The organism is Streptomyces sp. NPDC007088, from assembly GCF_042869355.1.
GTDB lineage: Bacteria > Actinomycetota > Actinomycetes > Streptomycetales > Streptomycetaceae > Streptomyces.
Genome location: NZ_JBIAFO010000004.1, coordinates 345,324 through 401,208, shown reverse-complemented (window position 1 = coordinate 401,208; position 55,885 = coordinate 345,324). Strand labels below are relative to the sequence as shown.

The following is a 55,885-nucleotide window of genomic DNA, read 5'->3' as shown; positions in this document are numbered from 1 at the left end:
TTCGGGCCGCCGGGGGGCTCCGGCTCCCCGGCGCTCAGCGGGGCGGCGGTGGGCTGCTCACCGGTGTCCTCGGGGGCCTTGGGTCGCGGCAGCGGTCGCTGCGACTCGTACGCGCTCCAGGTCTTGTGGCCCAGATACCACAGCAGTCCGGTCAGGGTGAGGGGGACGAGGGCGGCGAGGGAGAGTCTGCGGCCGGGCTGGGTCCACCAGTCGCCGGGGGAGGCGTGCGGGGACAGGAAGCCGAGCCAGGAGCGGGCGCCGCCGCAGGCCGCCGTCCCGGCGCACTGCCAGGCGGTCAGGTCGAGGGCCACTTCGCAGGCGGCGGCCACGAGCAGAACGGTGAGGCTGAGCCCGATCAGACGCACCAGCAGCCCGTACAGGCGCAGCAGCCGGGGCCGCCGGTGCGCGTCGGGCCGCATCCAGTGGGACAGGTTGACCACCATGAAGGGCAGCAGGAGGAGCCACAGGGCGCGGCTGCCGTTGCCCGAGGTGAGGTTGCACCACACGTACGCCTCCTGGACCGGCTCACCGGCCGGGGTGGGGGCGGCGCCTTTGTGGGGCGGTGCGGAGGAGGGCTCCGGCCGGCCGGGCTTCGTGTCCCTGGCGCGGCGGAACATGGCGGCGACCTCGTCGCCGGCCACCCGCACGGTGGCGGGATCGTCGAGCATCTCGCCGGGAGTGGTGCCCCCGACGCCGTGGACCAGCAGTTCGAGGGCGGTCTCGTCCCCCGTGTCTGACTGCACGCGCTGTTCTCCCTTGTTCTCCCTCGCGAAACCGTCGTACGAGCAGGGGCGGCCGGGGTGCCGCTCCGTGGTGCCCGGACGCTGCCGGGCCTGTCGGGTGCGTGTACCAGAATCCAGGTCCGGGTCCCGGGACGCACCCCTGTGGGCTCAATCCCCCTGATTCGAGTGAATGTGCCGCCTGACTCGGCGTCCGTGGGGGGCCGTGGGAGGATGAGGCAGGCCCGGTCGGGCGACGAGCTGCGGGAACGCGGCCGGCGTCCCGGTGGCACAGAAGGCGGTGACGGTGGCACACAGAGGCGGAAGGACCGGGCGGACGTGAGTGAGAACCTGAACCTCCTCGCGGAGCAGCGGCGGGCCGTGATCCTCGACGAGGTGCGGCGGCGCGGCGGCGTGCGGGTCAACGAGCTCACGAAACGGCTCGGCGTCTCGGACATGACCGTGCGTCGCGACCTGGACGCGCTGGCCCGTCAGGGCGCGGTGGAGAAGGTGCACGGCGGGGCGGTGCCGCCTGCCGAGGCGAGCAGCCACGAGCCGGGCTTCGAGGCCAAGTCGGGGCTGGAGCAGAGCGCGAAGGACACCATCGCGCGTGCCGCCGCCGAGCTGGTGGTGCCGGGCCAGGCGATCGCCCTGTCCGGGGGGACGACCACCTTCGCGCTGGCCCAGCGGCTGGCGGACGTCCCGGAGCTGACGGTCGTCACGAACTCGGTGCGAGTGGCCGACGTGTTCCACAGCGCGGCCGGCGGCTCCGCACCTCGCCCCGGTTCGGCGACGGTCGTGCTGACCGGTGGCGTACGCACCCCCTCCGACTCGCTGGTGGGCCCGGTCGCGGACCGTGCCATCGACTCCCTGCACTTCGATCTGCTGTTCCTGGGAGTGCACGGGATAGCTCCGCAGGCCGGCCTCTCGACGCCCAATCTCGCGGAGGCCGAGACCAACCGGCGACTGGTGCGCGCCGCCCGCCGGGTGGTGGTCGTCGCCGACCACACCAAGTGGGGCACGGTGGGCTTGAGTTCCTTCGCGCCGCTCGACGCGGTGGACACGCTCGTCACCGACGAGGGCCTGTCGCAGGAGGCGCGCGCCGAGGTCAGGGAACACCTGGACAATCTGGTGATCGCCCAGGCCCCGCCGCTGCGGCAGTGACCGGGGCGGCGGTTCAGGCTCCGCCGGCCGGCCACCGGCCCGTCGCGAGGAAGCCGTCGAGGGCTGCTGTGTAGGGGCCGATGTCGAGGCCCTGACCGGCGAGCCAGGTGTCGGAGTAGTACTTGTCGAGGTAGCGGTCGCCCGGGTCGCACAGCAGGGTCACGACGCTGCCCTTGCGGCCCTCGGCGAGCATGTCCGCGACGATGCGCAAAGCGCTCCACAACCCGGTCCCGGTCGAGCCGCCCGCCTTGCGTCCCAGGGCCCGCTCCAGGGTCCGCACGGCGGCGACGCTCGCCGCGTCGGGGACCTTCATCATGCGGTCGACGGCGCCGGGCACGAAGCTCGGTTCCATCCGGGGCCGTCCGATGCCCTCGATGCGCGAGGCGTGCTCGCTGGTGGCCGCCGGATCGTGGCGGGTCCAGCCCTCGTAGAAACAGGAGAAGTCGGGGTCGGCGACGCAGATCCGGGTGTCGTACTGCATGTAGTGCACGTAGCGGCCCAGGGTCGCCGAGGTACCGCCGGTGCCCGCGGTCGCCACGATCCAGGCGGGTTCCGGGTAGCGCTCCAGCCGGAGCTGCTGGTAGATCGACTCGGCGATGTTGTTGTTGCCGCGCCAGTCCGTCGCCCGTTCGGCGTAGGTGAACTGGTCCATGTAGTGACCGCCGGTCTCCTGCGCGAGTGCCGCCGACTCTGCGTAGACCGTCCTCGGGTCGTCGACGAAATGGCAGCGGCCGCCGTGGAACTCGATGAGCCGGCACTTCTCGGGGCTGGTGGTCCGGGGCATGACCGCGATGAAGGGGACGCCGATCAGGCTCGCGAAATACGCCTCGGAGACCGCCGTTGATCCGCTCGACGCCTCCACGACCGGCGCCGAGGGCCTGATCCAGCCGTTGCACAGCGCGTAGAGGAACAGGGAGCGGGCGAGACGGTGCTTGAGGCTGCCGGTGGGGTGGGTCGACTCGTCCTTGAGATAGAGGTCGACTTCCCAGTGCGCGGGCAGCGGGAAGCGCAGCAGATGGGTGTCGGCGCTGCGGTTGGCGTCCGCCTGGACCTTGCGCACGGCCTCCTTGAGCCAGGCCCGGTACGCGGGGTCGCTGTGGTCGGCGTCGAGTGTGGGCAGGGGGCCTGCCGGGCGGGTCTGCTGGGGGGTGGGCACCGCGCCGCTCCTCGGGTGGGGCGGGGGCCTGGCGGCCGCCCGCACTCGGTCGGTGGGGTGATCCTAGACGCATTCCGCACGCTTCTCACCTGCATAAACACCCCTTTGAGCTGGTCAAAGGCGCCCCTTGGGCAAACCGGCGGAGACCGGTGGGACAGGGGCGCGTCACGGCGCACCGGTGGCATGCACCGGCGCGAAGGCCGCCGCCTCTGGTGCGGGGCCCGCCCTCTGGAGCAGACTGCTGCGAGTCGGACGGCCCGCCGTCCGCGGTGGCCGTCACCGGCGGGCGACGCTGAGAGGAGGGCGATGCGCGATGCCGTCAGTGGTGCCTCTCACGAGCGCACGGCGTGTTTCGCCGGGCGTGACGCCGGGGGCCGAATGCCCCTCCGGGGAGCGGGTGAGGGGCGAGGCGCTTCTTCCTCACCGGGTCCGCGCACCGGGGCGGGGAGCAGGTGGTGTCCGGTCGTGGGACGCCCGTGGCCGACGAGTTGCGGGGCCGGTCCGGCTGGGCCACTGTGGTCTCACATCACTCTGGGTACACCGGCGATGACGCTGCGAACCAGCCACCACCGGTCCCCTGTGTCCTGGCGGCGGGCGACCTCCGCCGGGCGCGATCATCGTCTTCTTCCGGACTCACTTCGGGGAGTGGCAGCAGTGATCAGCCAGCCGAGCAGGCATTGCGCGGTGGAGCTTCAGGCCCTGCCGTCGCGGATCGGACAGGTCCGCAGAATCGTGTCGGCGCAGTTGCGTTACTGGCATCTGGACGACCTGATCGACGGGGCGGCGCTCGGTGTCACCGAGTTGCTGACCAACGTCCACCGGCACGCGGAGCCGGACAAGACCTGCACCGTGGAGATCGAGCTGCTGCTCGACGTCCTCACGGTGTCGGTACGGGACCGGGACCCCCGGGTCCCCGAGGTCCGCGAGGCCGGTTTCGCCGAGACCGGCGGGCGGGGGCTCGCCCTGGTCGCAGCCGTCAGCGAGAGCTGGGGCGTACGCCCCGAGACGGACCGCGGCAAGGTGGTGTGGTTCACCCTGTCCGCACCCGCTCGGGAGTCCGCTCCCCCGCGTGAACCGGTCCCGGCCGGGGCGCTGCGGCCGCTCTACGCCGCGGCGAGGACCGATCCCTTCCCGGCGCTGGCCCCGGAGCAGGCGGGCGCCGCGAGCCGCGGGGCCGGGCGGGCGGCCGCCGTCCGATGAGTCCCCTCGTCACCCGGCCCGACCCGGCGCGGGGGCCCTGAACGGCCGGCCCGACCCGGCGCGGGGATCTTGAACGGCCGGCCCGACCACTCGGCGCGGGGCACCTGAACGGCCGGCCGGACCAGACGCGCCGGAGCGGCCGCGGTGGCGCGCTCCGGCTCAGTGGCCGGCGAGGGTCGACAGCGGGTCGTCGAGGGTGGGCTGCCAGGCCAGTTCCCCCGCGCCGACCAGGCTGTTGTGGTCGAGGGCGGCGGCCAGGATGGGCACGCTGCCACTGCGTCCCCACAGGCTCCGGTCGGCGACGACGGCCCGCAGCCGTTCCGGATCGGCCTCGAACAGGGTGCGGTGGAGCCCGCCGAGGATGATCCGGTCCGGGTTCAGGATGTTGACGAGCCCGGCGAGCCCGAGCCCCAGACGGTCCGTCAGCGCCTCGACGGCGGCTCGCACCCCGGGGCTGTCCGGCTCCTCGGCGATCAGGTCGTTGGCCTGCTTGAGCAGGGAGTCCTCCGGCCCGGGGGCCCGGCCCGCCTCGGCGAGGAAGGCCAGTGGATCGGTCTCGACGTCGAGACAGCCGCGGCTTCCGCAGAAGCAGGGGCGCCCCTCCGGGTTGACGGTCAGGTGGCCGACCTCCAGGGCCAGTCCCGAACTCCCCGTGTGCAGGCGGCCGTCCAGGACGAGGGCACCGCCGACCCCCCGGTGTCCGGTCGCCACGCACAGCAGGTGCCCGGCCCCGCGTCCCGCGCCGTGCCGGTGCTCGGCCAGGGCCATGAGGTTGATGTCGTTGCCGGTGAACGCGGGCACGTCGAGGCCCGCCTCACGTACCCGGTCGGTGAAGATCTCCCGCACCGGTGAACCGGCGGGCCAGGCGAGGTGCAGGGGGTTGAGGGCGGTGCCCTCCGGTTCGGCGACCGCCGAGGGAACCGCCAGACCCGCGCCCACACAGCGGCGTCCGGTGGCGCGCAGCAGGCCGATCCCCGCGTCGACCACCGCGCCGAGCACGTGCGCCGGGTCGGGTTCGACGATCTCGCAGCCGGGCGAGGTCGCGACGATCCGCCCGCCGAGCCCGACGAGCGCGGCGCGGTAGCCGTCGGCGTGCACCTGCGCGGCGAGGGTCACGGGCCCGTCCGGGTCGAGGGACAGCCGGTGGGAGGGGCGGCCGTGCGACCCGGCCGGGGCGGTCGGCCGGGCGTCGACCCTGATCAGGCCGAGTGCCTCCAGTTCGGCGGCCACGGCGCCCGCCGTCGCCCGCGTGACGCGCAGTTGCGTCGTGAGCACCGCCCGGGTGGGCGCCCGCCCGGTGTGCACCAGTTCCAGCGCCGGGCCGAGCGCGGTGCGTCCGCGCTCCAGCCGGGTACGGGTGGACCCATCCCCCGCCGTGCGGGGGGCCGCCTTGCCGTTCATACCGGGGAGTCTCCCACGGCGCACTCCCCTCTCCCGCCGGGCACCTGACCGGTCGTCTCTGGCGGCCCAGCCCCTTAGTCGGGCCGCGAGGCGGGCTCAGCCCGGCAGCCCCGTCATGCGCAGTGTCACGTTGAGACGGCCCCGCGCGAGACCGTCGGCCGGATCACCGCTCCCGGGGCGCAGTGCGGTCACGCCGTGGTAGGCGAAGCGCGAGGGACCGCCGAAGACGAGCAGGTCCCCGGACTCCAGCTCCACGTCACGGTAGGGCCGGGTGCGGGTCTCTGTGTTGCCGAGCCGGAACACGCAGGTGTCCCCGACGCTCAGGGAGACGACAGGAGCAGAGGAACGCTCGTCCTTGTCCTGGTGCATGCCCATGGTCGCCGCCCCCTCGTAGAAGTTGATCAGCGCGACGTCCGGCGTGTACGCGCGCGCCACCTCCGGGTCCTCGTACGCGGCGGCCACGGCCTCCCGGCCCAGATCCCGGAGCCAGGACGGGAAGGGGGCCACGGGCGCTCCGTTCACGTCCTGGGCGGTACGGCTGTAGCGGTAGGGCTGCCAGTGCCAGCCGACACAGACCGTCTGTACGGACATGACGCCTCCGCGCGGCAGCCGGGTGTGGCGCATGGGCACCGGGCCGGTCGCCCAGGCGCGGCAGGCCGCGACCAGCGCACGACGCCGTTCGGGCCCCAGCCACTCCGGGACGTGCACGGCCCCGGGGGCGAGAACGGAACGCGGGCGCGGCAGAAGAGAAGCCATGCCTCAGAGGATCGCACCGGGGACTGACAACGGGCCGGGCGCCCGGGGGCCGGGCGCCCGGGGGCCGGGCGCTCGGGGGTCGGGCCCCGCGGGGTCCGTCTTCGGCGGGCCCGGAGAGGGTCGGAGACCCTCGCCCCGCTCCCCCGCTTCTCACAGCCCGGACACCACGACGTCCCTCCCCGCTCCCGGGCTCCGGCTTCCGGCACGTCCCGGCCCGGCCCGGACACCGGCCAACCTCCCGGCGGCCCGGCTCAGGCAGACCCGGCTCGCTCGCCACCTTCTGGCGGCCGGGTTCCGACACCACCTCCGGACCCGACCGGGGCACCACGCCCGGGTCTGATCGGAGTACGACTTCTTAGCCTGATCGAGGCACCACTTCCCAGCCCGACCGGAGCACCACTCCACGACCTGGCCGGGGCGTCGTCCGGACCGTCGGACACCACCGTCCGGCCCCGACCGGACACCACCGCTGCGGTCCGACCGTGGCACGCCTGGGCGGTGAGGTTCGCAAGTGAGCGCGATTCTCCCTTGTCGGCGCCCTCCCGAGCAGCCTAGTCTGCCTTTGTGCCGCTACTGAACAAAATAGGTCGGGCGAGGGTCGTCACCTCCGACGGTTCCCCCGCCTCCCTCCGACGCCTCCGCGTCGCCATCACCGCCTTCTTCGCCCTCGACGGCTTCGTCTTCGCCGGGTGGGTCGTCCGCATCCCCGCGATCAAGGAGCAGACCGACGCCTCGGCGAGCGCGCTGGGGCTGGCGCTGCTCGGGGTCTCGCTGGGGGGCGTGATCACGATGGCGCTGATCGGACGCGCGTGCCGCCATTACGGCAACCACCCGGTCACGGTGGCCTGCGCGGTACTGCTCTCGCTCGCCATCGCCCTGCCGCCACTGACTCACTCGGCCTGGGCCCTCGGCGGGGTCCTGCTGATTTTCGGGGCCGGATACGGCGGCATCAACGTGGCCATGAACAGCGCCGCCGTCGATCTCGTGAACGTGCTGCACCGGCCGATCATGCCGAGTTTCCACGCCGCGTTCAGTCTCGGCGGCATGCTCGGCGCGGGGCTGGGCGGGCTGGTCGCCTCGCACCTCTCCCCGACCCGGCACCTCCTGCTGCTCACCGTGATCGGGCTGCTCGTCACGGCCGCCGCGAGCCCCGTTCTGCTGAGTCACCGCGCACCGGGCACCCCCGAACCTCGGCGTGAGGCATCGGCGGGGCCGGGCCGGACCGGGACTCCGGTCGACGTGGTGGCGACCGCGTCCACCGCGAGGGACGCCGGAACCGGAACGGGGAGGCCCGACGCCCCGGCCGCCGCCCCGGCCCGGAGAAACGTGGGCGGCCTCCTTGCGATCCTCGGGCTGACCGCCCTCTGTTCCTCGTACGGCGAGGGGGCGATGGCCGACTGGGGCGCCCTGCACCTGCACGAGGACCTGGACGCGAGCGCCGGTACGGCTTCCGCCGGGTACGCGTTGTTCGCGCTCGCCATGACGGTCGGACGACTGTCCGGCACCCGTCTGCTGGAGCGGGTGGGCGCCACGGCGACCGTCGTCGGCGGCTCGGCGCTCGCGGCGGCCGGCATGCTGCTCGGCGCCCTGGCCCCCTCCCTCTGGGCGGCCCTCGTCGGCTTCACGCTGATGGGCCTCGGTGTGGCCAACGTCTTCCCCGTCACCATCGGACGGGCCGGCACGCTCGGCGGCCCCGGCGGGGTCGCGACCGCATCGACGCTGGGCTACGGCGGCATGCTGCTGGGCCCGCCCGCGATCGGCTTCATGGCCGACTGGTTCTCGCTGCCGACGGCGCTGCTCAGCGTGGCGGCGCTCGCCGCCGTGGCCGCCGTGATCGGGTGGACAACGCGACACGCCGGCATCGACCTCGGCACGGCCCGCACCGGTACCGCTTCGCCTTGAGGTCATGAGCCGAAAGCCATGAGGCCGGGAGGCCATGAGGCCGGGAGGCCGGGAGGCCATGAGGCCGGGAGGCCATGAGGCCGGGAGGCCGGGAGGCCATGAGGCCGGGAGGCCATGAGGCCGGGAGGCCATGAGGCCGGGAGGCCATGAGGCCGGGAGGCCATGAGGCCAGGAAGCCGACGCTCACCGGGCGGCGCCGGTCTCCCGCGCCGCCGTCGTCCTCGCCGGTCCACTCGGGCCTCTGCCCCCTCGCCTCCCGCCCGTCGGCCTCCTCCCGGTTCACGGCGCGGGGATCGTGCCCGCGGCACCCGCCCCTTCCCTCGGGGCGACCAGCCCCACACTCGCGGCGAGTGCCGCCACGGAGCGGACGAAGAAGTCCTCCCGGCTCTCGACGACCCGGTTGAACTGGCCGAAGACCTCGAAGGACACGAGGCCGAAGAGCTGGGCCCAGGCCGCCACCATGGGCATGACGACGGCGGGCGGCAGATCGGGGGCCAGGTCGTCGGCGAGCCGGCGCGCCTCGGCCGCCAGGCTCGCGGGCAGCGGCTGCACCGAGAGCCCCGTCGTCCTTCTGCCCTCGCGCACGATGTCGACGAGCAGGACCCCGATCCGGGAGGCGGGCCCCACCGTGGCGGTGGGGGCGGTGTACCCGGGCACAGGCGAACCGTAGAGGAGCGCGTACTCCTGAGGGCGGGCGAGGGCCCACTCCCGCACCGCGCGGCACACGGCGACCCAGCGCCCCACGACAGCCGTCCGGTACGCGGGGTCGCTGTCGGCCAGAGCCGCGGGGAACAGGCCGCCATCCGGCCCGGCGGTGCTCCCGGCCGCTTCGCCCGCCTCTTCGAGCCGGTTCACGAAGGAGCGGTCGGCTTCCTCCCCCGCGGCACCGAGCGCGTTGTAGGCGTCGATGATCAGGGCGGTCAGCAGCTCGTCCCGGCTCGGGAAATAGCGGTAGAGCGCCGAGGACACCATGCCGATCTCCCTGGCCACCGCTCGCAGGGAGAGCTTCGCGGCACCCTCGGCGGCGAGCTGCCGTCGGGCCTCGTCCTTGATGACGGCGGTGATCTCCTCGCGCGCTCTGGCCCGAGCCCCGCCGGCAGTCCCTCGCCCCCGGCCCCCGGCCGGTCGCGACGACGGCTCCGCGGCCCCGGCCGCCTCACCACCCTCGGTCGTCTCCTCGGGCCTGGTCGGTGCGGTGGGGCGCGTCTTCCCGTCCCTGTGTGCAGTGCTCATGCCCCCATGATGTCAGCGCTGATGTCAGCGCCGAGAGCACCGCACCGGAACAAGAGCGGAGAACCAAAGCAAGAGCACTGCACTAAAACGAGCGCACCGCCCGAGCAAGAGCGCTGCAAACAAGCGAGAGCAGGGGGCGCGCCAGGCCAGGTGAAGAGCAGTGCACCGAACCGAGAGCACTGCTCACAAAAAGAAGCAGCGCTCTTGCGTAGCTCCCCACACCCCTGCCATGCTCGCTTCAGCAAGCGAGAGCACTGCTCTCGCCGCAGCGCGAACCCCCGTGGACGCGGCATCCGTCGTGCCCGCCCGTCGCCGCCGATCGGGAGGTCTGCCGATGACCGTCAACGAATCCGCGCCCGCCCAGCCCTACTACCTCGCACCTGCCGGGTTCAGCGCCCGCTTCAACCTGATCGCCGGCTGGCTGGCGCGGCACGGGGTGAGCTTGCTGGGAACGGCGGAACTGTCCGTGAGGGGCCGCAGCAGCGGCAGGATGCAGCGCATCCCGGTCCACCCGCACCGCCACGGCGGGAAGCAGTATCTGGTGTCGGCGCGCGGGCACGGGCAGTGGGTGCGGAACATGCGGGTGGCCGGTGGCGGGGAGCTGCGCGTGGGGCGCGGGCTGAGCCGGTTCACCGCGGTGGAGGTCCCGGTCGCGGAACGACCCGAGGTGCTGCGCAGCTATCTGAAGAAGTGGGGCTGGGAGGTCAAGGGCTACTTCCGGGGCGTCACGGCCGACGCCTCCGCGGAGGAACTGGCCGCGGCCGCCCCGGATCACCCGGTCTTCCTGATCAGCGTGGAGCGGTAGCCCCGGTCCCGTCCTCCGCCTCGCCCTTGGCGGCCGGCACCTCCGCGGGCTCGTCCTCCGCCTGCGCGACGCCGCTGCTCTTGGGGTGCGGGTCGAGGGCCTGGAGGGCGCGGCCTGCCAGCGGGTGGCTGCGCACGAGTTCGCCGAGGGTGGTGGCGCCGCGGGTGATGCGGGCGAAGGCGTTCCACGCGGGGCGGACGCTGGTGAGCGCGGTGTGGAACAGGCCGGGACGGCGTTCGAAGATCGACAGCATCCGGCGGCCGACGGCCATCTCGACGCCCAGGCCGGCCTTGACGGCGAAGGCGTAGTTGAGGGCCTGACGGCGGGCGTCCACCGCGTCGTGCGACTCGGAGACCCGCACGGCCCACTCCCCCGCCAGCCGCCCCGAACGCAGCGCGAAGGAAATACCCTCGCGCGTCCAGGGCTCCAGCAGACCGGCCGCGTCGCCCGCGACGAGCACCCGGCCCCGGGACAGCGGGGAGTCCTCGCTGCGGCAGCGCGTCAGGTGGCCGGAGGACACGCTCGGCTCGAAGCCGGACAGGCCCAGACGGGCCACGAAGTCCTCCAAGTACCGCTTGGTGGCGGCGCCTTCACCGCGCGCGGAGATGACGCCGACGGTGAGGGTGTCCCCCTTGGGGAAGACCCAGCCGTAGCTGCCGGGCAGCGGGCCCCAGTCGAGGTGGATACGGCCGGCCCAGTCGGCGGCGACGGTCTCCGGGACGGGGATCTCCAGCTCAAGACCGAGGTCGACCTGATCGAGCTTGACCCCGACATGTGCTCCTATCCGGCCGGCACTGCCGTCGGCCCCGACGACCGCGCGGGCCAGCAGCGTCTCACCGCTCTGCAGGACGACGGCGACGGTCCTGCGGTCCGGTACGGCGGGGCCGTGCTGCTCGACTCGGGAGACGGCCGCGCCGGTGCGCAGTTCGGCGCCGGCCTTCTGCGCCGCCTCGACCAGACGCAGGTCGAACTCGGGGCGGTTGACCAGCCCGAACAGCATCTGCCGCGAGCGGCGGGTGCGGCTGAAACGGCCGTCGAGCGTGAAGGTCACGGCCCGGACGCGGTCCTGGAGAGGCAGCTCGAAGCCGGGGGGCAGGCTGTCCCTGGAGGGGCCGATGATGCCGCCTCCGCAGGTCTTGTAGCGGGGCAGTTCGGCCTTCTCCAGAAGCAGGACGCGCCGGCCGGTGACCGCTGCCGCGTACGCCGCCGAGGCGCCCGCGGGGCCGGCTCCGACGACCACGACGTCCCACACGGTACGGGGGGTCGCCGTCTGTGCGTCGTCCGCTGTGTTCTCGCTGCTCACGATGTGCTTCTGCTCCCGATCCGGCGGTTGGTCGCTGAGTGTCACCCGGTTTTCCCGGGCATCCTACGGCGGCTGTCCCCCGATTCCGGCTGTGGGAGGATCGAGAGATCATTCGCTGAACGTACACACGTACACAGGTACAACGTCGCATCCCTCTGGAGCGTGCCCATGTCGCCGAATCCGATCGCGGAATCCGTCGCCTCTCTCATGCCGGAGGCCAAGCGGGAGCTGACCGAGCTGGTGGCTTTCCGTTCGGTGGCCGACTGGGAGCAGTTTCCGAAAAGCGAATCGCAGGCCGCGGCGAACTGGGTCGCGGACGCGCTGCGCGCCGAAGGATTCGAGGAGGTCGCGCTGCTCGACACGCCGGACGGCACCCAGTCGGTCTACGGCTGCCTGCCCGGCCCCGCGGGCGCGCCGACGGTCCTGCTGTACGCGCACTACGACGTGCAGCCCCCGCTCGACGAGGAGGCGTGGCTGACGCCTCCCTTCGAACTGACCGAGCGGGACGGGCGCTGGTACGGGCGTGGTGCGGCCGACTGCAAGGGCGGCGTCGTCATGCACCTGCTGGCGCTGCGCGCGCTGAAGGCGAACGGCGGGGTCCCCGTCACGGTGAAGTTCATCGCGGAGGGTTCGGAGGAGCAGGGCACGGGCGGTCTGGAGCGGTACGCCGAGGCGCACCCCGAACTGCTGCGGGCCGACACCGTCGTGATCGGGGACTCGGGCAACTTCCGGGTCGGACTGCCGACGGTCACCTCGACGCTGCGCGGGATGACGATGGTGCGGGTCGAGGTGCGGACCCTGGCGGGCAACCTGCACTCGGGTCAGTTCGGCGGAGCGGCTCCCGACGCGCTGGCCGCACTCGTCCGCGTCCTGGACTCGCTGCGAGCCGAGGACGGTTCCACCGCGGTGGACGGTCTGGACACGGACGCGGTGTGGGACGGGCTCCAGTACGGGGAGGACGACTTCCGCGAGGACGCGAAGGTGCTGGAGGGCGTGGAGCTGACCGGTTCCGGCACGGTCGCCGACCGGATCTGGGCGCGGCCCGCCGTGACGGTGATCGGCATCGACTGCCCGCCGGTCGTCGGCGCCACGCCCTCCGTGCAGGCGGGCGCGCGGGCCCTGGTGAGTCTGCGGGTGCCGCCGGGGACGGACGCGGTGAAGGCCACGGAGCTGCTGTCCGCCCACATCGAACGGCACACGCCGTGGGGTGCGCGGGTGACGGTCGAGCAGGTCGGTCAGGGCCAGCCCTTCCGCGCGGACACGACGAGCCCCGCGTACGCGGCGATGGCGCGGGCCATGGGCGTGGCCTACCCGGGCGAGGAGATGCAGTACGCGGGACAGGGCGGCTCGATTCCCCTGTGCAACACGCTGGCCGCGCTGTACCCGGAGGCGGAGATCCTGCTGATCGGGCTGAGCGAGCCGGAGGCGCAGATCCACGCGCCGAACGAGAGCGTCTCGCCCGAGGAGCTGGAGCGCCTGGCGGTCGCCGAAGGGCTGTTCCTGCGGGACTACGCCACGGCCGCCTCCGCCTGATCAGGCCGCAGGCCACTTCGCGCCCCACTGCGCCCACAGCGTAGCGGGGCGTGCCCGGCGGCCTGCCTGCGTACCGTTCCGGCATGGACGTCATCGCCGTACAACCGCGTTTGCACCTCTTCCGCTTCCCGGTGGGCCAGGCGTATCTCTGGTCGGACGACGGGGAGTTGACACTCGTCGACTCGGGCACGGCGGGAGCCGCGGAGGAGTTGGTCCTCGCGATCCGGGCGCTCGGTCTGGACCCGGCGCGGCTGGTCAGGATCGTTCTGACACACGGGCACGAGGATCACTGCGGCGCGGCGCAGGAGCTGACGCGCCGGTTCGGTGCGGAGGTGGTGGCGCACCGTCTGGAGGCGCCGGCGATCAGGGGCGAACAGGCGCTGCCGCCGCCCGTGCTGCTGGACTGGGAGCGGCCCCTGTGGGAGCGGACCCGGGGGCTGCCGCCCGCGCCGCCCACGGTGGTGGACCGCGAAGTGGAGGACGGTGATGCGCTGGCCTTCGGCGGCGGCGCCCGGGTCGTCCACGTGCCGGGACACACGCCCGGGAGCATCGCCCTGCATCTCCCGCTGCACGGAGTGCTGTTCACGGGGGACACGGTCGCCTCGGTCGAGGGCGTCACGCTGGGGGTCTTCCACGTGGATCGCGAGGACGCCCGCGCCTCGCTGCGCCGCCTGTCGGTGCTCGGTCCGAGCGTCCTGTGCTGCGGGCACGGTGACCCGGTCACCAGGGACGCGGCCGCCGCACTGATCACCGCCGCCGAACGGGACGCGGACCTCTGACCGCCGACGCGCCGGGAGTCCCCGGCCGTCGGGGAGTCCAACCGGGCGCCGTGCTCAGGGACGTGGCGCCCCGATCGCTCCCACGTCCGCGGGGGCGGTCGTGCCCACGCGGTACACCGGCCCGAGCCCCAGGGGGCGCGCGCCCCGCGCCCACAGCGCCCAGTCGCCGTCGTACCCCCGGGCCGTTCGGGATGGACGGGAGGGACGGGAGGGCGGCCGGCGGCCCGCGCGGCGCAGCGGGCGCGGGCCACCGCCAACGGGACCTCGCACCACACCTCGTGCACGAGGGCGACGCCCGCACGGCGCAGCCCGCTCCGTACGAAGGACCGGGTGTGCGCGAGCCACGGGCTCTCCAGGACGGCGCCGTCGGCCACGGCCGCGAGGAGCGTCCAGAGCGTCTCGGCGGCCGCGGTGCCGAGCGTCCTGCTCCATTCCCGGTCCTCGCAGCCCCCGGCCGGAGCGGGCTGAGGGTGTCCGCGAGGGTCTCCTTGACGGCGTCCTTGCTGAACAGGGGGTCCGCAAGCGCGTGGCCAGGGCCTGGGCGAGCGTCGTCTTGCCGGCTCCGGGGAGCCCGTGCCCAGTACTGTCGGCATGCGGGCAGCGTAGGAGCGTCCCGAGCCGGGGGGCGACGCGAGGGGGACCACCCAGGTCACGGAAGTCTGACGCCTACCGGAACCCCCCGTTCGAGGTACAGGGCGGAGCCTCGCTCGCGGGCGCGCAGGGCCCAGTGCAGCCGTGCGTACCGCACCGGGGGCAGCATCGTCGCCGCCTCCGCCTCGGTCGCGAAACGGCAGTCCCGCAGTTCCGGCCCCGGCAGCAGGACGCCCTCGGCCTGCGGGGTGTCGAGCCGGCCGCCGTCGAAGAGCAGCCGCATCCCGCCGTAGCCCGGAGGGAGGGGCGGCTCCCAGTCGACGACGAGCAGCCGGGGTGTCCCGGTGAGCCGTATGCCGGTCTCCTCGGCGACCTCGCGCACTCCGGCCAGCGAGGGCGCCTCACCGTGCTCGACGACACCCCCGGGGAACTCCCAGCCGGGTTTGTACGTCGGGTCGACCAGCAGGACGCGGTCCTGGTCGTCGAAGAGCAGGACGCCCGCCGCCAGGGTTTCGGCGGAGGGCTCGGGTGTCTGGACGATGTCGCAGGCCCCGGCCTCCCCGCTAGACACCGCGCGGGCGACCGCCTCTGCGGTGCGGCGTGGACCCGTCGGGTCGGCCGGTACGGGATGGGCGTCCCGTCCCAGCCACTCCCCGACGGCGGCGCGGTAGGCGGCCAGTTCGGGGCCTGGCTCCTCCTCGGGCCGTTCGCCGGGCGCGGGCCCGGTGCTGCCGGGCGGAGCGCCGGGGACGGAGGCCGCGGCCGGGTGCGGCCCGTCCTCCTCACCTGCCTTCAGCCAGGAGCGCAGGATCGTTTCCTCGAACTCGACGCGCACATGGCACACGGCGATGCGCCGGGAGGCGAGCCCGCCGAAGAGCGTGTCCCTGACGTCCTGTCGCAGCAGCGGCAGCGGGACGACGAGATCGCCGCCCACCTCGGCGGTCAGGGCGGCCGCGGTGTCGATCACCAGCCGCCGCCAGATGGGCAGTTCCCGCAGATCCCCGGCCTCGGCGAGTCGCTTGTGCGGCAGCAGCTCCGGAAGCCTCCCCGTGACGGTCTCGGGATCGAGGAGCGTACTGTTCGGGAGCAGGTCGACCAAGTCCCGCGCGACCGCGCGCGCCGCCGTCGCGGACGCTCCGTTGATCCAGACGATCACGGGTCCCCCTCTCTTCGTGGCCCCCTGTGGCTTGCCCGGAACAGACCGTCGGGGAAACCCCGGGCGGCCGACCGGCCCGTGGGCCGGCCGTCCCCGCGGCGCGACGGCCCGGCGAACGGCCCGGGAACAAGCCGTGCCGGGGGCGTCTGTCCCGCGCATTGCGGGGCAGACGGAGAAAACGGCCTTGGAATCACGGGTCGTTCACGGTGAACGGGGCGGGGTGCCCCGATGGTGGAGGTGTGGACCTCATGAGCGCACATCAGATTCTGGAACGGTTCCCCGCGGGCGGGCCGCGTGGCAGCTGGCCCGCCGAGGAGTTCGCGGCCCGCAAGCGCAACGCGGGGCTCGCGGCGGAGGTCGTGATGGACCTGGCCTCGGACGACTACCTCGTGGTGGCCAGGTCGCAGCGAAGTGGCACGGCCGGGACTGGCTGAGACGAGGGCGGCACGGCCGGGCGCTGCCCCCGACTAGGGGGCGGCGCGGCCGGGTGGGCGCGGGAGAGCCCGCCCCCAAACGCGGCGCGAGGGCGCGCGGACCGGCGCACCGTCGCCGGACCGTACCGGAAGCACTCCACGGAGGGCGGACGTTTCGGCGATATCGCCCGCGCCGGTACATCAGCACGGCAGGCTGTCCTCGCGGACAGATCCACTCCTACGCGAGGACGCACCATGCCTTACGCCCCCTCCGGCCCGACCGGTGCCGGGACCGGCCACCTGAGCGCAGCTCTGCGGGAAGAACTCGCCCACCTGTGGCGGGACCTCGACGACGCCCGTCACGGCGCCGCCAACGGGTACTGGTCGATGCGCTGCGACTGGCTGGTGAGTCGTATCAAGCACATCACGCCCCTGGTCGGGCCGACCCCGTGGCAGCAGATCCAGGCCCCGCTCCTGGAACAGGGCATCTACCAGCGGGTCCACGCCGAACTCGGTGTCGAGGCGCCCGTGGATCTCGCTGTGCTCGCCGAACACCGGGATGGCGAGACGGTGGTGCCGCGCCAGCGCTGACGGCCGCATGTCGCTCCGCCCGGACGCGGCTTCTTCCCCGCGGCCGCCGTGGCCGGTACGGACACGGCGCCCCCACCAAGGCAGGTCGACGAGCGCATCGACGGTGCTGTCTCACCGGCCAGGACTGCCGCGCGAAGTGACGCAGCAGTCGGCCCGCTGCGGAAGTACACGGGGTCGGTTGTCCGGTCGCGGCTTCGGGACGGGTGTCGGATCGCGGCTGGACGCCTACGCGGGGGACGCCGACGGTCGACGGGGCGCGTGCGGCCGTGGCCGCGGTGCGGGAACGGCCGTACGACGGGAGCGCCGAGGGGGTCGCATTCGGGGAGATCGGCTGGAACCACCGGTCCGGGGCAGTCAGGACGGCCGCTGTGGTCCGGACCTGGCCCCGGGGCGGACGGTCCCGGCGGCCGGGATGCCGGACTCGCCGGCCTTGGTGCGGATGAGGGTCGCTCCGGACGCTCTTGAGGGCGCGGTACTGGCACGGCGGCTCGTCGAGAAGCTTCCGCCGCCTGAGCGGCGGCGGACTGCCGGAAGGAACGGCGCCGCTCCCCGCCGCCCGCCGACAGCGACCTCAGACGCCCGACCCCTCACGGCGAACCAGCCGCACCACCCGGCCGGCCACCCGTACGACCGGCGCCCCGGCCACACCCCGTCGTCGGTCTGCCCGCTCATCCGCCGCGGCACCCTCCGGCTCCGCCCCGGGGACGCGGTAAGCCGTTCGCGCGGCCGCCGGCCCGCCCGTGCCCGTCGCCCCGGTCAACTAGTCGGTCGTGGTCAGCCGGTCGGCCCCGGACCACCGGTCAGCTCTCGCAGCGCCCCGGCCGCCGCGCCGACGAGACCGGCGTCGTTGCCCATCTGCGCGGGCACCACGGTCAGCCCCTGCACGAAGGACAGCGTCGCGTACTCCTTCAGCGCCTCACGCAGCGGTGTGAACAGCAGGTCGCCGGAGTTCGCCACGCCGCCACCGATCACCGCGATGTCGATCTCGACGAGGGTGGCCGTGGCGGCGATCGAGGCAGCGAGGGCCTGGGCGGCCCGCGCGAAGGAGGCGCGCGCCACCGGGTCCCCGGCCCGCGCGGCGGCCGCGACCCCGGCCGCCGTGGCGTCACCGTCCGGGCCGGGGCGCCAGCCGTTGTCCAGCGCCCTGCGGGCGATGTTGGGCCCGCTCGCGATGCGTTCGACGCAGCCCCGCCCGCCGCAGGGGCAGGGATCGCCGTCGAGGTCCACGCTGATGTGACCGATGTGACCGGAGTTACCCGTGGGCCCCGGGCGCACCGCTCCGCCGAGCACCAGCCCGCCACCCACCCCGGTCGACACGACCATGCACAGCGCGTTGTCGTGCCCGCGCGCCGCCCCCTGCCAGTGCTCGGCGGCGGCGATCGCCACCCCGTCGCCGACGAGACTGACGGGCAGACCGCCGATGATCTTGCCGACCCGTTCCACGAGCGGGAACCCGCGCCAGCCGGGGACGTTCACCGGGCTGACCGTGCCGTTGAGGGCGTCCACGGGCCCCGCGCTGCCGATGCCCAGGGCCCGTACGCCCGGCCAGCGCGCGTCCTCGGCCAGCTCCTCCAGGACGGAGGCCACGGCCCCCATCACGGTCTCGCCGTCCTCCTTCGCCCGCGTGGGCCGCTGGGCCCGCACAAGAATCCCGCCCCGGTCGTCGACCAGTGCTCCAGCGATCTTGGTGCCGCCGATGTCGAGCGCGGCGACGAGGTCCGTGTGCATGCGTGTCCGAATCTTCCTGGTGAAAGCAGTGGAGACAACTCAACGTCCAGTATCTCCCGGCGCTGACAACGTTGTCTAGGTTCTATGCTCGACGCCACGCCCCTGATGACAACAGGACAGGACCGCACTCGTGGCAAAGACCGCCCGCCGCCCCGTGAACCGCTACGGGAACCGACCGACGATGAAGGACGTGGCAGCGCGGGCAGGGGTCGGCCTGAAGACCGTCTCCCGCGTGGTCAACGGAGAGCCGGGGGTGACCCCCGACACCGAACGCCGGGTACAGGAGGCCATCGACGCCCTGGGCTTCCGGCGCAACGACAGCGCCCGCGTTCTGCGCAAGGGGCGCACGGCCAGTATCGGCCTGGTCCTGGAGGATCTGGCCGACCCGTTCTACGGTCCGCTCAGCCGCGCGGTGGAGGAGGTGGCCCGCGCGCACGGGGCGCTGCTGATCAACGGCTCCAGCGCCGAGGACCCCGAGCGGGAGCGGGAACTCGCGCTCGCGCTGTGCGCGCGGCGGGTGGACGGCCTGGTGGTGATCCCCGCCGGGGACGACCACCGCTACCTCCAGCCGGAGATCGCCGCCGGTGTGGCCACGGTGTTCGTGGACCGGCCGGCGGGCGGCATCGACGCGGACGTGGTGCTGTCCGACAGCTTCGGCGGCGCGAGCGAGGGGGTGGCCCATCTCCTGGCCCACGGCCACCGCCGGGTCGGCTTCATCGGTGACATGCCGCGCATCCACACGGCGGCCGAGCGGCTGCGCGGCTACCGCGCCGCTCTGGAGGACGCGGGCATCACCCCGCAGGAGGGCTGGGTGTCGCTGGGCGTGACCGATCCCGACCGTGTGGCGCGGGCCGCGCTGACCATGCTGAGCGGTCCGGAGCCGGTCACGGCGATCTTCGCGGGCAACAACCGCGTCACCGTCACCGTCGTACGCGTCCTGACCGAGCATCCGCGGCCGGTGGCCCTCGTGGGCTTCGACGACTTCGAACTCGCCGATCTCCTGAGCCCCGGCGTCACGGTCGTGGCCCAGGACGCGGCCCAGCTCGGGCGTACGGCGGCGCTGCGGCTGTTCCAGCGCCTCGACGGCACGGTGAACCGCTCCGAGCAGTTCCTGCTGCCCACCCGGCTGATCGCCCGTGGCTCGGGCGAGATCCGCCCGGCGGTCTGAGGCCCGGCGCCGCCGCCCGCGCCCCTCCGCCGGGGCGCGTCGGCCGCTGGGCGCGCCGTAGGACGACATGGCGTGACCTCGCCCGCGTCGCCGTCCGCTGCTCGACGGCCGAGGCGACGACGAGGCCCGCCGCTTCGCGCGCGGGACGAGCGATCGATGTGACCTGTTCCCCGGCGGACGCGGTGTCGACCGAGCCTCCGCCACCCCGCTCCGGGAAAACCGTGAGCGCCGCGGCGATCCCGTACAGGCGCCTTGACGCGGACCGGGGCCGCGCCCGGTGGACTCCGCTGTGGCCCCCCGGCCGGCCGTTCGCCGCCCCAGCAGGTACCGCCTCCCGCTACGCGCGGCCGGCGAAGCCCTCCAGTTCGGCCCGGCCCAGACCGGCGGACGCGGTGACCTCCGCGGGGTCGAGGGCTCCGCAGTCGAGGCCCCGCAGGAGGTGGCCGCTCAGGGCGCGGGCCGTCGCCGGTTCGTCCAGGACGTCGCCGGACGAGCGCGAGGCGTACGCGGCGAGGCGTTCCGCTGTGCGGACGAAGTCCTCGCGGTAGAAGGTGTAGACGGCCGCGTACCGCGTCGGCAGGTGCGCGGGATGCATGTCCCAGCCCTGGTAGTAGGCGCGGATCAGCGAGCGCCGCACGAGGTCGTGGTGCAGCCGCCAGGCGGCGTGGACACGGTCGGTGGTGCCGACCGGGAGGACGTTGGTCGAGCCGTCGGAGAGCCGCACACCCGTGCCCGCGGCGGCGAGTTGCATGACGGCCTTGGCGTGATCGGCCGCCGGGTGGTCGGGCGACTGGTGGGCCGCGCCGACACCGAGCGCGGCACTGTAGTCGAAGGTGCCGTAGTGCAGGGCCCTCGCCCGGCCCTCGGCGGCCTCGATCATGCGGGCGACGGTGGCGGTGCCGTCGGACGCGAGGATGGACTGGGAGGTCTCGATCTGGATCTCGAAACCGATGTGGCCCGGGGTGAGACCGAGCGTCTTCTCGAACTGGTCGAGCAGCCGGGCCATCGCGGTGACCTGCTCGGCGTACGTCACCTTGGGAAGGGTCAGCACGAGCGCGTCGGGCAGTCCGCCGGAAGCCTCCGCGAGACCGGTCAGGAAGATGTCGAGAGTACGGATGCCGCGCTCGCGTACGGCCGCCTCCATGCACTTCATCCGGATGCCGAGGGTGGGCGGGGTGCGGGCCGGGTCGGGCGCGGCGCAGGCCGCGGCGACGAGCCGGGCCGCGCGGGCGGCGTCGGCGTCCTCCTCGGCGTCCGGCCGCAGCCCGTAGCCGTCCTCGAAGTCGATACGGAGGTCTTCGACGGGCTCGGCGAGGAGCTTGGCGCGCACCCGCTCGTACACGGGCGCGGCGTGTTCCGCGGGCAGATCGAGGACGGCCGCGAGCGTGGCGGCGTCCGGGGCGTGCGCGTCGAGCGCGGCGAGGGCCTGATCGCCCCAGGCGCGCACGGTGTCGGCGGTGAAGCCGTCGGCGGGGACGTAGACCGTGTGCACGGGCTGCCGGGTGCCGGGATCGCCCGGGTAACGGCGCGGCAGTTCCTCGTCGACCGCGGCGAGCAGGGCGGCGATCCGGCAGGCGGTCCGTTCGTCGAGGCTCGTGCGCACTGCGTCCTGGTCCTGCCGGCCCATCGGGCTCCCTCCGGCCAAGCGTCAACAATCTGTTGAGGGAACCTAGTCCGCGGCGAGGCACGCAGTCAACGGCCTCCGGGCACGCGAACGGGCCCGGGTTCGCGCGGCGTTCCCGCCGTGCGAACCCGGGCCCGGCGCCCCTCGGGCACGAGCGGGGCGGGTCAGCCCTTGCGCGCGGTGACCTCTTCGGTCAGCTGCGGGACGACGTTGAACAGGTCGCCGACGACGCCGTAGTCGACCAGTTCGAAGATCGGCGCCTCCTCGTCCTTGTTGATCGCGACGATCGTCTTCGAGGTCTGCATACCGGCGCGGTGCTGGATCGCGCCGGAGATGCCGGAGGCGATGTAGAGCTGCGGGGACACCGACTTGCCGGTCTGGCCGACCTGATTGGCGTGCGGGTACCAGCCCGCGTCCACGGCGGCGCGGGAGGCGCCCACGGCGGCGCCGAGCGAGTCGGCGAGCGCCTCGATGACCGAGAAGTTCTCGGCGCCGTTGACGCCGCGGCCCCCGGAGACCACGATCGCGGCCTCGGTCAGCTCGGGGCGGCCCGTCGACTCGCGGGGGGTGCGCGAGGTGACCTTGGTGCCGGTCGCCTTGTCGGAGAAGGACACCGGGAGCTCCTCGGCCGCGCCGGCCGCCGGGGCGGGCTCGACGGGCGCCGAGTTCGGCTTGACGGTGATGACGGGGATGCCCTTGGACACCTTGGACTTCGTCGTGTACGAGGCGGCGAAGACCGACTGGGTGGCCACCGGGCCGTCGGCCCCGGCCTCCAGGTCGACCGCGTCGGTGATCAGGCCGGAGCCGATCCGCAGCGCCAGGCGGGCGGCGATCTCCTTGCCCTCGGTCGAGGACGGCACGAGCACCGCCGAGGGGGACACGGAGTCGTAGGCGGCCTGGAGGGCGTCGACCTTCGGGACCACGAGGTAGTCGCCGAACTCGGCGGCCTCGGAGGTGAGGACCTTGACCGCGCCGTGTTCGGCGAGGGTGGCCGCCGTGGCACCGGCGCCGGGTCCGAGCGCCACCGCGACCGGCTCACCGATGCGGCGGGCCAGGGTCAGCAGCTCCAGCGTCGGCTTGCGGACGCCGCCGTCCACGTGGTCGACATAGACAAGTACTTCAGCCATGGGAATGCTCTCCTGCGCGTGCGAGAAGTGAGGGAGGAAACAGGGAGGGGCCGGGCGGGGTGTCCCGGCGGGCCGGCTCCCGGATCAGATGAACTTCTGACCCGCGAGGAACTCGGCGAGCTGCTTGCCGCCCTCGCCCTCGTCCTTGACGATGGTGCCCGCCGTGCGCGCCGGGCGCTCGTCGGCCGACTCGACCTTGGTCCAGGAGCCTTCGAGGCCGACCTCGTCCGACTCGATCTCCAGGTCCTCCAGGTCCCAGGACTCCACCGGCTTCTTCTTCGCCGCCATGATGCCCTTGAAGGAGGGGTAACGCGCCTCGCCCGACTGGTCCGTGACGGACACGACGGCCGGGAGCCGCGCCTCCAGCTGTTCGCTGGCCGTGTCGCCGTCCCGGCGGCCCTTGACGGTGCCGTCCTCGACGGACACCTCGGACAGCAGGGTCACCTGCGGCACGCCGAGGCGCTCCGCCAGCAGCGCCGGCAGGACACCCATGGTGCCGTCGGTGGAGGCCATGCCGCACACGACCAGATCGTAACCGGCCTTCTCGATGGCCTTGGAGAGCACGAGGGAGGTGCCGAAGACGTCGGTGCCGTGCAGGTCGTCGTCCTCGACGTGGATGCCCTTGTCGGCACCCATCGAGAGCGCCTTGCGCAGCGCGTCCTTGGCGTCCTCGGGGCCCACGGTCAGCACCGTGATCTCCGCGTCGTCGGCCTCGTCGGCAATCTGCAGGGCCTGCTCGACGGCGTACTCGTCCAGCTCCGACAGCAGACCGTCCACGTCGTCACGGTCCAGCGTCAGGTCATCGGCGAAGTGCCGGTCCCCCGTCGCATCCGGCACATACTTCACACAGACAACGATCCTCAAGCTCACGCCGGCTCTCCTACTGCATCGTCAGTTCTTCGCTGCGTCTTGCCCGCAGCATAGGCGCCCGAAGAGGCGGATTCCGGCTGGGGCGCCCCGCGCTCCGACCGAAATATTACTCGCCAGTACACCCAGTGCGTGCCCACTGAGCAAGCGCTTTGAACTGTGACCTTCCCTACGCCCGCCGATGACGTACGGCGGCGCTCACAACGCCTCGGCCAGCGCCGCCAGCACCTGCGCCCTGCGGGGCGCTCCCGAGGCGCGCCGCACCTCGCGGCCCGAGGAGTCCAGGACCAGGACCGTGGGGGTGCGCTCGATCCCGAGGGCGCGGACGAGCGCGAGGCGCTCCTCGGCGTCCACCTCCACGTGGGCGACCCCCGGCACCAGCGCGGCCACTTCGGCGAGAACCCGGCGTGTCGCGCGGCAGGGCTGACAGAAGGCGGTCGAGAACTGGACCAGGGTGGCCCGCTCCCCCAGCGGACCGCCCCACGGGCCGGCCGCCGCGGGCTCCGCTCCCCCGGCGCGTCCGCGCTCTCGCGGGGACGATTCCTGCGAGGACAACTCCTGCGCCACGTTCCGGTCCCTTCTCGCTGTACTCCGTCAGTATCCAGCGTCCTTGCGCGGCGCCTCATTCCCTCTTCCGGGCCCGCGGGCCACCCCCTTTCACCAAGCCGTCCGCGCAAACCAGCCGGAGGAGGGGTTTAGGAGCCGCGAGCGACAGAAGGGGAGGTCAGGCGGTTCGGACGTGACGAGGATCTCGTGTCGTACGGGCACCAGGGCTGGTCACCGCTTCGTTCTTCAGGCACCATCTGCGCAACGCCGCAAAACCTACGGCTGCGTAACTTATCGCCGGACACCTCCTCCCCCAGGTGTCGGCAGAGACGAAGGGTCCTCCCCACCCATGGCAGAACTCGTCTACCGTCCGGTCATCGGCCTCATGCGCACGATGTTCGCGGCGCTCGATCTCAAGATCGACTGCAAGGGTTCGGAGAACATCCCACGGACCGGCGGCGCCGTCGTCGTCAGCAACCACATCAGCTACCTGGACTTCATCTTCGACGGGCTCGCCGCTCTCCCCCAGAAGCGTCTCGTGCGCTTCATGGCGAAGGAGTCCGTCTTCCAGAACAAGGTCTCCGGCCCGCTGATGCGGGGGATGAAGCACATCCCCGTCGACCGCGACCAGGGCGAGAAGGCGTACGCCCACGCCCTGGAGTCGCTGCGCTCGGGCGAGATCGTCGGGGTCTTCCCGGAAGCCACCATCTCGCCCTCGTTCACACTGAAGACCTTCAAGACCGGCGCGGTGCGCATGGCCCAGGAGGCCGGGGTGCCGATCGTGCCGATGGCCGTGTGGGGCACGCAGCGGCTGTGGACCAAGGGCCGGCCGCGCAACTTCAGGCGCAGTCACATCCCCGTCACCGTCCGGGTCGGGGAGCGGGTGCAGGCCCCGGCCGACCAGTACGCGGGCGCCATCACCCGGCGGCTGCGGGAGCGGGTGCAGGAGCTTCTGGAGGCCGCCCAGCGCGCCTACCCGGTACGTCCCAAGGGGCCCGACGACCTGTGGTGGATGCCGGCGCACCTGGGCGGCACGGCACCCACCCCGGCCGAGGTCAAGCAGGCCGAGGCCGGCTGACCGGCGCGGCCTCCTGGCCGGCTCGGCGGTGACGCGGAGCCGGCCAGGAGGCCGCGGTCTCAGCGCGCCAGTTCCTCCTGGAGGGCGGCGACGAAACCGTCGACGTCCTCCTCGGTGGTGTCGAAGGAGCACATCCAGCGCACCTCGCCGGCCGGTTCGTCCCAGAAGTAGAAGCGGTAGCGCTTCTGGAGACGTTCGCTCACGTCGTGCGGCAGGCGTGCGAAGACTCCGTTGGCCTGCACCGGGTAGATGATCTCGACCCCCTCGACGGCACCCACCGCCCGCGCGAGGCGCTGGGCCATCGCGTTGGAGTGCCGGGCCGAACGCAGCCACAGCCCGTCGGCGAGGAGCGCTTCGAGTTGCACGGACACGAAGCGCATCTTCGAGGCGAGCTGCATGGACAGCTTGCGCAGGTGCTTCATGTGCCGCACCCTCTCGGGGGCGAGCACGACCACGGCCTCACCGAAGACCATGCCGTTCTTGGTGCCGCCGAACGACAGGATGTCGACCCCGGCGTCGGTGGTGAACGCCCGCACGGGCAGGTCGAGGGCCGCCGCCGCGTTGGCGATACGGGAGCCGTCGAGGTGGACCTTCATTCCGCGTTCGTGCGCGTGCTCGCAGATCGCCCGGATCTCGTCCGGGGTGTAGAGCGTGCCCAGTTCGGTGGACTGGGTGATCGAGACGGCCTGCGGCATCGCGCGGTGCTCGTCCTCCCAGCCGAACGCCTGCCGGTCGATCAGCTCGGGCGTGAGCTTGCCGTCCGGGGTGGGGACGGTGAGGAGTTTGAGCGAGGCCACGCGTTCGGGCGCGCCGCCCTCGTCCACGTTGATGTGCGCGGACTCGGCGCAGATCACGGCGCCCCAGCGGTCGGTGAGCGCCTGGAGCGAGACCACGTTGGCCCCGGTGCCGTTGAAGACCGGGAACGCCTCGGCGCGCGGGCCGAAGTGTTCGCGGATCAGCTCCTGCAGATGCCCGGTGTAGGCGTCCCCGCCGTAGGCGACCTGATGGCCGCCGTTGGCGAGGGCGAGGGCGGCCAGGACCTCCGGGTGCGCGCCCGCGTAGTTGTCACTGGCGAAGCCACGTATCTCGGGATCGTGGTGGCGGCGGGCGGCCGTCGCCACCACGGTCACGGCTTCTTGGTCAGCCACAGGCGGTTTCCGTTCACTTCCGCGGCGGGCTGCGCCCAGATTCCGGCGACGGTGTCGGCCAGCTCCCTGACGTCGGTGTAGCCCGCGAACTTCGCGCTGGGACGTTCGGCGCGCATCGCGTCGTTCACCAGCGCCTTCACGACGAGGATCGTAGCCGCCGCGCTCGGTCCGGCCTCGCCCCCCGCCTTGCGGAAGGAGTCGGCGAGCGCGAGAGTCCACGCCTCCGCGGCGGCCTTGGCCGCCGAGTAGCAGGCGTTGCCCGAGGTGGGCCGGCTGGCCCCGGCGGCGCTGATGAGGACGTAGCGGCCCCGGTCACTGCGGCGCAGCGCCTCGTGGAAGGCCAGGGAGGTGTGCTGGACGGTCCTGATCAGCAGCTTTTCGAGGAAGTCCCAGTCCATGAGGTCGGTGGCGTCGAAGGAGGCGCTGCCGCGCCAGCCACCGACGAGGTGCACCAGACCGTCGATGTGGCCGAACTCCTTCTCGATGCCCTCCGCCCAGCGGGTGGTGGCCGGGCCGTCGAGCAGGTCGACGGTGTCGCCGATGACGGTGGCTCCACCGTGTGCGTAACGCGCCGCGTCGACTCCTTCCGCCAGCCGCTCGGGGTCCGCGTCGGCTCCGATGACGGTCGCGCCCGCCTGGGCGAGACGCAGCAGGGCGGCGTGCCCGGCCGGGCCCCCCGCGCCCGCGACGGCGATGACGGCTCCGTCCAGGGTTCCCACGCTGTCGCCGATCTCGTTGTTGTCCATACCGGTCACCTCCGGGCCGAAGTGGCTCACGCCGACGCGCTTTCCGTGGTGCGGGCGGTGATGCCCCGGGTGGAGGCGATCACACTCTTGAGCTTCTTGGAAAGCGCCTCGTAGAACATGCTGAGCGGAAACTCGTCGGGAAGCACCTCGTCGACGAGTTTGCGGGGCGGCAGGGACAGGTCCAGGGCGTCCGGGCCCTTGGCCCAGCGTGATCCCGGGTGCGGGGCGAGGTAGCGGGAGACCAGCTCGTAGCCGGCGAACCAGTGCACGAGCTTGGGGCGGTCGATGCCCTCGCGGTAGAGCGTCTCGATCTCGTCGCACAGCTGGTTGGTGATCTGCGGGGCCCGCTCCCAGTCGATCCGCAGGGTGTTGTCGGTCCAGCGCACCACGTCGTGCTGGTGCAGGTAGGCGAAGAGGAGCTGACCGCCGAGGCCGTCGTAGTTGCGCACCCGCTCGCCGGTCACCGGGAAGCGGAACATGCGGTCGAAGAGCACGGCGTACTGCACGTCACGGGCCTGAGCGACCCCGTCGGCCTCCAGCCTCACGGCCTCCCTGAAGGCGGTGAGGTCGCAGCGCAGCTCCTCCAGGCCGTACATCCAGAACGGCTGGCGCTGCTTGATCATGAACGGGTCGAAGGGCAGGTCGCCGTGGCTGTGGGTGCGGTCGTGGACCATGTCCCACAGCACGAACGCCTCCTGGCAGCGGCCCTGGTCGCCGAGGAGGGCGCGCACGTCCTCGGGCAGCTCGATGCCGAGGACGTCGACGGCGGCCTCGCTGACCCGGCGGAAGCGGGCGGCCTCGCGGTCGCAGAAGATGCCGCCCCAGCTGAAGCGCTCGGGGGCCTCGCGCACCGCGATGGTCTCGGGGAAGAGAACCGCCGAGTGGGTGTCGTAGCCCGCGGTGAAGTCCTCGAACGTGATGCCGCAGAACAGCGGGTTGTCGTAGCGGGTGCGCTCCAGTTCGGCCAGCCAGCCGGGCCACACCATGCGCAGGGCGACGGCCTCGAAGTTGCGGTCCGGGTTGCCGTTCTGCGTGTACATCGGGAAGACGACGAGGTGTTCGAGGCCGTCCTCGCGACGCGCGGCGGGCTGGAAGGCGAGCAGCGAGTCGAGGAAGTCGGGGACGCCGAACCCGTCCTCGACCCAGCGGCGCAGGTCGCCGACGAGAGCCTCGTGGTAGGCGGCGTCGTGCGCGACGAGCGGGGAGAGCGCCTTCACCGCGGTCGCCATGCGCTCCACGGCCTCCGAGGCCTGCTCGCGGGAGGGGGCGCCCTCGGCCGTGAAGTCGATCGAGCCGTCCTTGGACTGCCAGGGGCGTATCTCCTCGACGGCACCCTTGAGCCGGGCCCAGGCCGGGTGGCGCGTGAGGCCGGAGGCGGGAGGAAAGGAGCCCTCCGCGGCCGGTCGCTCAAGAATGTCCGTCATATCTCAGCCTCCACAGAAAGAACTCGCGTACCGCCAGCCTAGGCGGAGGCGCTTTTCCTAGACAAGGGCCGATCAGCAAAATGTCCTGCCGACCGGCCCGTGGGCCGTCTTTTTTCCTGCGCTCCCGCCGTGATCGCCTACTTTCCGGCACGGAACGGACGGTAGGCACCGCGGACCGCCGTGCTCGCGCCCCGCCCAGGGCGGCGGCGCGGGGAGGGGCCGGGCTAGGGTCGCGTCGCGTACGCACAGCAGCCGGACGGAAGCGAGTCAGCCGTGGAGCAGTTCCTCACCATCGGTCACCGGGGCGTGATGGGCGTGGAGCCGGAGAACACCCTCCGCTCCTTCGCACGCGCCGAGCAGGAGGGGCTGGATCTAGTCGAGCTGGACCTGCATCTGAGCAAGGACGGCGCCCTGGTCGTCATGCATGACGCGGAAGTGGACCGCACGACCGACGGAAGCGGGGCGATCGCGGCCCTCACGCTCGCCGAGCTGCGCGCCCTGGACGCCGGCCAGGGCGAGCGCGTCCCCGTCTTCGAGGAGGCCCTCGACACGATCACCGGCCCGCTACAGGCCGAGATCAAGGACGTCGCGGCCGCCCGGTCGCTGGCCGAGGTGCTCAACCGCCGCGGGCTCGTCGAGCGGGTCGAGGTCATCTCCTTCCACGACGAGGCGCTGGCCGAGACCGCGCGCCTCGTCCCCGGGGTGCGCACGTGTCTCGTCGCGAGCCACTTCGGCGCCGACGTGGTGGAGCGGGCGACCGCCGTCGGCGCGATGGGCCTGGTCCTCAACATCCGGCGGATCACCCTGGAGACCGTCGAGCTGGCCCGGAAGGCGGGGCTGCGGGTGACCGCGTGGACGGTGAACACGCGCGAGAAGCTCGCGCTCGCCCGTGCTCTCGGGCTCGACGGGGTGACGACGGACTACCCGGAGATCCTGCGCGAGGTGCGGCGCGCCCGGGGCAGCGAGGCGTAGGCGTCTTCGCACGGCGCGACGCCGGAACCGCGGTGCGGCTGCGGCGCGGGGACGTCCGCACCGGGGGCGCCGCCTCGGCTCAGTCCAGCGGCTTGACGAGCAGTTCGAAGGCGAGGTCGGCGCGCTGCGGCAGGCCGAAGCGCTCGTCACCGTACGGGAAGGGCGTCAGCTCCCCGGTGCGGCGAAAGCCCCGGCGCTCGTAGTAGGCGATCAGCTCCTCGCGGACGCTGATGACGGTCATCCGCATCTCGCCCACGCCCCACGCGCGCGCCTGGCGTTCGGCCTCCGCGAGCACGAGCTTGCCGAGGCCGGCGCCCTGGAGCGTGGGCCGCACGGCGAACATCCCGAAGTAGGCGTGCCCGTCCCGGTGCGCGAGCTGGCAGCAGGCGACCAGTTCCCCCTCGCGCTCGGCGGCCAGCAGGACCGTACCGGGGACCTCCATGACCTCCAGGACGCCCTTCTCGTCGGTGCGCTGTCCCTTGAGGAGATCGGCCTCGGTGGTCCAGCCGGCATGGCCGTCCGTGCCCCGGTAGGCCGACTGGATCAGGTCCACCAGCGCCTTCACGTCGCCCGGGACGGCGGGACGGAAGCGGAGCTCGGCGGAGAGGGGGAGCGAACCGGTGGTCATCATGCGGCCTTTCGGGACGGGGCGGCGGGCGCGTCCAGGGTAGTCACGCTCGCGTCCGCGCGGTGGGGCGGTGGCGGGAGAGCGAGGGGGTCCTGGGGCGCATGTCACTCAACGCGACATCACTCCAATGGGGCGATACCGTCTAAAAGTCATCAAAGATGACGGGCGCGGCGCGGGGGCTGGAGCGGCTTCCGCGCACCTCGTCGCACCTGGCTGTCACTCTCCTCCGAAGGGGATGTCATGAGCAGCACAACCACCTCGGTCCCGCGGGACGCTCCCTCCTCGCCGGCGCACCGGGCCCTGGACGTAGATCCGCACGCCCTGGTGGCGGAGTTCATCGGGACGCTGGCGCTGGTGTTCTTCGCGGTGGGAGTGGCGATCTTCGCCAAACCCTTCGTGGGGGTCCTCGGCATCGCCCTGGCCTTCGGTTTCGTCCTGCTCGCGCTGGTCTACGCGATCGGCCCGATCTCGGGTTGCCACGTCAACCCCGCCGTCACCCTGGGCATGGCCCTGGCCCGGCGTATCTCACCGGTCACGGCGGTCTGCTACTGGATCGTCCAGCTGGCCGGCGGTCTGGCCGGGGCCGCGCTGCTGGCGTGGCTCGCGAACTCGGTGCCGATCTTCAAGGCTGCCGGGCGCGGCTCCTTCGGTACGGACGGGTACGGGGCCAACTCCCTCGTGCAGATCACCGGTGGCGGTGCCTTCCTCGCCGAGACGATCCTGACCGCGCTGCTCGTCTTCGTGGTGCTGTGCACGACGCACGGCAAGGGCGCCAAGGGGCCGGCGGGCATCGCGATCGGTCTGAGCCTCGCGCTGATCCACCTGCTGGGCATCCCGCTGACCGGCACCTCGGTGAACCCGGCCCGAGCCCTGGGCCCCGCGGTGTTCGCGGACAACAACGCGATGAGCCAGGTGTGGCTGTTCCTGGTGGCTCCGCTGGCGGGTGCGGTCATCGCGGTCCTCGCGCACTTCGCGACCCACGGTCTGCCGGGCACGGCCACCCCGGGCGACTCCTCTCCGGTGCCCGCGACCGAGGGCAGGGGGGCCGGTGGCGGGCCCGAGCCCGCGACGGCCTCCGAGGCGGGCGGTCCCCCGGCGCGCGGCGAACGCCCGGCCCGTCCCGACCCCGGGCAGTCCGATCTCGAATGACCCGGCTGATCCCGGTCCACAGAGCGCTCACGCGCTCCGGGAAAGCTCCGGGACGCCGCCGCGGGCCGCGCCGGAAGTCCGGCGCGGCCCGCATCCTTGTCATGTACAAGCGGTAGCGGGCACGTACGAGCGGCGGGTACGAGCGCGCCCCGGCGTCAGGCCCCCTTCCCCGCGGCCTTTGCCACCGGGACCGCGGCGGCGGGCCGCGCGAAGGTCACGGCGGCCGTCACGAGGAGGTTGGCGGCGAAGGCGAGGATGCCGCCGTTGACGCCGTGCCACGGGTCGTTGTCGCTCGCCCACAGGGCGGTCATGACCGCGAGGCCGACGAGCATGCCGCTGACGGCTCCGGCCTTGGTCATGCGGGGCCAGAACAGGGCGAGCAGCACGGTGGGGACGAGCTGCGCGATCCCCTCGTAGGACAGGACGGACAGCTCGACCAGCGTGCCGGCGTAGAACAGGGCGCCGAGCAGGGCGACCGTACCCGCCGCCAGGCACACGAGCTGGGACCAGCGCTTGGCGCGCACGTCGGTGCGCTCGGCCTCCTGCGGGGTGGTGGCGCGCAGCGGGTGGCGGGGGTCGGAGCCGTTGCCGCCGCCGAGCACGGTGCGGCCCCACAGCGTGCCGATGGACAGCATGAAGACGCTCATGGGCACGATCGCGGACAGCGCACCCGCGACCCCGATGACGGCGACGGCACCGGCCGGCAGGGAATCGGTGACCAGGCTGTAGAGCGCCAGGTCGGGGTTGTCGAGGTGCGGCAGGGCGAACAGCGCGACGCCGCCGATCGTCATCGGGATGAACAGCAGCAGCTGGTACCACGGCAGCAGGACCGCGTTGCGGCGCAGGGCGTTCGGGTGCCTGGCGCTCAGGTACCCGGCCACGGTCGTCGGGAAGATGGTGATGGTCACGGCGTTGAGGACGACCGTGCTGATGAACCAAGTGGCGTTCATGCCGCCGGACTCGTGGCCGGGGAAGGTCAGCCACTGGGGCCGCTCGGTCACCATGCGGTCGAGGAAGTCGCCCACCCCGCCCATGAAGTGCGCCGGGATGTAGAAGGCGAGGAAGACGACGCTCGCGATGACGAGGACGTCCTTGAGCGCGCTCACCCAGGCGGAGCCGCGCAGCCCCGACACCAGGATGAAGACCTCCGCGACGACGAAGGAGACGATCGCCGCGAGTCTCAGGTCGACCCCGCCGTACGTCATGGCGTTGACGACCAGCCCCATCCCCTGGATCTGCACCTGGATGTAGGGCACGAGGAAGACGGTCGCGACGAGCGCGACGAGGACGCCGACGGGCCGGGAACGGAAGCGGAACTCGGCGATGTCCGCGATGGAGATGAGCTGGTGGCGGCTCGCGTACGTCCACAGCGAGGGGCCGACGACGTACGCGACGGTGAAGCCCACCGTGAGGTAGGCGACGAGGTAGAGGATCGGGGAGCCCATCGAGTACGACCAGCCGGCCGTGCCGAGGAACGAGAAGCTCGTGTAGGTCTCCCCCGCCATGAGCAGCCAGATGAACAGGGCACCCAGGCCCCGGCTGGAGACCGACCACTCGGCGAGCCCCTTGGAGCGGCCCCGGGAACTGCGCAGACCGATCGCGAGGGTGGCCACCATGGCGAGGCCGAAGACGGTCGTGGCGACGACCGCGGAGCTGTTCACCGCGCTTCTCCCTCAGTACGTACTGACGAGGCGGGGGCGCGGTCGTCGGCGGGCAGGGGTTCGACGGCGTTCAGGCGGTGGGCGGGGTCGAGCCGGGCGACGAGCCAGATCACGAGGGGGCTCGCGATCGTCGCGCCGATGACCCAGGCCCACAGGAGAGGGACGCCCAGGACGCGGGGTTCGACGCGGTTGGCGACGAGCGGGGCGAGGACGTAGAGCACGACGGGGACGAACAGGAGCCACAGGGCGGGGCGCCGCGCGCCGCCGAGCGAGGGGAGGGTGTCCACGGTGCTCGGCACGGCGGCGGGTTCCTCCCCGGGGCTCTCGGCGCCGCTGCCGGCTGCTGCGGGGGGCATGGCTCTCCGTGGGGATCGGCCGGCCGGGGCCGGGGCGGGTAAAAGGGCCGGACCGCTCGGGCGCGGGTGTTCCGACCGCCCGGATCGTAGCGGTCGGGCGGTGCCCCCGGCGCTCAGGGACCTTGTCGGCGGGCCCGGCGGCGTTCCGCGGTCCCGCGTCCGTCAGGTGCGGCACAGCGCTCGGCGCGGCCCCGGCACCACGGCCGTTCGCCCCGGGTTATTCGCGCAGCCCTGGCCGCTCTCGCGCCGGCTCAGGGCCTGGGCCCGCCGAGGCGGCCCTCCAACTGACCCAGCAACTCTCCGAGGACGGCGGTGAGCCGGTCACGGTCCTCGCCGACGAGTCCGGAGAGCACGACCGACTCGTAGGCGAGTTGCTCCGGCAGCAGGCCGTCCACGAGGGAGCGGCCTCGCGGGGTCAGGGTCACCCGGCTGACGCGGCGGTCGCGGGTGTCCGCCCGGCGCTCGACCAGTCCGCTCTCCTGGAGCCGGCGCAGCCGTTTGGTGACGGCGGCGCCGGAGGAGAAGGTCTCGCGGGCCAGCTCCCCCGGGGTCAGTTCGTCACCGGTCCTGCGCAGGGCCCCCAGCAGGTCGAACTCGGTGCGGTGGAGCCCGGCCCGGCGCAGTGGCGCGTCCTCGGCCTGCTGCAGGAGGGCGGCACACCGGTTGATGCGGCCGATGATCTCCATGGGGCCGGTGTCGATTCCGGGGTGCACGGCCCGCCACTGGCGCATCACGGTCGCCACGGTGTCGTGCGGCGACCGGTCGGGCCCTCCCCCGGGGCCGGGTCCCTCGGTTGTCGTCATACGGCTGCGTCCTCCCGGTCCACGTCGTCCTCGGCGGGCCGCCGCTCCGGCGCGCGTACGGCTGTGAGGCCCTGCCGTTCCACTGTCGCAGCGAGCGTACGGTGTCCGGCCTGTTCGACGTCGAGTACCTGCTGCTCGGGCAGGGCCCGCTGCCACCACTCGCCGGCGGCCGCGTCGGCGGCGGCCCGCAGTTCCACGAGCGCGCCGCCGAGCCGGCGGCGGGCCGCCTCCAGCGCGGTGGAGGCGGCCTCGGGACTGTCGAGCAGCGCCGATGCCTCGGCGCGGGCCCGGTCGGCGGTGGCGAGCGCGCGTTCCAGGTGCGCTCCGGCGCGGCGGTTGGTGACCGCGAAGGCCGCGAGGATGCCGACGGCCGCACCGAGCACGGTGTCGAGCACCCGGTCGCCGATCAGCTCCCCGGCCCCGTGGAGCTGGGAGAACTCGCTGATCAGCAGCGCTATGGGGGTGACGCAGCAGCTGCCCAGCCAGTAGTTGCGCGGCATGAACGCCTCGGCCCCGAAGCTGAGGGCGAGGACGAGGACGACGAGCCATACGGACGCCGCGCGCGGCAGTGGGGAGAGCACGGCGAAGACCCCGACGCCGACGAGGTTGCCGAAGACCCGCTGCACGGCCCGGTTCCAGCTCAGCGTCAGATTGGACTGGTAGAGCGAGACGGCGGTGACGATCGCCCAGTACGGGCGGTCGCTGCCGAGGGCGTGCGCGGCGTATCCGGCGAGGGCCGAGCCGGTCAGGGCGCGCAGGGCCACGGGCAGCAGCGGTGACCCGGGCGCGAAGGCGCGGATCACCGGGTGCCGCGAGCGCGGGGTGCGCGCCCGCTCGATGTCGATGCCGGCGAGTTCGGCGAGAGCCGCGTCGTCGAGCCCGTCGGGACGCGGCAGCGGCCGGGTGCCGCGCACCCCCGAGGCGATCTCTCGCAGGGTCTGGGGGTCACTGTCACCGGGGGCGGCGAGCGCGACCTCCGCGCGGACGACGAGCCTCTCCAGGGCGCGGCGCTGGGGTGTGCGGTGCCGGGCGGCGTACAGCGTCTGCCACGCGGCGTGCACCGCCGCGGCGGCCGCCGCCCTGGCCCGGTCCTGGGCGGAGCCGGGCCGGGTCTCGGCGACGGCGGCGGCCGCCGCCTCCAGGGCGCGCGCCGTGGCACGGCGCTCGGGACCGTTCGGCCGCACCAGGCCCGGCGCCATCGTCACGCACCAGGCGAGGGCGGCCGCCCCGAGGGTGAGCGCGAGATGGCCGGGGACGCCGGCGAGGGTCTGCGGTACGAAGAGGGTCGCGGAGCTGATGAAAGCGAAGATGACCGGCCCCGGCGGGCCGATCCCGCCGGCCTCGCACACCGTCTTCTGGAGGGCGGCCAGGACGGCGGCGACCGCGATGAGCACCGGTACGGAGTCGGTGAGCGCGGAGGTCACCATGGCGGCGGTCACCGAACCGGTCATGCCGAGGATCACCCACAGCACGGCCCGGGACCGGGCGGCGTACGGCAGGTTGTGCCCGTACAGGGCGCACATGGAGCCGGCCATCGTGTAGGCGGCGAGATCGAGCCGTCCGAGGGCGAGCAGGGTGACCAGCGGGACGACCGCGGCCGAGGCGAGTCCCGAAGCCGGCTTGAACCACGTGTCGTTGAGCTTGCCGAGCCGCAGCGCCCCGGCCAGGGGGAGTCTTCTGGGGCGATGGGCTGCGGGCAGGGGGCGGGGTCGGCTCATGCCGATAAGCTTAACAAGTGTTTCACCCGTAAAATAAAAGTCGCCGTACAGGTGCTCTTCGACCGGCGTCCGGCCGCGAGCGGGGCGCTGCCGGAACCGGTACCGAGCACACCGTCCCCGGGCGGCGGGCCACAGTGGTCGTGCGCGCGCCAAGAGCGTCGTACGCGCGGTGGGAAGCCCAGCCCGTGCCCCCACGCCGGGCGAGGCCGCGGAGCGGACGCCCTCAGAGGCCGGGCTCGGCGACGGCCGGGCGCCCCGCGTGACGCGTCTCGTACAGACGGTCGAGCACCGGGAGCGCCGCGGCCAGCGTGGCGCGCTGCTCCGGAGTGAGGTCGGCGAGCCGCGCGGCGAGGGCGTGCTCCCGGGCCGCGGTCACTTCGGCGAACACGGCGCGCCCGGCCTCGGTGAGGATCACCCGGTGTCCGCGCGCCGCCCCGCCCGGCCTGCTCACCCAGCCGATACGTGTCATGCGGTTCACGGTCTGCGTCATGCTCGGCAGACGCACCCCTTCGGCCCGTGCGAGTTCGCTGATCGTGCGCGGCCGCGCGCACAGCTTCTCCAGGACGGCGCTCTGGGTCTGCGTCACGGGCAGCGCCGACCACTCCCGGCGCAGCGCCTGGCTGACGCGGGCGAGACGAGGGCGCAGCGCACCGGCCAGCACGTCCGCCGGCGCGTCCCGCGGCCCCTCGACCGAGCACAGCGGCCGGGCCCCGGCCGGGCGGTCGGCCCTCGCCTCGTCGGACATCTCGTGTACTCCCTCCCGCCACCCAAGGGCGGCGGCCGTACGCGGGCAAAGTGCGTCGTTCCCGCAGTTGAGGAGCTTAACGTTAGGATGACTAACGTGTCCCGCGAACTGACTCTCAGCGCCCAGACCCTCCGCGCCGTCCCCTTCGGGAACCGTGTAGGCGCCGCCGTGGAGGCCGGCTTCACGGGGCTCGGCCTCTCCGTGGAGCAGTACCGGGACGCCCTGGAGGCCGGGTGGACGGACCGCAGAATGCTCTCGCTGCTGGACGAGCGCGGTCTGCGGCTCACCGAGATCGAACTGCTCACGGCCTGGGGCGGGGCGGGCGGACGGGCGGAGACCGAGAACGACGAGACGGCCCTGCACCTCGCACGCGTCTTCCGGCCCCAGCGGCTGCACGCGACCGTCTTCGACCACCGGCCGGCCGAGGCCCTGACCAAGGGGTTCGCCGGTCTGTGCGAGGCGGCCGCCTCGGCCGGGGCGCGCGTGGCCCTGGAGTTCCTGCCGTACGCGGGCGTGCGCACGCTCGGCGAGGCCTGGCGGATCGTGGAGGGGGCGGGCGAGCCCAACGGCGGCCTGCTCGTGGACGGCTGGCACTGGGCCCGGTCGGGGGCGCGACCGGAGGATCTCGCGGACGTACCGGCCGAGCGGATCATCGCCGTGCAATTGGCGGACGCCCTGCGCACACCGCTGCGCGACCCCCGGTACGAGGCCCGGCACCACCGGCTGCTGCCCGGCGAGGGCGGTGCTCATGTGACCGCCATGCTCCGCGCGCTGTGGGCGCACGGGGTGCGCGCGCCCTTCACCGCGGAGGTGGTCTCGGACATGCTCGACGTCCAGGACCCGCGGCTCACCGCCCGGCAGGTACACCGCTCGTGCATGGGCGTCCTCGAAGCGGCCGGCATCCCCGGCTGAGGACCGGCGACTTCGGCGCGACGCCCACCGGGCCCACGGAAACACGGCTCGCGCCCTGCCCGTGCGCGGTCCACGCTCCCCCCGCGCACCCCCGTTCACCTCTGTGCGCGTCCGGTCGACGGCGTGTGCGCGGGGTCCCGCCGGGCATCATCCCCCCGTCAAGGTCGTCGATCGGGGGAGGTCGCCGTGCACGCTCCGGCGCCGGCCGCGTGGCTGCTCGTCGCCCTGTGCGCGGGCACGGCCGCGTACTGCCTGCTGCGGATGCGCAGCGCGGTGGAGGAACAGCGGCGCACCGCGGGGAGCGAGGCCCTGATGGGGCTCGCCATGGCGGTGATGGCGCTGCCCGCCGCGGTGTACGACCCGCCCCGCTGGACGTGGGCCGTGTACGCCGTCGTGTTCGGCGCGGCGGCGCTGCGGGCCCTGTGGTCCGCGCGCGCGGGCTCCGCTCATCACCTGCACCACCTCGTGGGCGCCGTGGCCATGGTCTACATGGCGGCCGCGATGGGCGCCGCGCCGGCGGGCCCGCACGCCGCCATGGGCCATGGGGGCCCGGGTGGGGTCCCGCTGCTGACCGGGGCCCTGCTCGTCTACTACGCCGTCTACGTCCTGAGGACCGGTACCCGCATGGTTCCGGCGACCGCCGACGGCGCCACCGCTCCCCCGTCGGCGGTCGCCGTACGGGCGGGCTGGGGCGACCGGCGGGAGGTGGCCCTGGCCTGCCGGCTGTCCATGGGGATGGGCATGCTGGCGATGCTGCTGACCGTGTGAGAGCCGGGACCGAACAGCGGACGGAGGGCCGGGAAGCCTGCGCCTGCCCGCCCCGGGGCGCGAGGACGGGCGGCTGACGCGCCGTCACGCGCCCGTGCGCCGTGGCGTACGTCACTTGCCATGAAAGCCTGTATCTTTCGCCGAACGCTTCCTCATAGGCTGGACGCATGATGGTCCCCGTCGCCCTGCTGCTGCTCGGCGCCCTGACCGCCGTGCTGGCACCGCGTGTCTTCGCACGGGCCTCCTGGACGGAGCGCGAACCCGTCGTCGCCCTGTGGATGTGGCAGTGCGTCGTGGTGGGGGTCCTGCTGTGCTGCGCCCTGTCGATGGCGGTGAGCGCGGCGGCCGCCTGGAAGGCGGTCCGCGGCCATCTCTTCGCCCCCGCTCCGCACGGGGTCATCGACGCCTACGCGCTCGCCGGCTCCGGCCCGTGGGCGGCCGCCACGGCGACGGTGCTCGCCGCGGGAGGCGCGTGGACGATCGTGATGCTCACCCGCGAGGTCGCCGAGGCCCGGCGCAGGAGGCGCCACGACCGCGCCGAACTGCTCGTACGCTCCCCGCTCCTGCCGGGGGAGAAGCGCGGCACGGACCGCCTGCTGGTGCTGGAGGGCGACCGGCCCGAGACGTGGTGGCTGCCCGGCGCCCCCTCACAACTCGTGATCACGACGGCCGCGCTGCGCCGGCTCAAGGGGCGGCAGCTGGACTCGGTCATCGCCCACGAGCAGGGACACGCCCAGGCGCGGCACGACTGGCTGCTGCACTGCTCGGGCGCGCTGGCCAGGGGATTCCCGCAGGTCCCGGTGTTCGCGGCGTTCCGCGACGAGATGCACCGGCTCGTCGAACTGGCCGCCGACGACGTCGCCTCTCGCCGGTTCGGCCGCATGACCACGGCGCTGGCCCTCGTGGAACTGAACGAGGACAAGGGCGTGTTCGGCCCGTGCCCCTCACCCCGGGCGCATGTGCCACAGCGGGTCGACCGGCTGCTGGCGGCCAAGCCCCGGCTCACGGCGGCCCGCCGGCTGCGGCTCACGGCGGCCGGGGCCCTGGTCCCCCTCGTCCCCGTCCTGGTCGCCTTCGGCCCGGGGCTGCACACGCTCGGCTGAACCCACACGCCGAACCGGTGCGGCGTCCGGTCCACCCGCTCTCGCGGACGGCGCGCCCCGAGCGCGGCCGGGAGGCGTACGGGCAACACGAGGCGGACAGGAGGGACGGGCACACGGCGTCCTGCGGGGTAGGCGTCGCGGTACGCCCGCGTTCCCGCGGGTTGGCCGGTTCTCTCCCGTACGCGAGGATCACTCCATGACGACGGCGCCCCCCACCGCCCCCGACCGAGCCCGCGCCCCTGGCGCCGCTGTGACGACGTATGTGCTCGGCGGCCTCTCCGCCCTGCTGCTCGCGCTCGTGGCCGCCCGGTGGTCTCCCCTGCTGTCCCTCGACGAGTCGGTCGCCCGGCCGGTGCACCGCGCCGCGGTCGAACACTCTGGTCTCACCCGGGTCAGCCGCGTCCTGTCGGACTGGGTGTGGGACCCGTGGACCATGCGGATCATCGCGGCGCTGCTCGTCCTGTGGCTCCTGCGCACCGGGGCACGCGAGCTCGCCTGGTGGTGTGCGGGCGTCTGCGTCTTCGGCACCGTCCTCCAGCAGCTCCTGAAGGCGGCCGTGAGCCGTGAGCGCCCGGTGTGGCCCGATCCCGTGGACTCGGCGCACTTCGCCTCCTACCCCTCGGGGCACGCGCTGACCGCGACCGTGGTGTGCGGGCTCGTCCTGTGGCTGCTGCGGCTGTACGAGGCGGGCGCCGTGCTGTGGTGGACCGCGCTGGCCGTGGCCGCGGTCAGCGTGGCGGGAGTGGGGCTGACCCGCGTCTGGCTGGGTGTCCACTGGCCCTCGGACGTCGTGGGCGGCTGGCTGCTGGGCGCGCTGCTCGTGCTGATGGCGGGGCGGGTCCGGGGGCGGCGGGCCACCGGAGCCTGAGCCGCGCGGCCAGGCGGCGCGAGGGGCCCTTGACCCGCTCTCCGTCCCGCACCGAGGATCGCCGCATGACGTTCAAGGCGGTGTTGTTCGACTTCTCCGGGACCCTGCTGCGCATCGAGAGCGCCGAGTCCTGGTTGCGTGGAGGGCTGGTCGCGTCCGGAACCTCCGTACCGGAGGCTGAGGTGTCGCGCCTGGCCGCGGAGCTGGAGCTGGCCGGGGCCCAGCCCGGCGGCAGGCCGGGGGACCCGGCGCGGCTGCCCGCCGGACTCGCCGCGCTGTGGGCGGTCAGGGACGAGAGCGCCGCCGCGCACCGGGCGGCGTACACGGGGCTGGCCCGCCAGGTCCCGCTGCCGCGTGAGGACCTGTACGACGCCCTGTACGAACGGCACATGACCCCGGCCGCCTGGCAGCCCTACCCCGACGCACACGAGGTGCTGGCGACGCTGCGGGCGCGGGGTCTGGCGACGGGGGTGGTGAGCAACATCGGCTGGGACCTGCGCCCGGTCCTGCGAGCCCACGGTCTCGACGCCCTGGTCGACACCTACGCGCTGTCCTACGAGCACGGCGTGCAGAAGCCGGACGCGCGGCTGTTCGCCGCCGCCTGTCAGGCACTCGGCGTCGCTCCCGGACACACGCTGATGGTGGGGGACGACCGGCAGGCGGACGGCGGGGCCGCCGCCCTGGGCTGTGCCGTGCACTACGTCGAGCACCTGCCGGTCGCGGCCCGTCCCGCCGGACTGCGGCCCGTCCTCGCGCTGGTGGGCTGAGGCCCCGCGCACACCGGCGGGCGCACGCAGAACGCACGACGCGGCGGGCCGCCCCTCCGGGCGGGTCCGCCGCGCCGTGTCCGGGTCAGGTGGTCACCCGGTACGGTCCACGGTTCAGTCGAAGTAGTCCGGCTGGGTCTGGACGTTCAGCTCACCGAGCTTGATCCGCTTGGCGGGATCGGTCCTGCGGTCGTCGATCCTGAGGACGTCGAAGCCCTTCGCGATGTCGTTCGAGTAGATGTAGCCGTTGTAGTAGTACGCCGACCACGAACCGCCCGTCTGCATGGTCTGGGTGCTGAGCGGACCGCGCTCGAAGTAGGCGATCTCGTGCGGCTTGCGCGAGTCGGTGAAGTCCCACACCGAGACACCACCCTGGTACCACGCCTGGACCATGAGGTCGCGGCCCTTGACGGGGATGAGCGAGCCGTTGTGCGCGACGCAGTTCTCGGTGTCGGCCTGGTGGCGGGGGATCTTGAAGTAGTTGCGGAAGACGAGCTTGCGCCTGTCCCCCTTTCCGACGATGTCGTAGATGCCGTCCGCGCCGCGGTTCGGGCCGATCTCCGCGTTGCAGGTGGCCGCGCCGCCGCCGCCGAGCTCGTCGGTGAAGACGACCTTGTCGGCCTTCTGGTTGAAGGTCGCCGAGTGCCAGAAGGAGAAGTTCACGTTGTCCTGCACCCGGTCGATGATCCTCGGGCGGGCCGGGTTCTTGATGTCCATGAGGATGCCGTCACCCATGCAGGCGCCCGCCGCGAGGTCCTTCGAGGGCAGCACGGTGATGTCGTGGCAGCCGGTGGTGGCGGAGACCCCCGGGTTGGTGGGCGCGCCCGGGTTGCCGCCGTCCGGGAACAGCACCGGGAAGTCGATGACCTTCGCCTGCTGCGGGGCCTTGCGCGGCACCTTGATGATGGAGATGCCGTCGTGCGGGGGCTGGCAGTCCGGGAAGGTGGCGCTGGGAGCGTACGAGGAGACGTAGATGTACACGTCCTTGCGCTCGGGCACCAGTGTGTGGGTGTGCGATCCGCAGGCGGTCTCGACGGCCGCGACGTACTTCGGGTTGCGCTTGTCGCTGATGTCGAAGACCTTCATGCCCTCCCAGGAGGACTTCTCGGTCGCGGGCTGCGTGGTGCTGTCGCAGGAGTCGTCACTGCGCGAGGAGTCCGTGGACAGGAAGAGCAGGTCGCCGGAGACGGTGATGTCGTTCTGCGAACCGGGGCACAGCACCTGCGCGACGGTACGCGGCTTCTTCGGGTCGCTCAGATCGAAGATTCGGAAGCCGTCGTAGTTCCCGGCGAAGGCGTACTTCCCCTGGAAGGCGAGGTCGGAGTTGGTGCCGGCCAGCGCGTCCTTGGGGATGTTGGTGAGGTGCTCGATATTGCCGGAGTGGACTATCTCGTCCTGGGCGGGTATCTCACCGTCCTTCACCGCCGCCCTGGCCTGCGCGGCCTGGCTCGTGGAGACGGTGGTGGCGGTGGGGGCGTCGCCCGGGTCCGGGGTCGCCACCGCGGGCGACGCGGTGAGCAACGCGGCGAACAGCCCGGCGGTCACAGCGGTGAGCCCCAGACGTCTGCGACGCGTGCGGGGGGTTGTCGACAGGGTCACTGCTTCCTCTTCCTCCTTGGCTCCGCCGAGTCCTGTGGGGGCGAGCGGAGTTGAACGACTCAGGAACTCGTCGAAGTATCGTTCTCCTCATGCTCATATCAACAGTCGGCAACGAGATCGTCATGGAATCTTTCGATCTTTAACAGCGACGGGGTGTTGTACTGGCCGCCAACGCCCCGGCCCGTCAAGGAGGTTCACTGTGTTTCGGCACCTTTCGCCCGCACCTGCCCGCATCGTCGCGCACCACAGGCGGGCGGGCGGCCTGCTGGCGGCCGGCGCGCTGTGCCTGGCTCTGGCGCTGACCGGCTGCGACTCCGGAGCCGAGGGAGCGGACGCGAAGCCGGACGCGGCGGCGGGCGGCCCCTCGGTGATCGCTCCCGGCAGACCCGGCGAGGCCGCGAGGACCCTGTCTCCGCAGGCCGCGCGCAAGTCCGAGGACGACAGCCCCAACTCGGCCGATTTTCGCTACGTTACCCGGATGATCGAGCACCACGAGCAGGCTCTGACCCTGACCGGGCTGGTGCCCGACCGGGCCGGGTCCGGCGCGGTCGAACGCCTCGCGCGAAGGATCGCCGCCGCGCAGGGGCCCGAGACGGAGGCGATGAAGGGCTGGCTCGCCAACAACGGCGGGAAGGACAAGCAGCGGTCCGGCGGTCACGACCACGCGTCCATGCCGGGGATGGCGACGCCGGAACAGCTCAGGACGCTGCGCGCCGCCCGGGGGGCCGCTTTCGACAAGCTGTTCCTGAAGCTGATGATCGCTCACCACGAGGGCGCGGTGACGATGGCGACCGAGGTGCTCGCGCAGGGCAACAACCTCCAGGTCGAGGAGATGGCCGACGACGTGGTGTCCCAGCAGAGCAGTGAGATCCACCGGATGCGGGGACTGTCCTGACGCCCTGACGCCCCGACACGAGGAGAGGGCGGTTCGGTCCGCTCCGGAAACGGATGGCCGCCGGTTCGGGTGGAGCACTCGGGAGACGGGCCGAGGCACCCCGGGCCGGGCGCTGAAACCGGACGGCGGGGCGGCCGGCGGGGCCCGAGCGGAGCCGGGCGCGGCACAGGCGGCCGGTCGTCCGCCCGGCAGGAAGGCGGCCAGGCGGGTCACGACGCCGAAACACGGGCGTAATCAACAGATTGTTCAAGCGCCCTACGGTTCCAGCCAGGTGCCCCACGCCTCCCCCACCGTCCGCGCACGGTCCGCCTTCCCCGCCCCCCGGCCCGTTTCCTGGGAGTCCCCATGACGCAGTCCGCACCACCCGCCGTCCACCCGGTCGACGAGGTGCCGCCCGCGGCGCAACTCGCCGCCTTCGGCCTTCAGCACGTGCTCGCCATGTACGCGGGGGCGGTGGCCGTTCCACTCATCGTGGGCGGGGCGATGAAGCTGCCGCCGGCCGATCTGGCCTACCTCATCACGGCCGACCTTCTGATATCGGGCATCGCGACCCTGATCCAGTGCGTCGGCGTATGGCGCTTCGGCGTACGGCTGCCGATCATGCAGGGCTGCACCTTCGCGGCCGTCGCACCGATGGTCCTCATCGGGACGGGCCAGGGAGGGCTCCCCGCGATCTACGGCGCGGTCATCGTCTCGGGGCTCGCGATGGTGTTGCTGGCGCCGGTGTTCGGCCGGTTGCTGCGTTTCTTCCCGCCGCTGGTGACCGGCACGGTCATCCTGATCATCGGCTTGTCCCTGCTGCCGGTCGCGGGCGCCTGGGTGGCGGGCGGCGAGGGCTCGAAGGACTTCGGGGAACCGAAGAACATCGCGCTGGCCGCGTTCGTCCTGGTCGTGGTGGTGGGTGTGCAGCGTTTCGCGCCGCCCCTGATCAGCCGGGTCGCGGTCCTCGTGGGCATCCTGGTGGGTGTCCTGGTCGCGATCCCGGCGGGCTTCACGGACTTCGGCGCGGTCGGCGACGCGGACTGGTTCGGCGTCAGCACCCCCTTCCACTTCGGTGCTCCGTCCTTCGAGGCGGGGGCGATCGTCTCGATGCTGATCGTGGCGCTGGTGTGCATGACGGAGACCTCCGGGGACATCGTCGCGGTGGGCGAGATGACGGGGCGCCCGGCCGAACCCCGTACGCTGGCCGACGGGTTGCGCGCCGACGGGCTGTCGACCGTACTCGGCGGAGTGTTCAACACCTTTCCGTACACGGCCTTCGCGCAGAACGTGGGCCTGGTCGGGATGACGCGGGTCCGCAGCCGCTGGGTGGTGGCGACGGCGGGTGGCATCCTCGTCCTGCTCGGCCTGCTGCCGAAGCTCGGTGCGGTGGTCGCGGCGATCCCGGCCCCGGTGCTGGGCGGCGCGGGCGTGGTGATGTTCGGGACGGTCGCCGCCAGTGGGGTCCGTACCCTGGCGCGGACCGGTCTGCGGGGTGAGCACGATCTGACCGTGGTCGCGGTCTCGCTCGCGGTGGGGCTCCTGCCGGTCGGGGTGCCGACCGTGTACGACGGATTCCCCGACTGGTTCCAGACGGTGATGCACAGCGGGATCAGCGCGGGCTGTCTCACGGCGATCGTGCTGAACCTGCTCTTCCACCATCTGCCCGGCCGCGAGGACGGGGCGGACGGGCAGGGAACCGGTGCGGCCGGGGAGCCCTCAGCCGTCGAGCCGCTCACACTGCAGGGCGGCGGCGGCAAGCACCCGGTCGAGCAGCCCCGGGAACAGGGCGTCTAGGTCCGCCCTGCGCAGCCCGTTCAACTTGGCGGTGCCCCGGTACACCTGCTGGATCACCCCGCTCTCGCGCAGCACCCGGAAGTGGTGCGTCGAGGTGGACTTGGTGACCGGCAGCTCGACCTCCGAGCACGTCAGCTCACGGCCCTCGCCGGCCAGTTCGCGCACCACGCGCAGCCGCATCGGGTCGGCGAGGGCGTGCAGCACCTCTTCGAGGCGGATGTCCTCGCGCTCCGGATGCGGGAGTTCTCGGCTGCCGACGGCGGTGGTCGTCACGGGGGCTCCAGTCGAGATACCTGAGGGGGGACGAGCGGGGGGGATCGGGGGGCGGGCGCTTCGTTGGGGCTCTGCCATCGTACGTCGGCGCCCTCGCGCGGCCCGGCTCCACGAGGCGGGCGGCCCCCGGGCCGTGCTCCGGGTCGAGTGCGCCCACCACCTGATCCTCACTCGTCTCTCCGGTGCGCCGGAATCCCAGCCGCCGGCAGAAGACCCCGGGGCCGTCGGGCCCTGGGCGCCAGATGGCGGTCAGTCGCCTCCAGCCCCGGCGGGTCGGCGGGTCGGCGGGTCGGCGGGGAACGGCACACCGGAGAACGCCATGCCGAACCCGACGGGCCGCTTCCCCGTCGACGATCAGCCGGGGCCAGGCGATGTCCTCGTGCACGTACGCCTCGGACGGGGAGCGCACCACCGGCTCCACCAGATGCCGCTGGCCGGGCCGCACGGACAGAGAACACGCCGCGTCGACGGTGTCGGGGGTCGGCTCCAGGAGCCGGACGCCGGTGGTCACGCACCGCCTGACAGCGACCGGCCGCCCGTTCGACCCAGGTGTTCTCGGTCGGGGCGGCCGGGTCCGCCGGGGTCAGAGCGCGCGGTGGTAGGGCTGCGCGAGGAAGGGCTGGTCGCCGAGTTCCTGGGCGGCGCGCAGAGCGAAGGAGGGCTCGGTGAGCAGCGGGCGGCCGAGCAGGATCGCGTCGGCCTTGCCGTCGGCGAGGATCTTCTCGGCCTGCTGGGGCTCGGTGATCAGGCCGACGGCGGCGACCGGGAGGTCGGTCTCCCTCTTGACCCGCTCCGCGAACGGCACCTGGAAACCGGGGCCGGCCACGATCTTCGCGTCGGGAGCGTTACCGCCGGTGGAGACGTCCAGCAGGTCGACTCCGTGCTCCTTCAGCTGACGCGCGAAGCGCACGGTGTCGTCGGCGGTCCAGCCCTCCCGCCCGTCCTCCTCGTTCTCACTGAGCCAGTCGGTCGCGGAGATCCGGAAGAGCACCGGCAGTTCCTCGGGCCACACGGCGCGCACCGCGTCCACGACCTCCAGCGGGAAACGGACCCGGTTCTCGTAGGAGCCGCCGTAGGCGTCGGTGCGGCGGTTGCTGTGCGGGGAGAGGAACTGGTTGACGAGGTAACCGTGGGCGCCGTGCACCTCGGCGACCTCGAAACCGGCCTCCAGGGCGCGCCGGGCGGTCGCGGCGAACTGCTCGACGATCTCGCGGATGCCCTCGACGCTCAGCTCCTCGGGCACGGTGTGCTCCGCGGAGAAGGCGAGCGCGCTCGGTGCGACCGGAGTCCAGCCGTAGGGCGCCTCGGGCGGCAGGGGCGCGCCGCGGTCCACCCAGGTCCGCTCCGTCGACGCCTTGCGCCCGGCGTGGGCGATCTGGATACCGGGGGTGGCACCCTGGGCCTTGAGGAAGTCGGTGATGCGCCGGAACGCCGCGGTCTGCGCGTCGTTCCACAGCCCGAGGTCGTACGGGCTGATACGTCCCTCGGGGCTGACGGCGGTGGCCTCCGTGAGGATCAGGCCGGTGCCGCCCACCGCGCGCGCCGCCAGGTGCTGGAAGTGCCAGTCGGTGGGCACCCCCAGACCGGGGCCTTCGGGGGCGGCGCTGTACTGACACATGGGTGCCATCCAGAGCCGGTTCCGGACGGTCAGCGAACGCAGGGTGTAGGGCTCGAACAGCGCACTCACGCGGGACACCACTTCCAGTCGTCGGGGGTCGGCCTCGGAACGGCCTGACCTTAGTACGAGAACCATCGTATTACGACGGTCACCGTACAAGCCCGCGCCGGGCGCGGCAACCAGGACCAGGACGCGCCCCACCCGCGCACCTTGTCGCCGTTCACGCACGCGTTCCCTTTCTCCCGATATGAGAGAGAAAGGCGGTTCCACGGTGATCGCGCAGGGTAGTGCTCCCGTTACCCGCTCTCCCCCCGGCCCCCCGCCGGGGCGGGCGAGGGGCCGGACGTCAGCAGAGAACGAGGAATTCCCCATGCGCAGGACCATGACCACCCTGTCCACGCTCGCCGTCACCGTCATGCTCACCGGCGGTGCGACCGCTCTCCCCGCCCACGCTCAGGAGGCGACGCCGTCGCGCTTCACGACAGCCGTGGCCGCCTCCTCGGCGCGACCGCCCTCGGCGGCGGCCAAGAGCACCCGTGGGCAGACCCTTCAGCGTGCCCGCGTGTGGCTCACCGCCAACCGGGGCCGTCAGGTCCCGTACAGCCAGGCCAAGAAGTGGCGGGACGGCTACCGTCAGGACTGCTCGGGTTACGCCTCGATGGCCCTCGGGCTGGCCAAGCCCGGCCCCAACACCGTCGCGCTGGCCAGGACGCGCAGCCTCACCCGCCCGATCGCCATCAGCCAGCTCAAGCCCGGTGATCTGGTCATCGACGCCATCGGCGACAGCAGCTCCCGGCACGTCGTCATCTTCGAGAAGTGGAACAACACCGCCCACAGCTCCTACACGGCCTACGAACAGCGCGGAAGCCACGGAACCGACCACCGCTCGCTGACCTACGGCCTGAAGTCCGGCAGTCAGTTCAAGGCCCACCGGCCGGTCCAGTTCGGGGACTGACGGGCGCCGGGCCTGCCGGGCCCACGCGTCCGCCGGCCCGGCAGGCCCGGCGCTCTAGCCTGGTCTCATGAACCGCACGTCTTTCAGCGCCGCGCTCGCGGCCGGGCCGGTCGTCCTCGACGGGGGTCTGTCGAACCAGCTCGAAGCGGCCGGTCACCCGCTCGACGACGCCCTGTGGTCGGCGCGTCTGCTCGCGGACGAGCCGGAGGCCCTGCTCGCCGCGCACCGGGCGTACGCCCAGGCGGGCGCAGAGGTCGCGACGACGGCGAGCTACCAGGCCACGTTCGAGGGCTTCGCCCGGCGCGGTCTCGGGCCCGAGCGCACCGTCGCGCTGCTGCGCCTGTCGGTCGGGACGGCGCGCGCCTCGGGGAGCCGCTGGGTCGCGGCCTCGGTCGGCCCGTACGGGGCGATGCTCGCGGACGGCTCGGAGTACCGCGGACGCTACGGGCTGTCCGTCGCCGAGCTGGAGCGCTTCCACCGGCCCAGGATCGAGGTGCTGGCCGCCGCGGGCGCCGACGTGCTGGCCCTGGAGACGGTCCCGGACGCCGAGGAGGCGCGGGCCCTGGTCGCGGCGGTGCGCGGCTGCGGGCTTCCGGTGTGGCTCTCGTTCAGCGCGGCGCACGGCGAGACCCGCGCGGGGCAGCCGCTGGCCGAGGCCTTCGCGGTGGCCGCCGAGTCCGAGGAGGTGGTGGCCGTGGGGGTGAACTGCTGCGATCCGCAGGAGGTGGCCGAGGCCGTGGCCCTCGCCGTGCGGGTCACGGGGAAACCCGGCGTGGCCTACCCCAACAGCGGTGAGGTGTGGGACGCGCACGCCCGCGGCTGGCGCGGCGGCCCGAGGTTCGACGCGTCCCTGGCCCGCGACTGGTACGCGGCGGGGGCCCGGCTGATCGGCGGGTGCTGCCGGGTGGGCCCGGGTCTGATCGCCGGCGTCCGCCGCACACTCGCCGAGACGGTGCCCCGCGGCTGACCGTGGGCCCGCCTGCGCGCCCACGCGCTACGGCAGGCGCCAGTCGACCGGCTGGGCGCCCTGCCGCTCCAGGAGTTCGTTCGTACGGCTGAAGGGGCGGGAGCCGAAGAAGCCGCGGTCCGCCGACATCGGCGAGGGGTGGGCGGACTCGATGGCGGGCAGGTCGCCGAGGACGGGCCGCAGGTTGCGGGCGTCGCGCCCCCACAGCACCGACACCAGGGGTTTCCCCCGGGACACCAGCGCGCGGATGGCCTGCTCCGTGACCTCTTCCCAGCCCTTGCCGCGATGCGCCGCGGGCTTGCCGGGCGCGGTGGTGAGCGCCCTGTTGAGGAGCAGCACACCTTGCCGGGTCCACGGCGTCAGATCCCCGTTGGAGGGCTGCGGCGCACCGAGGTCCGACTGGAGTTCGCGGAAGATGTTCACGAGACTGCCCGGCAGCCTGCGTACCTCGGGGGCGACGGCGAAACTCAGCCCGATGGCCATGCCCGGGGTGGGGTAGGGGTCCTGGCCGACGATCAGGACCCGCACGTCGTCGAAGGGCTGCTGGAAGGCGCGCAGTACGTTCGCCCCCGACGGGAGGTAGGTCCGTCCGGCCGCCACTTCCGCGCGCAGGAAGTCGCCCATCTCGGCGATCCGCCCCGCGACGGGGGCCAGCGCACGGGCCCAGCCGGGTTCGACAACTTCGTTCAAGGGTCGTCCTGCCACGGGAGATCACTCTACCGGCCCCATGACGGCCACCCGACCCCGCCAGGACGGGGGTAGGGTGCCGCCGTCGCCGTCCGCCCCTCCCCCGGAGTCCCGCATGAGTTCCACGCCCCCCGGACCCGTCGCCGCGCGTGGGAGGGAGCCTGTCGTCGTCGGCGTGGACTCCGGTGGCTCGGGGCTGCGGGTGGCCGTGGCGCGGGCCGGACGGGAGGTGTCCGCCCCGCTGGTGTCCCGGGAGCCGGTGCGCACCGGGCCGGGCGGGATCTCCGCGCCGCATCTGCTCGAACAGCTCGTGCCGATGGTGCGTTCGGCGCTGGCCGACGGGGAACGGGTCGTGGCGCTCGCCGTCGGCGCCGCCGGTATGGCGACCCTCGGCGACGAGTTGCGCGCCGGTCTGCCGGTGGCGCTGGAGCGGGAGTTCGGCGTCGCGCGGCTCGCGCTGGCCGCCGACGCGGTGACCGCCTACGCGGGTGCCCTCGGACAGCGGCCGGGCGCCGTGGTCGCCGCCGGCACCGGGATGATCGCGCTCGGCACCGATCTGCGCACGTGGCGGCGGGCCGACGGCTGGGGCCATCTGCTCGGCGACAGCGGCAGCGGCGCGTGGATCGGCCGGGCGGGGCTGGAGGCGGCGCTGCGCGCCCATGACGGTCGCGGCGGCGGATCGGCCGCTCTGCTGGAGCGCGCCGAGCGGTTGTTCGGTCCTGCGGGCGGGCTTCCGGGACAGCTGTACCCGCGCACCGACCGGGCCGCGGTCCTCGCCTCCTTCGCCCCGGAGGTCGCGGCCGCCGCCACCGGGGGCGACCGGGTGGCGCGGGAGGTCCTGGGCCGGGCCGCCGCGCACATCGCGGAGTCCGCCCGAGCCGTCTGCCCCTCCGGTGGCGAGCCCGAAGTGTCGTTCACCGGGGGCCTGTTCCGGATGGGCGAACCGCTACTCGCCCCGCTGGCCGAGGACCTGGCGCGGCTGCTGCCCGGGGTGCGGCGCACTCCGGCGGAGGGGGACCCGCTGCACGGGTCGGTCGTCATCGCCTCGGCACTCGCCTCGGAATCCCTGCGTCTGCCGACGGACGGACGCCTGCTCACCGTCGTCGGACCGGGCCGCCTCTGAGCCCTTCCGCGCGGACCGGACGGCCCGAGGCGGCCCGCCCCCGACGTCGGCGGGAGCGGACGTCGGGCACCCGTGGGCGGCTCTTCCCGTCAAGGGGGCACCGGACGAACGGGATCGCCCGTTGCGGTGTGCGCCGGCGGCGCACGACCCGTCGCGCCGGGGTGCGGCGGTGCCCCGCTCCGGCCCCCCGCCTGCATGGTCTCGGGGGGCGGAACGGACGGAAACGGGGACTGAATGGTTTATCCCCGTATCAACGACCGGATAAATCAGGACGGATACCTCTCAGCCGCCCCCTCCCCGAACGGCGGCACGGTGGAAACCAGTACCATGCGGCGCCATGAGCACCCCCTCTGGGCCCGCATCCGGCCTGCCCGTACGAATGCCTCGACCTCGCCAGTCGGGACGGCACCGCCGACCCGAGCCCGCGGTCGCTCCCGACAACGCCCCCGCCCTCGTCCTGGCCGTTCCCGGTACCCCGGGCAAGGAGACCAGGGCGCTGGCCGACGAGGTCACCAGCATCGCCCGCTCCGAGCTGCCCGGCCTCGACGCCCGGGTCGGCTACCTGGACAGCACCGAGACCGATCCGGTCCAGGCCGAGTTCCCGCAGCTCCAGGCCGTGCTCGCGCACGCCTCCGAGGAGCGCTTCGCACGCCGCGAGCAGGCCAGGGCGGCCGGCGCCGGGATCGCGGCCGACGACGGTCCGGTCGCGGTCGTCGTCCCCTTGCTCGCCGGCCCCGACAGCGCCCTGCTGCGCCGGGTGCGTCAGGCCGTCAACGACAGCCGCGCGGTGGCGGAGCTGACGGACGTCCTCGGCCCGCATCCGCTGCTCGCCGAGGCGCTGCACGTGCGCCTGTCGGAGGCCAACCTCGCCCGCGCCGACCGGGCCCGGCTGTTCACGGTGGCGACGGCGGCGGACGGCATCATCCTCGCCTCGGTCGGCGGGGACGAGGCGGTGCAGGCTGCGGGGATCACCGGGATGCTGCTGGCCGCGCGGCTCGCCGTGCCGGTCATGGCCGCCGCCCTCGACCAGGAGGGGGCCATCGCTGCGACCGCCGAGGAGCTGCGCGGCTCCGGCGCGACGCAGCTGGCCCTCGCCCCCTACCTCGTCGGTCCCGAACTGGACGAGGGACTGCTCCAGGCGGCGGCCGCCGAGGCGGCCTGCCCGACCGCCGAGCCGCTCGGCTCGTACCCGGCCATAGGGAAACTGGTGCTGTCGAAGTACATGGCCGCCCTGGGCATCGCCCCCGCGCAGCCCGCGGGGTTCCCGCAGCGCTGAGGCGTCGCGCCGGGCCGCCCCACCCCGCGCGGGAGCGCCTTCCGCGCGGCGCGTGCTCATCCACAGGGCCCGCCCCCGGTTCTCCGGGGCGGGCCCGTCGGCATGCCCCTCGGACCCTCCCGGATCTCTCGACGACGCCGCGGCTCAGCTGAGGACGACGCAGGAGGCCGCGGGCGCGTCCACGCTGCCCGCCCGTCGGGGCAGACCGGTCTCGGGGTCGAGAACGAACCAGACCACCGTGCCCGAGCGCTCGTTGGCGGTGTAGAGGAAGCGGCCGCTCGGGTCGATCGTGACGTCGCGGGGCCATTCGCCTCCGCACGGCACGGTGGTGACCAGCCGGGTGGTGGACCCGCCGGCGCCCAGCGCGAAGACCGACACGACGTCCTCCCCGCGCACGCCCGCCCACAGGAACCGGCCGTCGGAGGACACCCGCACGGCGGAACCGTAGGCGTCGCCCGCGGGCGCCTGCGGGAGCAGCGCGGTCTCGCTCAGGGCGCGCAGATCCCCCTCGCCGGCGTCCCACCGGCACACGGTGAGCGTCGGCGAGAGTTCGTTGAGGACGTACAGGTGCCGGCCGTCCGGGTGGAAGGCGAGGTGCCGGGGGCCGGACCCGGGGCGCATCGCGATCTCCCGGTGGACGACCGGGGCACCGCCCACGAGGCGCAGGACCCGCAGCGAGTCGGTGCCGAGATCCACGGAGACCGCCCAGCGGCCCGAGGGGTCGGCGAGCACCTGATGCGCGTGCGGCTCCTGCTGGCGCTGCGGGTGCGGGCCCGAGCCCTTGTGCACGACGACGTTCGGCTCCGGGTCGAGACCGCCGTCGGGGCGCAGGGCGAGAGCGCTGACGCTGCCCGAGTTGTAGTTGGCGGTCAGTACGTGGCCGTCGAAGAGGCCGAGGTGGGTGGGCCCGTCCCCGTCGACCGGGACGGGTGCGCCGAGCGGTCGCGGGTGCTCTCCCGTGGTGTCGAAGGCGGCGACCGCGCCGGGGGTGGTCTCACTCACCGCGTAGAGGCGTCCGCCTCCGGGCGCGAGCACGAGGTAGGACGGGTCGGGAACGGTGTCGAGGGCGTGCAGGACGGTCAGCGCTCCCGTCCGCGGGTCGACCGAGGCGGTCAGGAGGCCCCGCCCACCGGCCGCGGTGAAAGATCCGATGTACGCCCGCCCGGCGTCTGTGCCGCTCACTGCTGGTCCCCTCTCGGCCCTGAGCGCGGTGATCGGCGCGCTCGACGCGCCGACGGTAGCAGGGGGCCGCCGCCGGGGCACGACCCGGCGACGAGGGGCGAGGGGGTGGCCCCTGGCCGGGCCGGTCCGCCCCGCTTGGCATGCTGGGGTCCATGAGCACCACGCGTACGGCACCGGCGGACACCGCGGTCCTCTTCGATCTCGACGGCACCCTCGTGGACAGCGAGCCGAACTACTACGAGGCGGGGCGGCGGCTGCTCGCCGCACGAGGCGTCACGCTCACCTGGGAGCAGCACGAGCGGTACGTGGGCATCAGCACGCGCGAGACGCTGGCCGACTGGCGCGAGCGGTACGGACTGCGCGAGGAGGTGGCGGACCTCCTCACCGAGCAGAACCGGATCTATCTCGGTCTGGCCCGGACATCGACCGAGGTGTACCCGCGGATGCGGGAACTGGTGGAGCTGCTGCACGGTGCGGGGGTGCCGCTCGCGGTGGCCTCCGGTTCCTCGCGCGAGGCCATCGGCGCCGTGCTCACGGGCACCGGACTCGCCGGCCACTTCGCGCTGTACGTCTCGGCGGACGAGGTGGCGCACGGGAAACCCGCCCCGGACGTGTTCCTTGAGACGGCGAGGAGGCTGGGCACGGCCCCGGCGGACTGCGTGGTCCTGGAGGACTCCGGTCCGGGGGTCGAGGCGGCGCACGCGGCCGGGATGCGTTGCGTGGCGGTCCCCTACCTCGCGGACCGGTCCGGGGAGGCGGAGTTCGCCGCGGCGGACCTGCTGTTCCGGGGCGGTCAGGCGGAGTTCGGCGCGGCGGCCGCCTACCGGTGGATCACCGGGCGTCAGGGCTGAGGGCGGTGGAGGCGCCCTCAGCCGGCGGGCGGCCGCGGCCGCGGACGAACGGCGGCAAATCCCCTCGCTGTGAAGGCAACCCCGGAACGGACCGGGCCCGAGGCGGTCTCAGGGGTCATACTGGTCCCGCAAAGAACAGGTGTACGCCTGCCCCTCACGGCAAGAAGGTGGGGAACAGGTCAGGACCGGCAACGGTCTCCCGGACGGAAAGGCGGCGATCGCCGTGCATCTTCTCGGCCTGATCCTCGTCATTGTCGGGGCCTGGATCGTCGCCTCGCTCGTTCTCGGTCTGGTGCTCGCGCGGCACACGCACCGCGGCTACCGCCGGCGTCTGGGCGCGGCCCGGCGTCTGGTCATGCTCCGGGTCCCGGCGCGCCGCTCCCCCTCGGACGCGAAGGCGGAGCAGTCCTCCCGGCGCGGCGCGCGCACGACCGTCTGACCGCCTCCCGCCCCGCCGGTACGGCGGTGGCGGGCACCCGTGCGGGCGGGCGGCGTACCGCCCCTCGCACGCCCGTCCCCGCCTTCGCTCGTGCACATCGCGGTGCGCGCGGCCGTCAGGCGGACCCGCGGACCACCAGCTCCGTCGCGAGGACGACCTGACGGTGCGCACGCCCCGAGTCGGCGATCTCGTCCAGCAGCAGCCGGGTCATCGCGCGGCCCATCTCCTCGACCGGCTGACGCACGCTCGTGAGGGGCGGATCGGTGTGCCTGGCGACCATCGAGTCGTCGAAGCCGATCACGGCGACGTCCTGCGGTACCCGGCGACCGCTCTCCCGCACCACCTGCACGGCCCCCGCCGCCATGACGTCGGAGGCGGCGAAGACCGCGTCCAGGGCGGGCCGGCGCTCCAGCAGTGTACGCGCCGCCGCACGTCCCCCCTCCTCGGTGAAGTCCCCTACGGCCACCAGCCCTTCGTCCGCGGCGACGCCCGCCTGGGCGAGCGCCCTGCGGTAGCCGGCCAGGCGCGCCCCGGCCACCTCCATGTCCAGCGGGCCGGTGATGGTGGCGATCTGCCGGCAGCCCCGGCCCAGGAGGTGCCGCACGGCGCTGCGCGCTCCCCCGACGTTGTCGGCCTGCACGTAGCTGAGCGATTCGAGTCCCAAGCGGCGCCCCGCGAGCACCGCCGGCATGTCGAGCCGCTCCAGGAGGCCGGGCAGCGGGTCGTTGCCGTGCACCGACACCATCAGGACCCCGTCGACGTGCTGGGCCGCGAGGTAGGACGCGAGCCGTTCGCGCTCCTTGGCGTTGCGCACCAGAATCAGTAGCAACTGCATATCGGTGTCGGCCACGGCAGCCGCGACCCCTCGGATGATGTCCGAGAAGTACGGCTCGGAGAACAGGCGGGTCTCCCCCTCGGGCACGACGAGGGCCACCGAGTCGGTGCGCCGGGTCACAAGGCTGCGGGCGGCCCGGTTCGGCACGTAGCCGAGCTCCGCGATGGCGGCCAGTACGGCCGCCCTGGCCCGTTCGCTGACCTTCGGCGAGCCGTTCACCACCCGCGACACGGTGCCTCTGCCGACCCCGGCCCGCGCCGCCACCGCCTCCAGGGTGGGGCGGGCGGCCCGCCGAGCGGGCGGGCGCGCGGACTGACTCATCGTTACCTTCCAGTGATCAGGTCCTGAACGTGGCCTCATTGTGACCCCTTGGCGACCGAACCGACGCCAAAGGACCTCAACAGGGCTTTGACCTGCACGAGTTCACCGTCACACGGAGCCGGTGACCCTGGACCGGGCCCAGGTTCAGGTGTCATGCCGTGACCTGTGGGACACCTCCGGGCAACAGAACCGACTTCACGTCTTGACATGGAGGTGAGGCAGGCAGCAACCTTCCGGCATCAGCCCGTGGGAACGCTCCCATGGATGCCGGGCCCCGTCCCGGCACTCCGCGCGAGCGTTAGCCCGCGGGACGTCAGGCACCACCGGCCCCTCCTCCTCATGTCGCGGCGCGCAGCGCCGGGTGTGCGCCGAGGGTCGAGGTGGTGCGGGTCGGTCCTGCCCCCAAGACCCCGGTACGCACTGGCACAAGGAGTAGTGGAATGCGCATCACCCGCACGGCCCCGGGACGCGGCCGAAAAG

53 protein-coding genes (2 of these 53 only partly in view) are annotated in these 55,885 nt (G+C 73.2%); 26 read left to right on the top strand and 27 right to left on the bottom strand.

Features of this window, described 5'->3' with window-relative positions:
• A protein-coding gene (locus tag ACFYMP_RS09555; protein ID WP_388853213.1) for a hypothetical protein crosses the window boundary here: on the bottom strand, positions 1-743 show its 5' portion. Its footprint begins 1,669 nt before the window's first position; only the first 743 of its 2,412 coding nucleotides appear in the window; its start codon is at positions 741-743; its stop codon lies off the left edge, out of view.
• A 315-nt stretch (positions 744-1,058) separates the two neighbouring features.
• Here ACFYMP_RS09555 and ACFYMP_RS09550 point away from each other — a divergent pair, with 315 nt between their 5' ends.
• Entirely contained in the window at positions 1,059-1,883 is an 825-nt protein-coding gene (locus tag ACFYMP_RS09550; protein WP_388853210.1) for a DeoR/GlpR family DNA-binding transcription regulator, read from the top strand.
• A gap of 13 nt (positions 1,884-1,896) precedes the next feature.
• Here the strand turns inward: ACFYMP_RS09550 and ACFYMP_RS09545 are convergent, their stop codons facing one another.
• Positions 1,897-3,039: a PLP-dependent cysteine synthase family protein gene (locus ACFYMP_RS09545; RefSeq protein ID WP_388853207.1), complete on the bottom strand. Its 1,143-nt coding sequence runs from the start codon at positions 3,037-3,039 to the stop codon at positions 1,897-1,899.
• A 654-nt stretch (positions 3,040-3,693) separates the two neighbouring features.
• Between ACFYMP_RS09545 and ACFYMP_RS09540 the strand changes: the two genes are divergently transcribed.
• Entirely contained in the window at positions 3,694-4,239 is a 546-nt protein-coding gene (locus tag ACFYMP_RS09540; protein ID WP_388853317.1) for an ATP-binding protein, read from the top strand.
• A gap of 159 nt (positions 4,240-4,398) precedes the next feature.
• Here the strand turns inward: ACFYMP_RS09540 and ACFYMP_RS09535 are convergent, their stop codons facing one another.
• A complete protein-coding gene (locus tag ACFYMP_RS09535; protein ID WP_388853204.1) occupies positions 4,399-5,640 on the bottom strand; it encodes an ROK family protein in 1,242 nt (413 codons plus the stop codon).
• 96 nt (positions 5,641-5,736) lie between these two features.
• Positions 5,737-6,396: an alpha-ketoglutarate-dependent dioxygenase AlkB family protein gene (locus tag ACFYMP_RS09530; RefSeq protein WP_388853201.1), complete on the bottom strand. Its 660-nt coding sequence runs from the start codon at positions 6,394-6,396 to the stop codon at positions 5,737-5,739.
• A 573-nt stretch (positions 6,397-6,969) separates the two neighbouring features.
• On the opposite strand from ACFYMP_RS09530, the gene ACFYMP_RS09525 reads away from it, so the two are divergent.
• Entirely contained in the window at positions 6,970-8,298 is a 1,329-nt protein-coding gene (locus ACFYMP_RS09525; RefSeq protein ID WP_388853314.1) for an MFS transporter, read from the top strand.
• A gap of 279 nt (positions 8,299-8,577) precedes the next feature.
• Here the strand turns inward: ACFYMP_RS09525 and ACFYMP_RS09520 are convergent, their stop codons facing one another.
• The gene (locus ACFYMP_RS09520) at positions 8,578-9,531 is read right to left on the bottom strand and encodes a TetR/AcrR family transcriptional regulator (protein ID WP_388853198.1); all 954 of its coding nucleotides are present in this window, start codon (positions 9,529-9,531) and stop codon (positions 8,578-8,580) included.
• Positions 9,532-9,865: 334 nt separating this feature from the next.
• Between ACFYMP_RS09520 and ACFYMP_RS09515 the strand changes: the two genes are divergently transcribed.
• On the top strand, positions 9,866-10,336 hold the full coding sequence (locus tag ACFYMP_RS09515; RefSeq protein WP_388853195.1) for a nitroreductase/quinone reductase family protein: 471 nt from the start codon (positions 9,866-9,868) through the stop codon (positions 10,334-10,336).
• Here ACFYMP_RS09515 and ACFYMP_RS09510 read toward each other — a convergent pair.
• A complete protein-coding gene (locus tag ACFYMP_RS09510; RefSeq protein WP_388853191.1) occupies positions 10,320-11,639 on the bottom strand; it encodes a geranylgeranyl reductase family protein in 1,320 nt (439 codons plus the stop codon). The two genes, ACFYMP_RS09515 and ACFYMP_RS09510, sit on opposite strands and share 17 nt — an antisense overlap.
• 168 nt (positions 11,640-11,807) lie before the next feature.
• On the opposite strand from ACFYMP_RS09510, the gene ACFYMP_RS09505 reads away from it, so the two are divergent.
• Together ACFYMP_RS09505 and ACFYMP_RS09500 are read left to right on the top strand one after the other, a co-directional pair.
• A complete protein-coding gene (locus ACFYMP_RS09505) occupies positions 11,808-13,172 on the top strand; it encodes a dipeptidase (protein ID WP_388853188.1) in 1,365 nt (454 codons plus the stop codon).
• Positions 13,173-13,255: 83 nt separating this feature from the next.
• Positions 13,256-13,951, top strand: coding sequence for an MBL fold metallo-hydrolase (locus ACFYMP_RS09500; RefSeq protein ID WP_388853184.1), 696 nt, complete (start codon positions 13,256-13,258; stop codon positions 13,949-13,951).
• 649 nt (positions 13,952-14,600) lie between these two features.
• Here ACFYMP_RS09500 and ACFYMP_RS09495 read toward each other — a convergent pair.
• Complete coding sequence (locus tag ACFYMP_RS09495; RefSeq protein WP_388853181.1) at positions 14,601-15,698, bottom strand: NUDIX domain-containing protein; 1,098 nt, start codon at positions 15,696-15,698, stop codon at positions 14,601-14,603.
• A gap of 248 nt (positions 15,699-15,946) precedes the next feature.
• Here ACFYMP_RS09495 and ACFYMP_RS09490 point away from each other — a divergent pair, with 248 nt between their 5' ends.
• Positions 15,947-16,132, top strand: coding sequence for a hypothetical protein (locus ACFYMP_RS09490; protein ID WP_388853178.1), 186 nt, complete (start codon positions 15,947-15,949; stop codon positions 16,130-16,132).
• Positions 16,133-16,366: 234 nt separating this feature from the next.
• Positions 16,367-16,702, top strand: coding sequence for a hypothetical protein (locus tag ACFYMP_RS09485; protein WP_388853175.1), 336 nt, complete (start codon positions 16,367-16,369; stop codon positions 16,700-16,702).
• A 774-nt stretch (positions 16,703-17,476) separates the two neighbouring features.
• Here the strand turns inward: ACFYMP_RS09485 and ACFYMP_RS09480 are convergent.
• Entirely contained in the window at positions 17,477-18,430 is a 954-nt protein-coding gene (locus tag ACFYMP_RS09480) for an ROK family protein (RefSeq protein WP_388853172.1), read from the bottom strand.
• Between the two features lie 130 nt (positions 18,431-18,560).
• Between ACFYMP_RS09480 and ACFYMP_RS09475 the strand changes: the two genes are divergently transcribed.
• Positions 18,561-19,598, top strand: a complete 1,038-nt coding sequence (locus ACFYMP_RS09475; protein WP_388853168.1) for a LacI family DNA-binding transcriptional regulator — start codon at positions 18,561-18,563, stop codon at positions 19,596-19,598.
• Positions 19,599-19,935: 337 nt separating this feature from the next.
• Here ACFYMP_RS09475 and ACFYMP_RS09470 read toward each other — a convergent pair whose 3' ends face one another.
• The 4 genes from ACFYMP_RS09470 to ACFYMP_RS09455 form a co-directional block, all read right to left on the bottom strand.
• Positions 19,936-21,225, bottom strand: coding sequence for a DUF6986 family protein (locus tag ACFYMP_RS09470; RefSeq protein WP_388853165.1), 1,290 nt, complete (start codon positions 21,223-21,225; stop codon positions 19,936-19,938).
• 161 nt (positions 21,226-21,386) lie between these two features.
• Positions 21,387-22,349, bottom strand: coding sequence for an electron transfer flavoprotein subunit alpha/FixB family protein (locus tag ACFYMP_RS09465; protein ID WP_388853162.1), 963 nt, complete (start codon positions 22,347-22,349; stop codon positions 21,387-21,389).
• 84 nt (positions 22,350-22,433) lie between these two features.
• Complete coding sequence (locus ACFYMP_RS09460) at positions 22,434-23,219, bottom strand: electron transfer flavoprotein subunit beta/FixA family protein (protein ID WP_363147706.1); 786 nt, start codon at positions 23,217-23,219, stop codon at positions 22,434-22,436.
• A 195-nt stretch (positions 23,220-23,414) separates the two neighbouring features.
• Positions 23,415-23,783 carry a thioredoxin family protein gene (locus ACFYMP_RS09455; protein WP_388853158.1) on the bottom strand — a complete coding sequence of 123 codons (369 nt, stop codon included), beginning with the start codon at positions 23,781-23,783 and terminating at the stop codon, positions 23,415-23,417.
• A gap of 328 nt (positions 23,784-24,111) precedes the next feature.
• Between ACFYMP_RS09455 and ACFYMP_RS09450 the strand changes: the two genes are divergently transcribed.
• Positions 24,112-24,840 (top strand): lysophospholipid acyltransferase family protein, encoded by a 729-nt coding sequence (locus tag ACFYMP_RS09450; RefSeq protein ID WP_388853155.1) that lies wholly within the window; start codon positions 24,112-24,114, stop codon positions 24,838-24,840.
• Between the two features lie 59 nt (positions 24,841-24,899).
• On the opposite strand, the gene ACFYMP_RS09445 is transcribed toward ACFYMP_RS09450, so the two are convergent.
• From ACFYMP_RS09445 to ACFYMP_RS09435, 3 genes are read right to left on the bottom strand one after another with little or no spacing between them, the layout of a single operon-like run.
• Positions 24,900-25,961, bottom strand: a complete 1,062-nt coding sequence (locus tag ACFYMP_RS09445) for a threonine aldolase family protein (RefSeq protein WP_388853311.1) — start codon at positions 25,959-25,961, stop codon at positions 24,900-24,902.
• A 5-nt stretch (positions 25,962-25,966) separates the two neighbouring features.
• Entirely contained in the window at positions 25,967-26,734 is a 768-nt protein-coding gene (locus ACFYMP_RS09440; RefSeq protein WP_388853308.1) for an SDR family NAD(P)-dependent oxidoreductase, read from the bottom strand.
• A gap of 26 nt (positions 26,735-26,760) precedes the next feature.
• Positions 26,761-28,158, bottom strand: coding sequence for a DUF6421 family protein (locus ACFYMP_RS09435; RefSeq protein ID WP_388853152.1), 1,398 nt, complete (start codon positions 28,156-28,158; stop codon positions 26,761-26,763).
• 309 nt (positions 28,159-28,467) lie between these two features.
• Between ACFYMP_RS09435 and ACFYMP_RS09430 the strand changes: the two genes are divergently transcribed.
• Complete coding sequence (locus tag ACFYMP_RS09430) at positions 28,468-29,130, top strand: glycerophosphodiester phosphodiesterase (RefSeq protein ID WP_388853305.1); 663 nt, start codon at positions 28,468-28,470, stop codon at positions 29,128-29,130.
• Positions 29,131-29,209: 79 nt separating this feature from the next.
• Here the strand turns inward: ACFYMP_RS09430 and ACFYMP_RS09425 are convergent, their stop codons facing one another.
• The gene (locus tag ACFYMP_RS09425) at positions 29,210-29,758 is read right to left on the bottom strand and encodes a GNAT family N-acetyltransferase (RefSeq protein WP_388853302.1); all 549 of its coding nucleotides are present in this window, start codon (positions 29,756-29,758) and stop codon (positions 29,210-29,212) included.
• A 240-nt stretch (positions 29,759-29,998) separates the two neighbouring features.
• Between ACFYMP_RS09425 and ACFYMP_RS09420 the strand changes: the two genes are divergently transcribed.
• Positions 29,999-30,907, top strand: a complete 909-nt coding sequence (locus ACFYMP_RS09420) for an aquaporin (protein ID WP_388853149.1) — start codon at positions 29,999-30,001, stop codon at positions 30,905-30,907.
• Positions 30,908-31,062: 155 nt separating this feature from the next.
• Here ACFYMP_RS09420 and ACFYMP_RS09415 read toward each other — a convergent pair whose 3' ends face one another.
• The 5 genes from ACFYMP_RS09415 to ACFYMP_RS09395 form a co-directional block, all read right to left on the bottom strand.
• The gene (locus ACFYMP_RS09415) at positions 31,063-32,568 is read right to left on the bottom strand and encodes a sodium:solute symporter (RefSeq protein WP_388853146.1); all 1,506 of its coding nucleotides are present in this window, start codon (positions 32,566-32,568) and stop codon (positions 31,063-31,065) included.
• Entirely contained in the window at positions 32,565-32,924 is a 360-nt protein-coding gene (locus tag ACFYMP_RS09410; protein WP_388853142.1) for a DUF3311 domain-containing protein, read from the bottom strand. Before ACFYMP_RS09410 ends, ACFYMP_RS09415 begins: the two co-directional genes overlap by 4 nt.
• A 251-nt stretch (positions 32,925-33,175) precedes the next feature.
• Positions 33,176-33,727 (bottom strand): MarR family winged helix-turn-helix transcriptional regulator, encoded by a 552-nt coding sequence (locus ACFYMP_RS09405; RefSeq protein ID WP_388853139.1) that lies wholly within the window; start codon positions 33,725-33,727, stop codon positions 33,176-33,178.
• A complete protein-coding gene (locus ACFYMP_RS09400) occupies positions 33,724-35,445 on the bottom strand; it encodes an FUSC family protein (RefSeq protein ID WP_388853136.1) in 1,722 nt (573 codons plus the stop codon). Before ACFYMP_RS09400 ends, ACFYMP_RS09405 begins: the two co-directional genes overlap by 4 nt.
• A 223-nt stretch (positions 35,446-35,668) precedes the next feature.
• The gene (locus ACFYMP_RS09395; protein ID WP_388853133.1) at positions 35,669-36,190 is read right to left on the bottom strand and encodes a MarR family winged helix-turn-helix transcriptional regulator; all 522 of its coding nucleotides are present in this window, start codon (positions 36,188-36,190) and stop codon (positions 35,669-35,671) included.
• 87 nt (positions 36,191-36,277) lie between these two features.
• Here ACFYMP_RS09395 and ACFYMP_RS09390 point away from each other — a divergent pair, with 87 nt between their 5' ends.
• From ACFYMP_RS09390 to ACFYMP_RS09370, 5 genes are all read left to right on the top strand, one after another.
• Positions 36,278-37,102, top strand: a complete 825-nt coding sequence (locus ACFYMP_RS09390; protein ID WP_388853130.1) for a sugar phosphate isomerase/epimerase family protein — start codon at positions 36,278-36,280, stop codon at positions 37,100-37,102.
• A 186-nt stretch (positions 37,103-37,288) separates the two neighbouring features.
• Complete coding sequence (locus ACFYMP_RS09385; protein WP_388853126.1) at positions 37,289-37,870, top strand: DUF5134 domain-containing protein; 582 nt, start codon at positions 37,289-37,291, stop codon at positions 37,868-37,870.
• 167 nt (positions 37,871-38,037) lie between these two features.
• Positions 38,038-38,973, top strand: a complete 936-nt coding sequence (locus ACFYMP_RS09380; protein WP_388853123.1) for a M56 family metallopeptidase — start codon at positions 38,038-38,040, stop codon at positions 38,971-38,973.
• A 196-nt stretch (positions 38,974-39,169) separates the two neighbouring features.
• Positions 39,170-39,841 (top strand): phosphatase PAP2 family protein, encoded by a 672-nt coding sequence (locus ACFYMP_RS09375; protein WP_388853120.1) that lies wholly within the window; start codon positions 39,170-39,172, stop codon positions 39,839-39,841.
• Positions 39,842-39,906: 65 nt separating this feature from the next.
• A complete protein-coding gene (locus ACFYMP_RS09370) occupies positions 39,907-40,608 on the top strand; it encodes an HAD family hydrolase (RefSeq protein ID WP_388853117.1) in 702 nt (233 codons plus the stop codon).
• 114 nt (positions 40,609-40,722) lie between these two features.
• Here ACFYMP_RS09370 and ACFYMP_RS09365 read toward each other — a convergent pair whose 3' ends face one another.
• Complete coding sequence (locus ACFYMP_RS09365) at positions 40,723-42,207, bottom strand: LVIVD repeat-containing protein (protein ID WP_388853114.1); 1,485 nt, start codon at positions 42,205-42,207, stop codon at positions 40,723-40,725.
• 199 nt (positions 42,208-42,406) lie between these two features.
• Here ACFYMP_RS09365 and ACFYMP_RS09360 point away from each other — a divergent pair, with 199 nt between their 5' ends.
• Both ACFYMP_RS09360 and ACFYMP_RS09355 read left to right on the top strand, forming a co-directional pair.
• On the top strand, positions 42,407-43,102 hold the full coding sequence (locus tag ACFYMP_RS09360; RefSeq protein ID WP_388853111.1) for a DUF305 domain-containing protein: 696 nt from the start codon (positions 42,407-42,409) through the stop codon (positions 43,100-43,102).
• A 345-nt stretch (positions 43,103-43,447) separates the two neighbouring features.
• On the top strand, positions 43,448-44,878 hold the full coding sequence (locus ACFYMP_RS09355) for a nucleobase:cation symporter-2 family protein (protein ID WP_388853108.1): 1,431 nt from the start codon (positions 43,448-43,450) through the stop codon (positions 44,876-44,878).
• Here ACFYMP_RS09355 and ACFYMP_RS09350 read toward each other — a convergent pair.
• The gene (locus ACFYMP_RS09350; RefSeq protein WP_388853105.1) at positions 44,801-45,151 is read right to left on the bottom strand and encodes an ArsR/SmtB family transcription factor; all 351 of its coding nucleotides are present in this window, start codon (positions 45,149-45,151) and stop codon (positions 44,801-44,803) included. The two genes, ACFYMP_RS09355 and ACFYMP_RS09350, sit on opposite strands and share 78 nt — an antisense overlap.
• Positions 45,152-45,734: 583 nt before the next feature.
• Positions 45,735-46,838 carry an NADH:flavin oxidoreductase/NADH oxidase gene (locus ACFYMP_RS09345; RefSeq protein ID WP_388853101.1) on the bottom strand — a complete coding sequence of 368 codons (1,104 nt, stop codon included), beginning with the start codon at positions 46,836-46,838 and terminating at the stop codon, positions 45,735-45,737.
• 301 nt (positions 46,839-47,139) lie between these two features.
• On the opposite strand from ACFYMP_RS09345, the gene ACFYMP_RS09340 reads away from it, so the two are divergent.
• Together ACFYMP_RS09340 and mmuM are read left to right on the top strand one after the other, a co-directional pair.
• A complete protein-coding gene (locus ACFYMP_RS09340; protein WP_388853098.1) occupies positions 47,140-47,724 on the top strand; it encodes a hypothetical protein in 585 nt (194 codons plus the stop codon).
• Positions 47,725-47,791: 67 nt separating this feature from the next.
• Complete coding sequence (mmuM, locus tag ACFYMP_RS09335) at positions 47,792-48,691, top strand: homocysteine S-methyltransferase (RefSeq protein WP_388853095.1); 900 nt, start codon at positions 47,792-47,794, stop codon at positions 48,689-48,691.
• Positions 48,692-48,718: 27 nt separating this feature from the next.
• Here mmuM and ACFYMP_RS09330 read toward each other — a convergent pair whose 3' ends face one another.
• Entirely contained in the window at positions 48,719-49,396 is a 678-nt protein-coding gene (locus ACFYMP_RS09330) for a uracil-DNA glycosylase (protein WP_388853091.1), read from the bottom strand.
• A gap of 97 nt (positions 49,397-49,493) precedes the next feature.
• On the opposite strand from ACFYMP_RS09330, the gene ACFYMP_RS09325 reads away from it, so the two are divergent.
• Positions 49,494-50,501 carry an N-acetylglucosamine kinase gene (locus ACFYMP_RS09325; RefSeq protein ID WP_388853088.1) on the top strand — a complete coding sequence of 336 codons (1,008 nt, stop codon included), beginning with the start codon at positions 49,494-49,496 and terminating at the stop codon, positions 50,499-50,501.
• A gap of 337 nt (positions 50,502-50,838) precedes the next feature.
• Positions 50,839-51,777, top strand: coding sequence for a sirohydrochlorin chelatase (locus ACFYMP_RS09320; RefSeq protein WP_388853085.1), 939 nt, complete (start codon positions 50,839-50,841; stop codon positions 51,775-51,777).
• 144 nt (positions 51,778-51,921) lie between these two features.
• On the opposite strand, the gene ACFYMP_RS09315 is transcribed toward ACFYMP_RS09320, so the two are convergent.
• Positions 51,922-52,959, bottom strand: a complete 1,038-nt coding sequence (locus ACFYMP_RS09315; protein WP_388853082.1) for a lactonase family protein — start codon at positions 52,957-52,959, stop codon at positions 51,922-51,924.
• Between the two features lie 152 nt (positions 52,960-53,111).
• On the opposite strand from ACFYMP_RS09315, the gene ACFYMP_RS09310 reads away from it, so the two are divergent.
• A complete protein-coding gene (locus ACFYMP_RS09310; RefSeq protein ID WP_388853079.1) occupies positions 53,112-53,810 on the top strand; it encodes an HAD family hydrolase in 699 nt (232 codons plus the stop codon).
• A gap of 223 nt (positions 53,811-54,033) precedes the next feature.
• Entirely contained in the window at positions 54,034-54,249 is a 216-nt protein-coding gene (locus ACFYMP_RS09305) for a hypothetical protein (protein ID WP_388853076.1), read from the top strand.
• Between the two features lie 115 nt (positions 54,250-54,364).
• On the opposite strand, the gene ACFYMP_RS09300 is transcribed toward ACFYMP_RS09305, so the two are convergent.
• Positions 54,365-55,405: a LacI family DNA-binding transcriptional regulator gene (locus ACFYMP_RS09300; protein ID WP_388853073.1), complete on the bottom strand. Its 1,041-nt coding sequence runs from the start codon at positions 55,403-55,405 to the stop codon at positions 54,365-54,367.
• A gap of 440 nt (positions 55,406-55,845) precedes the next feature.
• Between ACFYMP_RS09300 and ACFYMP_RS09295 the strand changes: the two genes are divergently transcribed.
• On the top strand, positions 55,846-55,885 hold the 5' portion of the coding sequence (locus ACFYMP_RS09295) for an extracellular solute-binding protein (RefSeq protein ID WP_388853070.1). It continues 1,283 nt past the right edge of the window; 40 of the gene's 1,323 nt are visible here — the first part of the coding sequence; the start codon lies at positions 55,846-55,848; its stop codon lies off the right edge, out of view.

Bases quoted from the DNA above. Each gene is read 5' to 3' on its own strand.
- ACFYMP_RS09535 (WP_388853204.1), bottom strand. From the start codon at position 5,640: ATGAACGGCAAGGCGGCCCCCCGCACGGCGGGGGATGGGTCCACCCGT.
- ACFYMP_RS09530 (WP_388853201.1), bottom strand. From the start codon at position 6,396: ATGGCTTCTCTTCTGCCGCGCCCGCGTTCCGTTCTCGCCCCCGGGGCC.
- ACFYMP_RS09520 (WP_388853198.1), bottom strand. From the start codon at position 9,531: ATGAGCACTGCACACAGGGACGGGAAGACGCGCCCCACCGCACCGACC.
- ACFYMP_RS09515 (WP_388853195.1), top strand. From the start codon at position 9,866: ATGACCGTCAACGAATCCGCGCCCGCCCAGCCCTACTACCTCGCACCT.
- ACFYMP_RS09505 (WP_388853188.1), top strand. From the start codon at position 11,808: ATGTCGCCGAATCCGATCGCGGAATCCGTCGCCTCTCTCATGCCGGAG.
- ACFYMP_RS09500 (WP_388853184.1), top strand. From the start codon at position 13,256: ATGGACGTCATCGCCGTACAACCGCGTTTGCACCTCTTCCGCTTCCCG.
- ACFYMP_RS09490 (WP_388853178.1), top strand. From the start codon at position 15,947: ATGAGCGCACATCAGATTCTGGAACGGTTCCCCGCGGGCGGGCCGCGT.
- ACFYMP_RS09485 (WP_388853175.1), top strand. From the start codon at position 16,367: ATGCCTTACGCCCCCTCCGGCCCGACCGGTGCCGGGACCGGCCACCTG.
- ACFYMP_RS09480 (WP_388853172.1), bottom strand. From the start codon at position 18,430: ATGCACACGGACCTCGTCGCCGCGCTCGACATCGGCGGCACCAAGATC.
- ACFYMP_RS09470 (WP_388853165.1), bottom strand. From the start codon at position 21,225: ATGGGCCGGCAGGACCAGGACGCAGTGCGCACGAGCCTCGACGAACGG.
- ACFYMP_RS09465 (WP_388853162.1), bottom strand. From the start codon at position 22,349: ATGGCTGAAGTACTTGTCTATGTCGACCACGTGGACGGCGGCGTCCGC.
- ACFYMP_RS09450 (WP_388853155.1), top strand. From the start codon at position 24,112: ATGGCAGAACTCGTCTACCGTCCGGTCATCGGCCTCATGCGCACGATG.
- ACFYMP_RS09440 (WP_388853308.1), bottom strand. From the start codon at position 26,734: ATGGACAACAACGAGATCGGCGACAGCGTGGGAACCCTGGACGGAGCC.
- ACFYMP_RS09435 (WP_388853152.1), bottom strand. From the start codon at position 28,158: ATGACGGACATTCTTGAGCGACCGGCCGCGGAGGGCTCCTTTCCTCCC.
- ACFYMP_RS09430 (WP_388853305.1), top strand. From the start codon at position 28,468: ATGGGCGTGGAGCCGGAGAACACCCTCCGCTCCTTCGCACGCGCCGAG.
- ACFYMP_RS09425 (WP_388853302.1), bottom strand. From the start codon at position 29,758: ATGACCACCGGTTCGCTCCCCCTCTCCGCCGAGCTCCGCTTCCGTCCC.
- ACFYMP_RS09420 (WP_388853149.1), top strand. From the start codon at position 29,999: ATGAGCAGCACAACCACCTCGGTCCCGCGGGACGCTCCCTCCTCGCCG.
- ACFYMP_RS09410 (WP_388853142.1), bottom strand. From the start codon at position 32,924: ATGCCCCCCGCAGCAGCCGGCAGCGGCGCCGAGAGCCCCGGGGAGGAA.
- ACFYMP_RS09405 (WP_388853139.1), bottom strand. From the start codon at position 33,727: ATGACGACAACCGAGGGACCCGGCCCCGGGGGAGGGCCCGACCGGTCG.
- ACFYMP_RS09400 (WP_388853136.1), bottom strand. From the start codon at position 35,445: ATGAGCCGACCCCGCCCCCTGCCCGCAGCCCATCGCCCCAGAAGACTC.
- ACFYMP_RS09395 (WP_388853133.1), bottom strand. From the start codon at position 36,190: ATGTCCGACGAGGCGAGGGCCGACCGCCCGGCCGGGGCCCGGCCGCTG.
- ACFYMP_RS09390 (WP_388853130.1), top strand. From the start codon at position 36,278: ATGACTAACGTGTCCCGCGAACTGACTCTCAGCGCCCAGACCCTCCGC.
- ACFYMP_RS09380 (WP_388853123.1), top strand. From the start codon at position 38,038: ATGATGGTCCCCGTCGCCCTGCTGCTGCTCGGCGCCCTGACCGCCGTG.
- ACFYMP_RS09375 (WP_388853120.1), top strand. From the start codon at position 39,170: ATGACGACGGCGCCCCCCACCGCCCCCGACCGAGCCCGCGCCCCTGGC.
- ACFYMP_RS09370 (WP_388853117.1), top strand. From the start codon at position 39,907: ATGACGTTCAAGGCGGTGTTGTTCGACTTCTCCGGGACCCTGCTGCGC.
- ACFYMP_RS09355 (WP_388853108.1), top strand. From the start codon at position 43,448: ATGACGCAGTCCGCACCACCCGCCGTCCACCCGGTCGACGAGGTGCCG.
- ACFYMP_RS09340 (WP_388853098.1), top strand. From the start codon at position 47,140: ATGCGCAGGACCATGACCACCCTGTCCACGCTCGCCGTCACCGTCATG.
- mmuM (WP_388853095.1), top strand. From the start codon at position 47,792: ATGAACCGCACGTCTTTCAGCGCCGCGCTCGCGGCCGGGCCGGTCGTC.
- ACFYMP_RS09325 (WP_388853088.1), top strand. From the start codon at position 49,494: ATGAGTTCCACGCCCCCCGGACCCGTCGCCGCGCGTGGGAGGGAGCCT.
- ACFYMP_RS09320 (WP_388853085.1), top strand. From the start codon at position 50,839: ATGAGCACCCCCTCTGGGCCCGCATCCGGCCTGCCCGTACGAATGCCT.
- ACFYMP_RS09310 (WP_388853079.1), top strand. From the start codon at position 53,112: ATGAGCACCACGCGTACGGCACCGGCGGACACCGCGGTCCTCTTCGAT.
- ACFYMP_RS09300 (WP_388853073.1), bottom strand. From the start codon at position 55,405: ATGAGTCAGTCCGCGCGCCCGCCCGCTCGGCGGGCCGCCCGCCCCACC.